At 44.8% G+C, this 57,671-nt stretch carries 50 protein-coding genes and 2 pseudogenes (2 of these 52 only partly in view); 29 read left to right on the forward strand and 23 right to left on the reverse strand.

All coding sequences use genetic code 11. The features are described from left to right. A protein-coding gene (locus JMX03_RS01040) for a hypothetical protein (RefSeq protein ID WP_201593890.1) crosses the window boundary here: on the reverse strand, nt 1-296 show its 5' portion. 250 nt of this gene lie to the left of the window's left edge; the window shows 296 of its 546 coding nt (coding positions 1-296); its start codon is at nt 294-296; its stop codon lies off the left edge, out of view. Between the two features lie 1,000 nt (nt 297-1,296). Beyond that, nucleotides 1,297-2,610: a saccharopine dehydrogenase family protein gene (locus tag JMX03_RS01045; protein WP_201593891.1), complete on the reverse strand. Its 1,314-nt coding sequence runs from the start codon at nt 2,608-2,610 to the stop codon at nt 1,297-1,299. A gap of 406 nt (nt 2,611-3,016) precedes the next feature. Between JMX03_RS01045 and JMX03_RS01050 the strand changes: the two genes are divergently transcribed. Continuing rightward, entirely contained in the window at nt 3,017-3,172 is a 156-nt protein-coding gene (locus JMX03_RS01050) for a DUF1328 domain-containing protein (RefSeq protein ID WP_201576118.1), read from the forward strand. A 154-nt stretch (nt 3,173-3,326) separates the two neighbouring features. On the opposite strand, the gene JMX03_RS01055 is transcribed toward JMX03_RS01050, so the two are convergent. Together JMX03_RS01055 and JMX03_RS01060 are read right to left on the reverse strand one after the other, a co-directional pair. After that, a complete protein-coding gene (locus JMX03_RS01055) occupies nt 3,327-3,620 on the reverse strand; it encodes a 4a-hydroxytetrahydrobiopterin dehydratase (protein WP_201576116.1) in 294 nt (97 codons plus the stop codon). A gap of 103 nt (nt 3,621-3,723) precedes the next feature. Continuing rightward, nucleotides 3,724-4,017, reverse strand: coding sequence for a GNAT family N-acetyltransferase (locus tag JMX03_RS01060; RefSeq protein WP_201593892.1), 294 nt, complete (start codon nt 4,015-4,017; stop codon nt 3,724-3,726). A gap of 367 nt (nt 4,018-4,384) precedes the next feature. Here JMX03_RS01060 and ettA point away from each other — a divergent pair, with 367 nt between their 5' ends. Next, on the forward strand, nt 4,385-6,046 hold the full coding sequence (gene ettA / locus JMX03_RS01065; protein ID WP_201576111.1) for an energy-dependent translational throttle protein EttA: 1,662 nt from the start codon (nt 4,385-4,387) through the stop codon (nt 6,044-6,046). 200 nt (nt 6,047-6,246) lie between these two features. Here the strand turns inward: ettA and plsB are convergent, their stop codons facing one another. Further along, nucleotides 6,247-8,997, reverse strand: a complete 2,751-nt coding sequence (plsB, locus tag JMX03_RS01070; protein WP_201593893.1) for a glycerol-3-phosphate 1-O-acyltransferase PlsB — start codon at nt 8,995-8,997, stop codon at nt 6,247-6,249. A 267-nt stretch (nt 8,998-9,264) separates the two neighbouring features. On the opposite strand from plsB, the gene ybaK reads away from it, so the two are divergent. Both ybaK and JMX03_RS01080 read left to right on the forward strand, forming a co-directional pair. Beyond that, nucleotides 9,265-9,753, forward strand: a complete 489-nt coding sequence (ybaK, locus tag JMX03_RS01075) for a Cys-tRNA(Pro) deacylase (RefSeq protein ID WP_201593894.1) — start codon at nt 9,265-9,267, stop codon at nt 9,751-9,753. 114 nt (nt 9,754-9,867) lie between these two features. Continuing rightward, the gene (locus JMX03_RS01080) at nt 9,868-10,257 is read left to right on the forward strand and encodes a 5-carboxymethyl-2-hydroxymuconate Delta-isomerase (protein ID WP_201593895.1); all 390 of its coding nucleotides are present in this window, start codon (nt 9,868-9,870) and stop codon (nt 10,255-10,257) included. Between the two features lie 109 nt (nt 10,258-10,366). On the opposite strand, the gene JMX03_RS01085 is transcribed toward JMX03_RS01080, so the two are convergent. Next, on the reverse strand, nt 10,367-12,187 hold the full coding sequence (locus JMX03_RS01085) for an acyl-CoA dehydrogenase C-terminal domain-containing protein (protein WP_201593896.1): 1,821 nt from the start codon (nt 12,185-12,187) through the stop codon (nt 10,367-10,369). 310 nt (nt 12,188-12,497) lie between these two features. On the opposite strand from JMX03_RS01085, the gene JMX03_RS01090 reads away from it, so the two are divergent. Next, nucleotides 12,498-13,625 (forward strand): FUSC family protein, encoded by a 1,128-nt coding sequence (locus tag JMX03_RS01090; protein ID WP_201576101.1) that lies wholly within the window; start codon nt 12,498-12,500, stop codon nt 13,623-13,625. Between the two features lie 71 nt (nt 13,626-13,696). Here the strand turns inward: JMX03_RS01090 and aroE are convergent, their stop codons facing one another. Beyond that, complete coding sequence (aroE, locus tag JMX03_RS01095) at nt 13,697-14,554, reverse strand: shikimate dehydrogenase (RefSeq protein WP_201593897.1); 858 nt, start codon at nt 14,552-14,554, stop codon at nt 13,697-13,699. Between the two features lie 416 nt (nt 14,555-14,970). Between aroE and JMX03_RS01100 the strand changes: the two genes are divergently transcribed. Both JMX03_RS01100 and JMX03_RS01105 read left to right on the forward strand, forming a co-directional pair. Continuing rightward, the gene (locus JMX03_RS01100; protein WP_201593898.1) at nt 14,971-15,633 is read left to right on the forward strand and encodes a hypothetical protein; all 663 of its coding nucleotides are present in this window, start codon (nt 14,971-14,973) and stop codon (nt 15,631-15,633) included. 2 nt (nt 15,634-15,635) lie between these two features. Continuing rightward, on the forward strand, nt 15,636-16,661 hold the full coding sequence (locus tag JMX03_RS01105) for an aminotransferase class IV (RefSeq protein ID WP_201593899.1): 1,026 nt from the start codon (nt 15,636-15,638) through the stop codon (nt 16,659-16,661). 4 nt (nt 16,662-16,665) lie between these two features. On the opposite strand, the gene JMX03_RS01110 is transcribed toward JMX03_RS01105, so the two are convergent. Continuing rightward, nucleotides 16,666-16,857, reverse strand: a complete 192-nt coding sequence (locus JMX03_RS01110) for a DpnD/PcfM family protein (RefSeq protein ID WP_201593900.1) — start codon at nt 16,855-16,857, stop codon at nt 16,666-16,668. 151 nt (nt 16,858-17,008) lie between these two features. Between JMX03_RS01110 and JMX03_RS01115 the strand changes: the two genes are divergently transcribed. Continuing rightward, nucleotides 17,009-17,503 (forward strand): hypothetical protein, encoded by a 495-nt coding sequence (locus tag JMX03_RS01115; protein ID WP_201593901.1) that lies wholly within the window; start codon nt 17,009-17,011, stop codon nt 17,501-17,503. 42 nt (nt 17,504-17,545) lie between these two features. Here the strand turns inward: JMX03_RS01115 and JMX03_RS01120 are convergent, their stop codons facing one another. Further along, nucleotides 17,546-18,310 carry a DpnI domain-containing protein gene (locus JMX03_RS01120; RefSeq protein WP_201593902.1) on the reverse strand — a complete coding sequence of 255 codons (765 nt, stop codon included), beginning with the start codon at nt 18,308-18,310 and terminating at the stop codon, nt 17,546-17,548. A 182-nt stretch (nt 18,311-18,492) separates the two neighbouring features. Here JMX03_RS01120 and mltG point away from each other — a divergent pair, with 182 nt between their 5' ends. Together mltG and tmk are read left to right on the forward strand one after the other, a co-directional pair. After that, nucleotides 18,493-19,809: an endolytic transglycosylase MltG gene (mltG, locus tag JMX03_RS01125; RefSeq protein ID WP_201593903.1), complete on the forward strand. Its 1,317-nt coding sequence runs from the start codon at nt 18,493-18,495 to the stop codon at nt 19,807-19,809. Between the two features lie 15 nt (nt 19,810-19,824). Continuing rightward, a complete protein-coding gene (gene tmk / locus JMX03_RS01130; protein ID WP_201593904.1) occupies nt 19,825-20,472 on the forward strand; it encodes a dTMP kinase in 648 nt (215 codons plus the stop codon). Between the two features lie 11 nt (nt 20,473-20,483). Here tmk and JMX03_RS01135 read toward each other — a convergent pair whose 3' ends face one another. Both JMX03_RS01135 and JMX03_RS01140 read right to left on the reverse strand, forming a co-directional pair. Next, a complete protein-coding gene (locus tag JMX03_RS01135; RefSeq protein WP_201576088.1) occupies nt 20,484-21,017 on the reverse strand; it encodes a DUF2058 domain-containing protein in 534 nt (177 codons plus the stop codon). A 325-nt stretch (nt 21,018-21,342) separates the two neighbouring features. After that, nucleotides 21,343-23,604 carry a cation:proton antiporter domain-containing protein gene (locus JMX03_RS01140; RefSeq protein ID WP_201593905.1) on the reverse strand — a complete coding sequence of 754 codons (2,262 nt, stop codon included), beginning with the start codon at nt 23,602-23,604 and terminating at the stop codon, nt 21,343-21,345. Nucleotides 23,605-24,446: 842 nt separating this feature from the next. Between JMX03_RS01140 and JMX03_RS01145 the strand changes: the two genes are divergently transcribed. From JMX03_RS01145 to JMX03_RS01175, 7 genes are all read left to right on the forward strand, one after another. Continuing rightward, the gene (locus JMX03_RS01145) at nt 24,447-25,811 is read left to right on the forward strand and encodes a Do family serine endopeptidase (RefSeq protein ID WP_201597680.1); all 1,365 of its coding nucleotides are present in this window, start codon (nt 24,447-24,449) and stop codon (nt 25,809-25,811) included. Nucleotides 25,812-26,082: 271 nt separating this feature from the next. Then, nucleotides 26,083-27,387: a metallophosphoesterase family protein gene (locus tag JMX03_RS01150; RefSeq protein WP_201593906.1), complete on the forward strand. Its 1,305-nt coding sequence runs from the start codon at nt 26,083-26,085 to the stop codon at nt 27,385-27,387. Nucleotides 27,388-27,704: 317 nt separating this feature from the next. Then, entirely contained in the window at nt 27,705-28,610 is a 906-nt protein-coding gene (dapA, locus tag JMX03_RS01155) for a 4-hydroxy-tetrahydrodipicolinate synthase (protein ID WP_201576083.1), read from the forward strand. Nucleotides 28,611-28,705: 95 nt separating this feature from the next. Further along, nucleotides 28,706-29,026: a hypothetical protein gene (locus tag JMX03_RS01160; RefSeq protein ID WP_201577611.1), complete on the forward strand. Its 321-nt coding sequence runs from the start codon at nt 28,706-28,708 to the stop codon at nt 29,024-29,026. 86 nt (nt 29,027-29,112) lie between these two features. Continuing rightward, nucleotides 29,113-29,826, forward strand: coding sequence for a phosphoribosylaminoimidazolesuccinocarboxamide synthase (gene purC / locus JMX03_RS01165; protein WP_201576081.1), 714 nt, complete (start codon nt 29,113-29,115; stop codon nt 29,824-29,826). A gap of 162 nt (nt 29,827-29,988) precedes the next feature. Then, the gene (locus tag JMX03_RS01170; RefSeq protein ID WP_201593907.1) at nt 29,989-30,624 is read left to right on the forward strand and encodes a DNA-3-methyladenine glycosylase; all 636 of its coding nucleotides are present in this window, start codon (nt 29,989-29,991) and stop codon (nt 30,622-30,624) included. A 53-nt stretch (nt 30,625-30,677) separates the two neighbouring features. After that, nucleotides 30,678-30,989, forward strand: coding sequence for a Nif3-like dinuclear metal center hexameric protein (locus JMX03_RS01175; protein ID WP_201593908.1), 312 nt, complete (start codon nt 30,678-30,680; stop codon nt 30,987-30,989). Between the two features lie 23 nt (nt 30,990-31,012). Here the strand turns inward: JMX03_RS01175 and JMX03_RS01180 are convergent, their stop codons facing one another. Both JMX03_RS01180 and JMX03_RS01185 read right to left on the reverse strand, forming a co-directional pair. Beyond that, a complete protein-coding gene (locus JMX03_RS01180) occupies nt 31,013-31,375 on the reverse strand; it encodes a hypothetical protein (RefSeq protein WP_201576074.1) in 363 nt (120 codons plus the stop codon). A 182-nt stretch (nt 31,376-31,557) separates the two neighbouring features. Beyond that, a complete protein-coding gene (locus JMX03_RS01185) occupies nt 31,558-32,229 on the reverse strand; it encodes a hypothetical protein (RefSeq protein WP_201593909.1) in 672 nt (223 codons plus the stop codon). A 472-nt stretch (nt 32,230-32,701) separates the two neighbouring features. Between JMX03_RS01185 and JMX03_RS01190 the strand changes: the two genes are divergently transcribed. After that, a complete protein-coding gene (locus JMX03_RS01190) occupies nt 32,702-33,409 on the forward strand; it encodes a ZIP family metal transporter (protein WP_201576068.1) in 708 nt (235 codons plus the stop codon). 485 nt (nt 33,410-33,894) lie between these two features. On the opposite strand, the gene tnpA is transcribed toward JMX03_RS01190, so the two are convergent. Continuing rightward, nucleotides 33,895-34,293, reverse strand: coding sequence for an IS200/IS605 family transposase (gene tnpA, locus JMX03_RS01195; RefSeq protein WP_068405507.1), 399 nt, complete (start codon nt 34,291-34,293; stop codon nt 33,895-33,897). 83 nt (nt 34,294-34,376) lie between these two features. Between tnpA and JMX03_RS01200 the strand changes: the two are divergent. Then, nucleotides 34,377-35,680: pseudogene (locus JMX03_RS01200) on the forward strand (RNA-guided endonuclease InsQ/TnpB family protein). Between the two features lie 146 nt (nt 35,681-35,826). On the opposite strand, the gene JMX03_RS01205 reads toward JMX03_RS01200, so the two are convergent. The 3 genes from JMX03_RS01205 to ygfZ form a co-directional block, all read right to left on the reverse strand. Beyond that, complete coding sequence (locus JMX03_RS01205; RefSeq protein ID WP_201576065.1) at nt 35,827-36,030, reverse strand: CsbD family protein; 204 nt, start codon at nt 36,028-36,030, stop codon at nt 35,827-35,829. Nucleotides 36,031-36,331: 301 nt separating this feature from the next. Then, entirely contained in the window at nt 36,332-37,657 is a 1,326-nt protein-coding gene (locus tag JMX03_RS01210) for a D-amino acid dehydrogenase (RefSeq protein WP_201593910.1), read from the reverse strand. A 64-nt stretch (nt 37,658-37,721) separates the two neighbouring features. After that, the gene (ygfZ, locus tag JMX03_RS01215; RefSeq protein ID WP_201593911.1) at nt 37,722-38,474 is read right to left on the reverse strand and encodes a CAF17-like 4Fe-4S cluster assembly/insertion protein YgfZ; all 753 of its coding nucleotides are present in this window, start codon (nt 38,472-38,474) and stop codon (nt 37,722-37,724) included. 313 nt (nt 38,475-38,787) lie between these two features. On the opposite strand from ygfZ, the gene JMX03_RS01220 reads away from it, so the two are divergent. After that, nucleotides 38,788-39,144, forward strand: coding sequence for a zinc ribbon domain-containing protein YjdM (locus JMX03_RS01220; RefSeq protein WP_320158293.1), 357 nt, complete (start codon nt 38,788-38,790; stop codon nt 39,142-39,144). Between the two features lie 8 nt (nt 39,145-39,152). Here the strand turns inward: JMX03_RS01220 and JMX03_RS01225 are convergent, their stop codons facing one another. The 4 genes from JMX03_RS01225 to cydD all read right to left on the reverse strand — a co-directional run bounded on the left by JMX03_RS01225 (nt 39,153) and on the right by cydD (nt 45,068). Then, nucleotides 39,153-41,144, reverse strand: coding sequence for an SWIM zinc finger family protein (locus JMX03_RS01225; protein WP_201593912.1), 1,992 nt, complete (start codon nt 41,142-41,144; stop codon nt 39,153-39,155). Between the two features lie 63 nt (nt 41,145-41,207). Continuing rightward, nucleotides 41,208-41,354, reverse strand: a complete 147-nt coding sequence (locus JMX03_RS01230) for a hypothetical protein (RefSeq protein ID WP_201593913.1) — start codon at nt 41,352-41,354, stop codon at nt 41,208-41,210. After that, a complete protein-coding gene (locus JMX03_RS01235; RefSeq protein ID WP_201593914.1) occupies nt 41,344-43,113 on the reverse strand; it encodes an amino acid ABC transporter ATP-binding/permease protein in 1,770 nt (589 codons plus the stop codon). Before JMX03_RS01235 ends, JMX03_RS01230 begins: the two co-directional genes overlap by 11 nt. After that, nucleotides 43,110-45,068, reverse strand: coding sequence for a thiol reductant ABC exporter subunit CydD (gene cydD, locus JMX03_RS01240; RefSeq protein ID WP_201593915.1), 1,959 nt, complete (start codon nt 45,066-45,068; stop codon nt 43,110-43,112). Before cydD ends, JMX03_RS01235 begins: the two co-directional genes overlap by 4 nt. A gap of 834 nt (nt 45,069-45,902) precedes the next feature. On the opposite strand from cydD, the gene JMX03_RS01245 reads away from it, so the two are divergent. The 4 genes from JMX03_RS01245 to hemL all read left to right on the forward strand — a co-directional run bounded on the left by JMX03_RS01245 (nt 45,903) and on the right by hemL (nt 50,377). Next, nucleotides 45,903-47,501, forward strand: a complete 1,599-nt coding sequence (locus tag JMX03_RS01245; RefSeq protein WP_201593916.1) for a cytochrome ubiquinol oxidase subunit I — start codon at nt 45,903-45,905, stop codon at nt 47,499-47,501. Next, on the forward strand, nt 47,494-48,630 hold the full coding sequence (gene cydB, locus JMX03_RS01250) for a cytochrome d ubiquinol oxidase subunit II (protein ID WP_201597683.1): 1,137 nt from the start codon (nt 47,494-47,496) through the stop codon (nt 48,628-48,630). Before JMX03_RS01245 ends, cydB begins: the two co-directional genes overlap by 8 nt. Before the next feature lie 15 nt (nt 48,631-48,645). After that, the gene (cydX, locus tag JMX03_RS15290) at nt 48,646-48,822 is read left to right on the forward strand and encodes a cytochrome bd-I oxidase subunit CydX (RefSeq protein WP_201593917.1); all 177 of its coding nucleotides are present in this window, start codon (nt 48,646-48,648) and stop codon (nt 48,820-48,822) included. A gap of 253 nt (nt 48,823-49,075) precedes the next feature. Further along, nucleotides 49,076-50,377, forward strand: coding sequence for a glutamate-1-semialdehyde 2,1-aminomutase (gene hemL, locus JMX03_RS01260; protein ID WP_201593918.1), 1,302 nt, complete (start codon nt 49,076-49,078; stop codon nt 50,375-50,377). A gap of 68 nt (nt 50,378-50,445) precedes the next feature. Here the strand turns inward: hemL and JMX03_RS01265 are convergent, their stop codons facing one another. Then, a complete protein-coding gene (locus JMX03_RS01265; protein WP_201593919.1) occupies nt 50,446-50,850 on the reverse strand; it encodes a DUF962 domain-containing protein in 405 nt (134 codons plus the stop codon). A 323-nt stretch (nt 50,851-51,173) separates the two neighbouring features. Here JMX03_RS01265 and ppx point away from each other — a divergent pair. The 5 genes and pseudogenes from ppx (at nt 51,174) to JMX03_RS01290 (ending at nt 57,102) form a co-directional block, all read left to right on the forward strand. Beyond that, a pseudogene (gene ppx, locus JMX03_RS01270) lies at nt 51,174-52,706 on the forward strand (exopolyphosphatase). Between the two features lie 194 nt (nt 52,707-52,900). Further along, a complete protein-coding gene (locus JMX03_RS01275) occupies nt 52,901-53,704 on the forward strand; it encodes an acetyl-CoA carboxylase carboxyltransferase subunit alpha (RefSeq protein ID WP_201576043.1) in 804 nt (267 codons plus the stop codon). Nucleotides 53,705-53,783: 79 nt separating this feature from the next. Then, complete coding sequence (gene tilS, locus JMX03_RS01280) at nt 53,784-55,376, forward strand: tRNA lysidine(34) synthetase TilS (RefSeq protein WP_201593920.1); 1,593 nt, start codon at nt 53,784-53,786, stop codon at nt 55,374-55,376. Between the two features lie 236 nt (nt 55,377-55,612). Beyond that, complete coding sequence (gene proC / locus JMX03_RS01285; RefSeq protein ID WP_201593921.1) at nt 55,613-56,443, forward strand: pyrroline-5-carboxylate reductase; 831 nt, start codon at nt 55,613-55,615, stop codon at nt 56,441-56,443. An 89-nt stretch (nt 56,444-56,532) separates the two neighbouring features. Further along, nucleotides 56,533-57,102 (forward strand): YggT family protein, encoded by a 570-nt coding sequence (locus JMX03_RS01290; protein WP_201576038.1) that lies wholly within the window; start codon nt 56,533-56,535, stop codon nt 57,100-57,102. 237 nt (nt 57,103-57,339) lie between these two features. On the opposite strand, the gene JMX03_RS01295 is transcribed toward JMX03_RS01290, so the two are convergent. Continuing rightward, nucleotides 57,340-57,671, reverse strand: the final stretch of a protein-coding gene (locus JMX03_RS01295; protein WP_201593922.1) for a hydroxymethylpyrimidine/phosphomethylpyrimidine kinase. 469 nt of this gene lie beyond the right edge of the window; only the last 332 of its 801 coding nucleotides appear in the window; its start codon lies off the right edge, out of view; its stop codon occupies nt 57,340-57,342.

A 57,671-nucleotide genomic window follows, 5' to 3' on the forward strand; every position in this document is an offset into this window, starting at 1 on the left:
GCAGCTTCTACATTGACTTCAGCAGTAGCCATGTCAGCATCCGCTTCGTCATCCATTTCAGCGATAGCAACCGCTTCAGACTCATTGGTCTCGATAGCGCCAGGTTGCGTCGCAAGTAGCTCTCCGTCAGGGCCTTCAACGTCGGCCTCTAGCGTATTATCAACTGGCATCGTACGCATGTCAGCTGGCGTGACGTCTGTCACCTCATCAAGATTGCTTGTGTCAGCCATTGCTAGACTCGGAATAGCTAGAGCGGCGCCCATCAGTAATGATAAAGGTAAAGTACGGTTTTTCATGAGTTGATTCCTTAAGTTGTTTATCTACAGTAGCTGGTTTTCAGTGTCCTAGTTTCAGTGCTCAGATAAAGAACTTTCAACATATCTTGAGCAAGCACTGAAGCCAAGTTTGTATCTTGGTGACTTTTAGCAGCTGCACTTTTAGCAATTGCTAAGTCGGCTTTATCCATGAAAAACTTCGTATAAAAAGTTTGAGTAACACAAAACGACTCATACGAAACCATTCATATTTCACGATATATATGTTTAGTATTTTTAACATACCGCCGATAAGCAAAATAAAATCATGATAACCGCTGTGATAGCTATCATGATCGATGCAAAATAAAGGGCTGAATGTTTGATTATCTGAACCACAATATTTAAACGTGAAAGTAACAGCTGTGATGCTGTTGTTTCAGTAGTAAGCTGTTTAATAAAGTCACAGCTTGATGTTTACATGTGACATTATGCAATGTCTGCAGCGATGCTCTTAGCTTCTATTTTTAAACTACTTTTTTAAAACAGGTGCTTGTAACGTTATCAAAGCTTAGTCGGCGACTGAAAAATGACAGGATAATAAATAAGAGAAACGGTTTTTATCAAAAAATCTATCCTTTGAGCGATGCAGGGGCATATACCAAAAAGCTAGAAACCAGTAACTTTGTTTACTTGAGTGATACGATGTCAAGATCTATAGTGAGTCCTAAATAAAAAGAGTACAGCTTTTACAGCGTGCTACTGGTATAAATTTTTCTTTGCTTGCTGTGCGACTCCGTCACTGTTCGATGCTGCATAAAATTTATCCCAGTAGTACTGTATTTATTTTATAGTGGATCGACTATAACAATCTTGAGCATTTATTTATTGTGGTATTTTTTATTTTAGTATCTAATATTTTGAAAGACCTAAAAAAGGCCGCACTCTTTAGTTAGAGTACGGCCTTTAACGGTAGTATTAATTATCAGTTACTATTATTCATCGATGTCCAAGCATCCAAGCATTGAGGTTAAGCTTTGTTTTAGACTACTTCAAAGCTGAGACCAGCATGATCTTCTAAACGAGTGAGGAGTTTGTTACCCATCGCAGATGCTGGCGTCCAAAACCCACCTGCAACTTCTGCCTTGGTCACATCTTGAGCCAAGCATAGAGCTGATTGTGCCAGCATACGTGACGTACTGCCGTAGCCTGGGTCTTTGTCACCTGTAACTTTGGTGCTGATGCTGTCTTTTTCGGAAGTTTCGCCAAAGAAGCGAATATCAAAATAGCCGTTTTCTTGCTCAGACTTAGAAGGGCCAGAGCCTGATTTTGGCAGCACATGCTTAGATAATAACTCACGGCTTGGTTTAATCATCATCGCTGTGGCAAAGCCAAGTAAACCTGCGCTCATTGCGTAACTTGATAGTTGACCTTTGATACCATCTTTCATCCACATCGCTTCGTCGTATTTGAAATCGCGACCATATTCGTAACCAAGGAGTTGGTTACTACGATGAACGATACGCGTATTGATACTGGCCATTACAAAAGGTGCCAACCAGCGCTCATGCTCACTATCATATTCTGGTTTGCTGATGTTGTCTTGGCGCACATTGGGGGCATCTGTATCATCGTTTAGCAAGTAAGGGTTGGCGACTTGCTTACGGCGCGCTTTATCCTTACCAACTTCTTCAAAGATAGTCGCCATAGAAGCGATGGTACCACCAGATAGCCCGCCCTTAGCCGCTTTTACGCGCATATGAATAACGTCACACTGTTGATTAAACTTGGTTTCAGCTTGCTGCTGGGTGAAGTAGACGCCTAAATCTGAAGGAATGGAGTCAAAGCCACACGAGTTGACGATACGAGCGCCAGTTTGCTGGGCCTTTGCTTGGTATTTATCCATCATATCCTTGATAAAAATGGCCTCACCAGTGAGATCGACATAATCCGTACCATTATTGACACAAGACTTGATCAGTGGCTCACCATATTTGAGATAAGGGCCTACGGTTGAGATAATGACTTGTGTTTGCTTGGTCATCTCATCGAGACTAGTGTCATCGTCGCTATTGGCAATGATAATATCTACTTTCTTATCAGTTTCTTCATTGTTCTGAGCTTTACTAAGCTCTGATTGTAACTTCTCAAGTTTTTCTTTATCGCGACCCGCTATCGCCCAAGTAACCGCAGATTTTTCTGAATCGTCAGTAGATTTTTTATTGGATAAAAACTGCGCCAGATAGTGAGCGGTGATTTGACCGACAAAGCTAGTTGCACCGTATAAAACGACGGCATAGGGGCGTTTTGAAGTGTCATGTTGGTTATCTGTATCATTTACCATATCGTTTACCATAAATAATTTCCTTTATTTAGTTTGTGTTTGAATTTATATAACTGTTTTATTTTCAATGGATTATAAGCAAACATCTCAGCATAAGGGTTTCAGCTGTCGATGCAAAGCCAACGATGAATTTTGAAACTCAGTAATACTCAAAACCTCTCAAACTTGATACAAATAAGGTAAGACTACTACAAAGCTTACACAACATAGCCTGATGATTACCAAACTGAACGTATTACTCCGAAAACAATTGCTAATCTATTATCACGACCTATAGGGTCATATAACCAAAAACAATAAGCATTAATAATAAGTAGACGTAGCGGGATGTGAAAGGAGCAGCTGTTAAAGGACTATCAGAATCAATCTCTGTTTCGCGTTTTACAACCAAATGCTTTTATAATTAAGGAGAGTAATTATGTTTCGCTGGGCAATCATTTTTGCAGTCATCGCATTGTTGGCAAGTTTTTTAGGATTCGGCGGTGTCGCTGGACTGTCTTCTAACTTGGCATATATTTTCTTAGTAGTCGCAGTAATCTTGTTTATTGTCGCCTTTATCGGTCGCAAAATGTAATAAGGCCGATATTAAGAATAAAACTCTCAAGCTCTACAGAAAACGTCCTCTTGCAGGACGTTTTTTAGTTATACCTTAAAAGATTTGCTGTATAAGCTGCTGAGAACGTTACTTGCTTTACTTTGCTAAGTTTAGAGAGTCTGGTTTAGAAAGCCTAGAAAGTTTTGGGCTGGATGATGTGTTCCATGCGTTTGGCCAAACGGATATCATGGCTAGTAATCCCGCCAGTATCATGTGATGTTAGGCGTACTTCCACGACGTTGTAGACATTGCGCCATTCAGGATGGTGCTCAAGTGCTTCAGCATAAAAAGCCGCTTGATTCATAAAACTCATGGCTTCGATGAAGTCGCTAAAGTGGTAGGTTTTGACGATACTATCGCCTTCGCGCTGCCAACCAGCGAGCTCTTCTAGCTGTAGATTTACTTGTTTGTCAGATAAGCTACTCATATCAATATCCCTTATTATTAAGCTCTAGCTATTATGTGCTAGTGATGAGGTGATTAAAACATTTTTTAGGATATGTACCATATTAAGCTATTATTTAACTGGGTTATAGCAGATCCTGATACTCAGGATGCTTGTCAATATAGACAGACACAAATGAGCACTGCGGCACGACTTTTTTGTTATGCTCTTGGGCATAGTCAAGTGCATGCTTGACCAGTTTTGAGCCGATTCCGCGTCCACCAAGGGCTTGTGGCACGATGGTATGATCATAGACCAGGGTGTCGCCACGCTCTTGATAACTGATATAACCCATCTGATCTTCGACCATGGTTTCAAAACGCTTGGCTTGCTCATTATGGATAATATCTAAATCTAGTGAGCTTGCTTGGTTGCTCATAGTAAAACTCCGTCTTTATGTTTTTATTGTCTTCAGTACTTTTTTATTTTACTGTTATTACACTTTCTATTATGAGCCTTTATCGCTTTGGTTACCAGTGGCTTACCGTTGCTTCTAGTAAGAATAAATAGGCTAAATGTTACTGTTTTTTTGACTTTAGCTGAAAGCGGCTTAGCTTTGTGACAAAACAGCTAAAACAAGCCATAAACCTGCCTGTCAGCTTGCAGGGTATGCGCCACAATGCGATAATGGCGGGTAATTTACAATCCTTATTTTGAGACAACGGCCCATTAGCAGCAACATTGCATTATTAGCGTTTTTGCTAAGCGGCTTGCTGGTCTCGTTTATGTAGTCTATCGGAGTGTCAATGGCACAATATATTTATACGATGAACAAGGTGTCAAAACTTGTTCCACCAAAGCGTGAAATCCTGAAGGATATCAGCTTGTCATTCTTCCCTGGTGCGAAGATCGGGGTTTTGGGTATCAACGGTGCAGGTAAGTCAACCCTGCTACGTATCATGGCTGGCGTGGACACTGAGTACAGTGGCGAAGCACGTGCACAACCAGGTACCAAAATTGGCTATTTGCCGCAGGAACCACAATTAGACGACAGCAAAGACGTGCGCGGCAACGTTGAAGACGGTATGCGTGAAGCCCTAGATGCCTTAGCGCGCCTTGATGAAATCTATGCAGAATACGCAGATCCTGACGCAGACTTCGATAAGCTTGCTGAAGAGCAGGGTAAGATGGAAGACATCATCCAAGCTTGGGATGCGCACAACTTAAATACGCAGCTAGAAAAAGCCGCTGATGCACTACGTCTACCACCTTGGGATGCAGAAGTTAGTAAGCTGTCTGGTGGCGAAAAGCGCCGTGTTGCTCTGTGCCGCTTATTATTATCGCGTCCAGATATGCTATTGCTTGACGAGCCAACTAACCATTTAGATGCTGAATCTGTCGCTTGGTTGGAGCTATTCTTGAAGAACTTCAGCGGTACTATTGTCGCGATTACGCATGATAGATACTTCTTAGACAACGTCGCTGAGTGGATTTTGGAGCTTGACCGTGGTTATGGCTATCCTTATGAAGGTAACTATACTGAATGGCTAGAGCAAAAGAACAAACGCTTAGAAGATCAGAATAAGCAAGAAGAGTCATTTGCAAAAGCGCTGAAAAAAGAGCTGGATTGGATCCGTAAAAACCAGAAAGGTCAGCAAGCGAAGTCTAAATCTCGTATCCAGCGCTTTGAAGAGCTTAACTCAAAAGAGTTCCAGCAGCGTAACGAAACCTCGGAGATTTACATTCCGCCTGGTCCACGTTTGGGTAACAAGGTCATTGAGGTAAATAACATTTCAAAATCCTTTGGTGATCGTCTGCTTTATGAAAACCTAAGCTTTAATGTACCGCCAGCTGCCATCGTCGGTATCATCGGTCCAAACGGCGCGGGTAAAACCACGCTATTCAATATGATGACGGGCAAAGATACTCCAGATACCGGTTCGGTTGATCTGGGAGAAAGCGTCAGCGTCGCTTATGTTGGTCAGGTGCGTGACAACTTAGATAATGATAAGACTGTATGGGAAGAAGTTTCTGACGGCTTAGATATCATCAAAGTTGGAGACTACGAAACGCCAAGTCGTGCTTATATTGGCCGCTTTAACTTCAAAGGTTCAGATCAGCAGAAGCTGGTCGGTAATCTATCAGGGGGTGAGCGTAACCGTCTGCAGTTGGCAAAGACTCTAAAGCAAGGTGCGAACGTTATCTTACTGGATGAGCCATCGAACGACTTGGACGTAGAGACTTTGCGTGCGCTTGAAGATGCGATACAGGTATTCCCAGGCACTGTATTGGTTGTCTCGCATGACCGTTGGTTCCTTGACCGTATCGCCACTCATATCCTAGCCTTTGAGCCAGAAGGTCCAGTATGGTATGACGGTAACTACTCTGAGTACGAAGCGTATCGTAAAAAGACCATGGGTGATGACGCAGGTCCTAAGCGCATGAAGTACAAGAAGATTACTGGCTAAGATATAGTCGGAGTACTTTTAAACCGCTACGGTGTTGCTCGCCCTAGAGGTACTCAGTGTACTATCTGCGGTCGATCGCCTTGTAGCGATTTTAAAATTCCTTGACTATAGCTACTCAGTTTGTTTCATTTAACAAAAAAAAGACCTCTAAAATATTAGAGGTTTTTTTTTGAGCCAGAACCTAAGTTACTTTGTCTTAATTAACGCTTGCGCCCAAACTTACGCTGTTTTTTATTACTAATCTCAGTAATAGCATGGGCGATTTCTTTGTCATCTAAACTGGCGACTTGCTGCAAGATTTGCATCATATCTGGGCTCAGTACATATTTGGCATGACTGGCAATATCGTTGATACGATGATCAAATGTTAGTACCCCTGTTTCTTCGTCTTTTTGTAGATAGTTGAGACGAATCAGCGCGTTCACAAAGCTGGTGAATAGTGAGCGATCAAAGAAGTCTGGGATGTCATCGGCATACAGCACAGACAAACGCTGACCGAGCAGATGACATAGATCGACCACCTCGTCCTCAGTTAAGTTGCCAGAGCCTTGCTGCGCGAGTAGCGCAAGCGTCATAAAGTAACGCTCAAGACTTTGCTCGACAGGGGCTGCTAGTACCTGAAGCTGTTGATAGCAGTTGCTATTGGCGTCAGGGACACTGAGCATACCATTGCCCAAATCGACGATTAAGTTATGGGCAATGAGGTTGTCAACTTTTTGATCGAGGACATCCATTAGACCGTGTGAGGGATAGTATAAGAACAGCTCACTTTGTAAGAATGGATACATCTGAATGACGATGTCATCAAGACGACTGCGTTTGATACGGCCATTGCGTGCGACGAGAGCGGCTAAGAATGACAATAAAATAAACACATGCAAAATGTTATTACGGAAGTAGCTGAGCAATGCCGCTTGCTTACCAGCGACTTGAATAATATCGCCTAAAATATGCGGCGTACGCTCGATAAGCTTGAGCTTGATACCATAATTAATGATTTGCTGCGGATTCATATCCGTAATGACCGTATCATCAGAGTAAGGCATCTTACGGGCGATACCTTGATATAAGGCAATTTGCTGACGGCAAATATCTTCATCAAGTGCTGCTTTTGGCGCTGATAGAAGTACTAATGACAATAGCGATACGGGGTTGATGACGGCAGCTTTATTGATATGCTGCATGATTTTTACGCCGATATTATCAACCATGGCATTGGCGTTTTCGCCCAATGGGGTATCGGTACGATCAGCAGGTAGGCTGTCAGCGGCGACATCGAACTTTTTCATAAATTCGCTCAGATGCAGCGGAGTACCAAAGCTTAAATGCACATTACCAAAGATGCGTTCAATCTTGCGACTGACCTTGAGGAGCGCAAGGACAGATTCTGACTCTTTTGGTTTGCCTTTTAACTCACCAATATAAGTGCCACCCTCCATAATACGCTCATAACCAATATAGGTCGGGATAAACACGACTGGCTTATTGGTGTGACGTAGCTGACTGTGTACCGTCATGGCCAGCATACCCATCTTCGGTGGTAGTAGACGCCCTGAGCGTGAGCGACCGCCTTCAACAAAGTACTCAATCGGTGTATTGCGAGTAATGAGCGTATGCATATATTCGCGTAATACGGCAGTATAGAGCGCATTACCACGGAAGCTACGACGAATATAGAAAGCGACCGCACTGCGCAATAAAGGTCCTAGGACAGGCACATCTAAGTTATCACCCGCTGCGACATAAGGAATGCTCAGACCACGCTTATAAATGACGTAGGACAGCAACAGATAGTCAACATGACTGCGATGGCAGGGCACATAAATAATCTCATGATCGGCTGCAACCTCACGTACACGCTCAAAATGATGGACTTCTACGCCATCATATAATTGCGTCCATAACCAAGTCAAAAACCTGTCAAAGACACGAATAATAGGATGCGAGTAGTCATTGACCATCTCGTTGGCATAGCCTCTAGCGAGGTTACGCGCCTCACGAACGGTGATGCCTTTTTCTTGCGCTTCAATCTCTGTCGCATGCTTGATGGCTGGCGAGTAGATCAGCTTATCTACCAAGTTGCGTCGATCTGATAAGTCAGGTCCGAGCATAGTCGTGCGCTGCTTATCGAGATAAACATTGAGCTGCTGCTGCAATGCGCGTATCAATTCGCGATTGGCATCCGTGGTTGCTACTAACGTATTGCTAGATACTGACGCTACGGTATTATCAGAGCTTGCTGCGCTATCAAATGCACTCAGCTCATCTAAATCAGAAATATCTAAATTGGTATTTAGATTATTATTAATAAGAGTGCGCAAGTCTTTGGGTGCATGGAATTGCACAAAGGTGTCACGGCCCATTACTCCGATATTAAATAACTGCTTGGTGATGCTAGGATCTTGCCAGTTATCGGTCATGAGTAGCTTGAGCAAGGAGTCTTCTTTTTCTGGCGCGCGTCCCCACAGGATGGATACAGGTATCAAACGTATCTTGAGATCTGGGTGTTGCAGACTGGCAGCGACTAGGCGTGATAAGCGCGGTGATAACTTACGCTCTTTGGCTTTGGGATGATGCAAAAATATAATGGCTGCACTTTCATCAATATCATGCGCACTGTCTTTTACATCTACCAGAGCAGGCGGCAGCTGATATTCCTGCGTTTGCAAGTCAATCAAAATACTGTTGGAGCGTGAATAGTCCTGCAGTACATAAAAAGTCAGTGTCTGGTCGTCTTCATTCAGTACCGGCAACTCACCTAATAGCTTGGCTTTGACCGCCACATTCAGTGTTTTTCCTGATAGTTTGCGGTATAGCTGATTGATCGGAGTGCTGTTATAAGGCGTGGCTACTGAGGTATTAGCAGTAGGCGCTTTTTTGGCATCTGAGAGCACTGATGTTTTGGCTTTTCGTTTTTTTAAGAGTTTGTTTTTTAAGCGGTTGGGTATCATAATAAAAAGTCATGCTATGTAAATGTAATGGCCTTATGATGCCATAAAAGTGCATAAAGCGATATATGGTGTCTGTATCTCTGCTGAATATATTATAAAGTTATCCTTAGACAAAGTTGCCATGATTCTGTGCGTAACTCTATTACCACGGTGCAAGATTTTTGCGTAAAATATATCTGCTGCATGTCTGCCACGGCATCTCATAACGTTCATCTACCCCAGTCGCGGGTTATAATATTTGTACCGCTATTATTTAGGACTGATTATATGACTCCTGCTATTAACATTGCCAAACAGCGCCGTCTTGATTACAAGTTGCATGAATACACGCATGATAGTAATGCCGTCTCTTTTGGGTTAGAAGCTGCTGAAAAGCTAGAGGTCGCAGCGGCACAAATCTTCAAGACCTTAGTGGTAGAGACTGATACTGGCAAGCTCGCTGTTGCAATTCTGCCAGTCGATACGACCTTAAATTTTAAAAAAATGGCGAAAGCCCTGTCTTCTAATAAATTGCTGTCCTGCAAAAAAGTACAGATGGCAGATCCCAAACAGGTTGAACGCAGCACAGGCTATGTGCTGGGCGGTGTCAGTCCGTTGGGGCAGAAGAAGCGCCTAGTAACAGTCATAGACAGCTCGGCACAGCCGCATACGAGCATTTATGTCAGTGCTGGGCGTCGCGGGTTAGAGATTGAGCTACCACCGATGCAGTTGGCAGAAACGCTGAGCGCTTGCTTTGCTGACATTGCCGATGGCTAGGGTTTAGTAATGGGGAGCGACTATTTGAACAACTATAATAAGTAGCCAAACGTGCTAAGCTTTCTGCTATCAATAAAGTGTTTTTTTCATTCAATATATTATAAGGAAATACCTATGCCGCATTTAACCATTCAAGCGACGCCCAATGTCAGTATCGCTCACGAAGAGTCCTTACTTAAAGCGTTAAATAAAGCGCTGTGGGATAGTGGTCACTTTGGTAAACCTACTGATATCAAAGCACGTATACTACCAGTGGATACCTTTTTAGTCGGTGTCGAAGATGATGAGCAGGAGCATGGCTTCATTTATGCGCACCTAAAACTGATGACAGGGCGTGATATTGTGGCGCGCAATCAATTGGCTGAGCTTTTGGTGACCACGATAGAAGAGGCTTTGGCCGAAGAGCAGTCAGGACGCGCAGCTTTGCAAATATGCGCCGAAGTCGAAGAGATTAGTGCCGTTTATAAAAAGAAAATGCTGAGTATAGTCAGTCCTAATAATTGAGAGTCCAACAGACTATAGAGCGTGCCTAAAATGAGAAACAACAAAAAAGCGCCCAATGTATTGGGCGCTTTTTGATTATTGACTTAATTTTGATATTGTTTGATAAGGCTTAGTCTAGAAAGGCAAAGCTATCGATAGGCATGTTCATCATGCTCTCGCTTGGTGCGACCATGGCTTCCGCATGACCTGAGGTGCGTGGCAACAGCTTATCAAAGTAGAACTCAGCGGTTTGAATCTTAGCCTCATAAAACTCTGGTGCTTCTACGCCGCCTTCTTCTAGTTTTTCATAAGCGACTGCCGCCATACGTGCCCAATGATAGCCCATCATTACGTAGCCTGAGTACATCAGATAGTCGTCTGAGGCCGCTGAGATGATTTCACGGTCTTTACGTGCCATCAGCATCAAGCGTACGGTCAGGGTGTTCCATTCGGCACACAGCTTGGTCAATGCCCACACGAATTTACGCATGTCTTTATCAAGAGCGTATTCGCCACACCACTTCATGATGCTTGAGGTGTAATCGCGAATGATTTTACCTTTTGACTGTAGGATCACTTTACGACCCAATAAATCAAGCGCTTGGATACCAGTCGTACCTTCATACATAGTGGCGATACGAGCATCACGAGCGATAAGCTCCATGCCCCATTCTTTGATATAACCATGACCACCGTAAACTTGCTGACCATGCTTAGCCGCTTCGATACCCAGCTCAGTTAAGAAGCCTTTTAGGATAGGGGTATAAAAACCAAGCTTGTCATCCCACTTCTCAAACTCTGCATCATCACCATTCGCGATACCTTGTGACATCTTGTCTGCATAGCGCGCAGCGTGATAAATCATTGAGCGACCGCCTTCCGCAAAGGCTTTTTGCGTCAATAGCATACGACGTACGTCAGCATGGTGAATGATGGCATCTGCTACTTTTTCAGGATCTTTGGTGCCTGATAATGCGCGCATAGAGCGGCGCTCTTTGGCATATGGCAGGGCGTTTTGGAATGACAGCTCAGTATGCGCAAGACCCTGAATACCAGTACCGAGACGAGCAGTGTTCATAAAGGTGAACATCGCTTTTAGACCTCTGTTTGGATCACCAATCAGATAAGCGGTGGCTTCATCGAAGTTTAGGACGCAAGTCGATGATGAGCTGATGCCCATTTTGTGCTCGATAGAGCCACAGCTCACACCATTGCGCTCGCCAATCTCGCCTTCAGCGTTGGGTAAGAACTTTGGTACGATAAATAGTGAAATGCCGCGCGTGCCACCTGGTGCATCTGGTAGGCGTGCTAGGACGATATGGATGATGTTTTCTGTTAAATCATGCTCACCACTTGAGATAAAGATTTTGGTACCGCTGAGCTTGTAACTACCGTCTTCTTGTGGAATGGCTTTTGACTTAACCTGACCCAAATCCGTACCACACTGTGGTTCGGTTAGACACATGGTGCCAGACCATGAGCCTTCAACCAATTTATGCAAATAAGTCTGTTTTTGCTCATCCGTACCGTACTGCATCATGGTATTGATACAGCCCGTTGATAGGCCTGGATACATCGCCCATGGCCAGTTGGCAGTACCGATGATTTCTGCTTTGATTAGGTTCAATGACATTGGTAAGTTCATACCGCCGTACTCTTCAGGGTACGAGATACCTTGCCAGCCACCTTCTACAAACTGGTCATACGCTTCTTTAAAGCCTTTCGGTGTGGTCACAACGCCATTTTCGAAATGACAGCCTTCTTCGTCAGCAGGCTGATAAATAGGAGACAAGACGTTTTCAGCGAAGTCAGCCATACCCTGCAAAATCATATCGACTGTTTCAGGATCAGCATTTTCGCCATTATCTAAATCTTTATAATGGGTTTGATAGTCAAAAACGTCATTTATCAAAAATTTGATGTCACGCAAAGGCGCTTTGTAAGTTAACATAGTTGGTCTCTTTGGTTGATTCGTATCAGCTCGTTTATTAGCCGAAATCTACGATGTAATAGGATGGATGTTAAGAATGGTGTTTGTTAAGTACTGCTTATTTATTAAGAGTGCAGTTAAGAACTACTTCATTTATAAAAAGGGTTGGAACTTAATCTCAGTATAAATGTTATGTGCAGACAAATATACTATATATAACTAAAATTCATGTTTAACACTATAAGATATTACTTATAATTATAGTTAGTAAGCCAAGACTTGGTAATATAGCGTAGATAGAGATTGATTTATTTCACTGGGATTAAGATTTATGGCCGTATCAGGGCACATCGCAAAGCGAAAACAATGGATTAAGCAGTTGCTTGTTTATATCAAGTATCTCATCCATGGCGAACTTGATCACTTGCTAACCGTTAACAGGAGCCGTCGGCCATGGCATATGCCAATTATTGCTGCTATCGCCATTAGCTTTCCCGTGTTTGTTGGTGCCTATTTCGGTGCGCTGCCTGCAGGTATCAAAGCGTCCTTGGGGGCGATGATTATTTTGAATTTGCCTTTGGCGGGCTCTTTGCCTTATCGGTTGGTGACAGTGATGGCGTGGGGGTTTGCGATGACGCTGTGTTTTGCGCTTGGGCTTATCGCTCAACAAATTCCGATACTCAGATTGCCCGTGTTTTCGTTGATAGCGTTTGGCGTGGTTATCTTCGGTCGTTATTATCGTCAGTCGCCGCCAGCTGGGCTGTTTGTGATGATGGCTGGTGCCATTGCGTTATTCATACCTGTCACTCTGGATGAAGTGATGTCATCGACAGGGCTTGTGATGCTAGGCAGTGGTTTTGCGATGTTTATGGCATCGCTATATACGCTGTTTTTGTTAGCAACGCGTCCCTCCAAGCCTACGCCAACTTATCAATATCAGCCTGATACTCTGACGGAGAGTCTCATCGTGGCTGGGTTTGTGAGCTTGGCATTGTTTATCGCCATGATGCTTGAGATGCCTTATCCATACTGGGCAGCGGTCAGTTGTTTTATCATCATTCAGGGCATCCAGATGCGCACGATATGGATCAAACAGCTCCATCGTTTGCTGGGTACGTTAGTTGGGATGGGGCTGGCGGGTTGGATGATGTCTTGGAATCTTTCAATGTGGGGAGTGGCCGTGGCGATACTACTACTGATGCTCTGTATTGAGGCGTTGGTCGATCGCCATTATGGATTGGCAGTGATATTTGTCACTCCCCTGACCATCTTTATAGCGGAGTACGGCAGCACGGTATCGCTTGCGCAGTTCGGTGTACAGGAAGTCATCCGCGTGCGTATGCTCGATACCACTATCGGCTGTATGGTGGGTCTCAGTGGCGGCTTAGTCATACATTCAGCCAAGCTGCGTGCACCCTTACAGCGTTTTGAAGAATGGTTACTTATCCGTCTGGCCTAGGGCATGTCACTAATTAAAGCATTTATATTTTTACCCTCATAATCTAATTGATGGCACACCCTAGTTTACGACTATTGTTTTAAAGTCTCGGTGGCTAATGCCACATCGATTGTGTGACCCGTCCAACGCTCAAAACTCAATGCCGCTTGCCCAATCAGCATGCCGTAGCCGTCTGATATCTGCGCAGCGCGCGCCTCAAAGTGCTGCAAAAATGGCAGCGTGCGTCCGTACATCATGTCATAGGCGTAATGGCAATTTAACTCCTCAGCCAGTGGCAAGGTATCGCCTGACAGCCCGATAGAAGTGGCATTGATAATCAGGTCAAACTGTCCCGTTAACTCGGTGGTGGCGCAGGTCTGGATATTATGCTCAGCAATGGTGCGACTGGCGGCGCTCAGCTCTGTAACCAAGGTCTCTGCCTTTGTCAAAGTGCGGTTGGCAATGGTCAGCTGCTTGACGCCTGCTTCGATAAGCGGCAAGACCACGCCGCGGGCAGCACCACCAGCACCAATGATGGCAACGCGAGCTTGCGTGAGAGGCCAGCCCAGACTGGTCATATGATTGACCAGACCTTGACCGTCGGTATTATCACCGTATAGCGCCTCTGCAGTAGGCACGCCACTCTGTAGCAGGGTTTTGTTTAACAGCAGCGTATTGACGGCACCAGCGACTTTGGCATGCTCAGACAAGCCGCCACGAGCCGCGCAGCAATCATAAGCCACTTGCTTGAAGGGTACGGTCACATTGGCACCGACACCGCCGCCATGAAAAAATGCTTCAATCACCGCTGTAAAGCTAGCGGCATCATCAGGGCAGTACTGGCGCTGATAGTCAATATCGATACCCGCTTGCGCTGCGAATACTTGATGAATCTCAGGAGATTTACTGTGGGCAATCGGGTTGCCAATAACGATAAAATGCTGGGTCATAAGTGCTCTACTGGCCATTGGTGATAAGTTGATGATAGAAAGAAAGGGTAGGAAAAATCAATCAAAACTTACTTATCATAGGGGATAACAAGGTCTTTAACAAATCTGTGCTCTCTGCGACTCTTCTATGTAACGTAAAGGCTAGTCAAGCACTGGGCAGTTGGGTAAACTGTGGTCTTGACCCTATAATGATGCAGCGGATATCGGTGTATCATCGTTAGGTCATATCAACGATAGAATAACAACAGAGCATGGTTGGTCATGGTGAGTGGCGCTGGGTTTGTCATTGGCGCAGTTATTGCATGATCTCTTTATACAGCCTACTGAGTTAGCCTGCGTACACGCCCTAGTTTGGTTGCTGGTTAATCTAACTTTTAATAGAACTCTAAGACCCTAAAAATGTGAGTGAATTGCCCATGTGGAATAACACCCTACAGACCTTTGTGGTCAGCATAATGATGGCAGCTGGATTGTCAATGAGCGCTTGTAATGGCTCTCAAAAAGATGTCGAACCTGATACCAATAGCGACAACGCACCCGCGGCAGAGACCGTACAGTCAAGTCCGACGCCAGATACAGATATGGACGGAGCCACTGTCGAGCAAGGCACTCCGGTCAAGTATGATGTGGCATCATGGGGTAACAGTAGCGACAAATCCGTGAGCATCCATGAGCTGGATAAAATCAAACCCGCTTATGGCAAGGTGGTTAGCAATGATGAAAACAGCTTGGACTATGCCAGTAACCCTGCTACCAAATATCGCTTTATGGACACGGATGCGCCTTATTTAGACTTGATCGACTCCGAAAAGTACCTTGAGCTTGGTTGGTACTATGCCAATCCTACTGACTCTGATAAAGAAAAAGAGCTGAGTAAAGCCCATGCGAAGAAATCGTATCAGCTAGCGCAGCAGCTAATGGGCGTTGATGGCGGTAAATTAATCGCCGAGATGCTTGGTGGCCAAATCATCAAAAACAAAACCATCGGCGGGCAAAAAGTAGAGCTGGCTAAGTGTGAGTTTTATAGCTGCATGCTGGTACTGAATAAGTCAGGCGAGCAACAAGCGGACGCCAGCTAAGCATGACAGCAGCGGCTAGCGATTGGCAACGTTTATCTCCTCATCCGCAGCCAGGCTCTGTGGATGATGCTATCAATACTTCTGCGCATAATATCGTAGAGACTGTAAAAGATACTACAGTAAAAAAAGCGCCAATAACGCCAGACAATCGCGGGCTGGCTTATGGTGATGGATTCTTTAGTACTATCGCTGTCATCGATGGCGCGATAGTGTGGCAAGACTATCATTATCAGCGCCTTATCTCGCACGCTCAGGCCCTACAACTGACGCTTGATAGCCAAAAGTTAATGGTCATCCTACAAGCGCATGCGCAACAGCTACAGCAAGGTATGATGAAAGTTGTCGTGACTCGGGTAGCACAGTCTGTGCGTGGTTATGGCTTTGCGCCTGATGTAGCGGGCAGTGGCTGTGAAGTCTGGCTAAAATCAGTTGCTATGCCGATTGATACCGCTATGAAAGCACAATTGCCAGATGGGCGCACTGTGCTGATGCAGCCTATGATGTCAGCAACCTGTCTGACCGCGCAGTTTAGCTGTCTACCGCCACCGCTATCAGGTCTAAAAAGCCTAAATCGTCTCGATAGTGTGCTCGCCAGTGGTGAGCTCCAGCAGGTCAAAGCAACTAAGCCAACTATCGGTGAAGGCTTGGTACGCGATATGATGGGCTACTGGGTCGAGGGCACGATGAGCAATGTCTTTTATCAGCTCTCCTCTCAGTTCTCAGGGTCGCCAGTCGCTGACAAGTCGCAAGCGCAAGCAGGTATGGCTGATAGCGACAATAGGGCGACCGATTATCTGTTATCAGGGCAGTGGTATACACCGCCACTGACACAGTCAGGGGTGACGGGCGTACAGCGCCAAGTCATCATTGATGCGTTTGCCAATACGGAAACACCGGTGATCATGCGTTCATTAAGTGATGAGGATTTGCCAAGCTTACGCGGTTTGTTCTTTTGTAATGCGCTGCGCGGGGTGATGCCAGTATCTGAACTTACTTTGCTGTCTGGGCAGGTGGTTGAGTTTAATTAGTCGCTTATTTCACATCAAAAATATTAAATTTAGTATCTATAAAATCATCTGGGTACAAAACAACTTCTTCATTGCGATATCTCTCTTGCGCTTTTAACAGTGTGTCTTGCTCATCTTCAGCCGTAACTTCCAAGATACTACTCATCGTCTCGACAATTTCTATTTGATAGGTCTTTAAGTCTTCTGTCTTTGTCATAGCTGTGCTCACTTTTTTTCTAGATATTGTGCTGGTGATCCTAGCAAAAGGAACTCGGAGAAGTGATCGTCTTTTGTTAACTAAGCTTGTGTCATGCGGTGAAATGATCAATGATCGCCTTTTAAATAATTAAGTAAAAAGGTGATTGTTAATGCGAATAAATCCTATAGTGTGTGATGTCCAAACCTCTTATTTGCTGCATACAAAAAATTTGACTCAGCTATATCAAAAAATTGACATATTCTCTAATTGTCCTGTGCGTTATGATGGTAAGGAGTTTAAAGAGGACGATAGTATTACGCCTTGTGAGCTATCAACCAAGCATTGGTGGGAGGAAATAGATGAAATGGGTAATCCTAAAGAAAATTACATAGCATTTGAATGCCCATTAGGAGAAGTGAACGACTTTTTATGGCTACAAGAGTCTTGGCTACTGATTCAGAATGACCTTTATTTTGAATCAGATTTTTTGTCTTCAACAGCTGTTAAAAATAAAGATTTGGCACAGTTAATCAAAGTCATTGGTTGGCAAGATGCTACTACGCTTACGCTTGAACATGCTAGATTACTATTGAAAATTAACGAGTTAGAAGTGATACAAATTAATCATATTTGGTTATGGTCGCTTAAAGTGACTGTAGTTTGAAAAATAGAAACTTTCTTACTTCTTAAATTCGAGATAGTAAGATTAGCTTAGTTTTCGATAACGACCACGCGCCACAAACTCAATAATACCCTTATCACGTAACACCTGTAGCTGTTGACGAATTTTGGCATGAATATGTTGGTTTTCAGGATGTTTAAGTTGTAGCTCATCCGCAAAGCTGTAAACCTGATTGAGGGTAAACTTACTATCAAGCTTATCAATACATTGCCAAACATCTAATGTCCAGCCCCGTGTCTGCTGTGATTGCTCGCGTAAAAATAGCGTTTTTTGATATTGTTGTTGGACGTTGTCTTTCGGGATGACCTGTTGATTTTTCACCAAAAATACTTTTCCAGATTCGGGAACTTGGCGCAGGTCAATATTGCAGCCGACCCAACCAGCACGCCGCGCCGTTGCTGGTAGCGGGTTACGTTTGATAATCATATCGGGTTTGAAGAAATGCTTAGGGATAATTAAAAAGTTGTTAACGCTTAGTTGTGCTGAATAAGTCAAAAAGAAAAAGCTTGGGTTATCATCACTCTTGATGCGCTGCATCATAGTGGCATAAGCGCCATCGTTAATAATATTACTTAATTTGGCTTTTTTACTTTTTAGCTCGTATTGTTCGGCACAATTTGCACAATAAAAATCAGCGACAGGTTGATTATTGCTAAATTCAGATAAAGGCTGGGTGCTACAATTAGGGCAATAGCCATTGTCTTTTACCCACGCCTCACTCAGTATCCGAATGATTTGAGAAGGTGAGCGATAGTTAGCAGCGAGTGCTTGATTAAAGTTTAAGTTCATAAGAGTCAGTCGTTTTGACAGTGATACATGGGTGAATGGATAGGCTAAGCTGTGATGTGAAAGTTGCGGTCATCAATACTAGCACGTCGTTTAAAGACTAATTGGGGAAGACTAAGCAAATAACATTGAAAAGCGCACGGTTCAGTGCTAAATTCTAGCAAACCTCTGCCCTGTGAGTTGTCATGAGCAAGCCAACACCCGATACCCCTTCTGATGAGCCTAATAAAAAGCAGGCTAGTGATAAAGCCGATGCTCCTAATGAGCCGACTGATGGCCTAGACTCAGAGCCAGTAATGGCTGATGAGCAAGCACCAGTAGCTACTGACGAGAGCGAAGAAGACAAAGCGCTAGCCACTGACATCTCCTTAATCAGTAGCCAAAGTAAACCACGCAAGTACAAAAAAGACAATCCATCGTTTTTTATGCAGCGCGGCTATCAGATCTTATTGGTACTGGGTTTGATTGCTGCGTTTTTATTGGTGATGGTCTATCAGACTTTATTTGGACGCATCGAGCAGCCAGAGCAGAAGGTGACCATCGAGCAGGGTGATACCTATTATGGATTGCTACCGCAGTGGCAGCAACAAATCCCACTGTTTTCGAGTACCGTTGCCAAGATTTATATCAAATCGCAAGTAGATGCGCCATTGCATGCGGGTATTTATCAACTGCCTGCCAATCCAACCATCGCCGAGGTTTTGCACATCCTAGGGCAGGGTGCAAAAGTTGCTATGGTCAAAGTACAAATCATCGAGGGTAGAAGCGTAAACGAGTTGTATCAAACCTTACGTGACAACCCCGGCATCAAAAAAGAAGTGCTGATCACAGACAGCGGCGATGCGAGTAATGCCAGTATCGCGCAGGCGCTAGACTTGGTGGATATCTTGCCAGACTCGGTGACGTCTCATAGCGATCCTATCGTGCAATACAATCTAGAAGGTTGGTTTGCCCCTGATACCTATTATTATGGCGAAGGTGCCAGTGATAAGCAGGTACTGACCGATCTGTATAAGCGTCAGCAGCAAGCGCTTACCGATGCATGGGAAAACCGTGCGCCAGACCTACCATACAAAACGCCTTATGAAGCGCTCATCATGGCCTCTATTATCGAAAAAGAAACCAGCATCCCTGAAGAGCGTCCCTTGGTATCAGCAGTATTTACCAACCGCTTCACCAAGGGCATGCGCATGCAGACCGATCCGACCATCATTTATGGTATGGGCAGTCGCTATGATGGCAATATTCGCCGCAAAGACATCGACGAAAAAACGGCTTATAACACTTATCAAATCGACGGCCTACCGCCAACACCGATTGCGCTACCGTCGGCGGCTTCTATCGAAGCCACACTGCATCCAGCAGACAGTGATGCGCTATACTTTGTGGCGACCGGTACAGGTGGGCACAAATTTACCAACAACTTAGCGGATCATAACCGAGCGGTACAAGAGTACCTCAAGGTGATGCGTGAAAAGAAAGCACAAACCCCGCCAGAGTAGATTTTAGGTAATAATATGAGTAATCACCCAAACAAGGGTCGTTTTATCAGTTTTGAAGGTACCGAAGGCGTGGGCAAAACCACCGCTATCGAGCAGCTGTGTGCCCGCTTGCAAGCGGCTGGTATCGACTACCTACGCACACGTGAGCCAGGTGGCAGTCCCTTCGCTGAGCGTCTACGCGCCATCTTGTTAGATCCTGCGACTGATATCAATGATGATACTGAGCTACTGCTGATGTTTGCGGCACGTTGCGACCATTTACAGCAAGTCATCTTGCCTGCATTGCAGCGCGGTACTTGGGTGATATGTGACCGTTTTACGGATTCGACCATCGCTTATCAGGGCTTTGCGCGTGCGCATGCTGATCCTGTGGCATTGATAAAGATAGAGACATTAATTGCGCAGTTTATACCGCAGATGCCAGAGCTGACACTATGGCTTGATCTGCCAGTGTTAGAGGGTATGGCGCGTGCAGGTAAGCGCAGCGCTGCCGATCGCTTCGAGCAGCAGGCGACGGACTTTTTTAATCGTGTCTATGCAGGGTTTAGCGCGCTGGCTGCTGAGCATCCTGAGCGTATTCACCGTATCGAGGCGTCAGGCACTGCCGATGAGGTCAGCGCCCGTATATGGCAGGTCGTCACGAGTCAGCTTGATATAAGCTGATTCGTCAGCAGTTACCACATCAAGTCATCTGGAATCACATAAGCGGCGTAAGGATCGTCATCTGCCAGCTCACTATCTGCGGTGTCGTTGGACACCACGATAAAGCCTTCTTGCTTTTCATTGATACGATCTGCCAATGGACGCGGAAGTAGGGCGTAGCCTTCCTCCAGTCGTGCAATCACCACATGGCCAGCCACTACCTGATCATATAGCTTTTGAGTGATATAGATTTTTTTGATTTTAGCGTCATCAACGAACTGATAAGTCACCTCGCCTTGGGTTTCAGTTATCTGATGCTGCTTAATCATTTGAATGATATTGGCAGTGAGTGTTTTTTCTTCTAAAGCGCGTTGTCTTTCCTGATTGAGCAGCTGGTCTTTTTCTCTTTGTTTGGCTTGTGCTTCTGCCAACGCTTTTTTTGCTTCGATATTTTCTGCATCGCCAGTACGCTTGGCATGCTGAGACTGTTTGCTGAGTTTCTTGGCTTTTTTGCTATCCACCAATCCCGCTTTTAGCAGTTGAGCTTGTAGGGCATTTTTTGCCATAATTCCATCACCTGAATAACGATACTTGACTATAGTTAACACACTGTAAACTAGCTACAGTGCTGCTGGTATTAACTTCTCGCAGCCTCTGTCGGCGTAGGCACAGCACGCAAGGGAAATTAATACCAACAGCACGTGGCATAGAGTATGCCAGTTTTATGATTTAGAATGGACTCATCAAATCTAAATCATAAAACCTAAAAAATACATGGTAGCAAATTTTGCTAGGGCGTGTTATCAAATCAGCCAAACGCCCTAATGATAAAAACCCCAGCTCAAAGTTGAACTGGGGTTTTCGCTATTGAATTAGAATAAAAAGCTGGTGCTACTTCTCTACATCATTAGCCGAATCTGACTTAGTAGTAGCTGTGTTATTAGCTTCTGTGTTTCTGTCTGTGTCAGGTAGACGTTTTGGATCCAGCGCGCCTTTTTTGTTCTTGGGTGCGCTGCCACTGCCTTGGGCATTGGCTTTTATCTGAGCAACAGAGCTAGACGCTTTGTAGTCAGATTTTTTTGCAGCAGGGCTTTTTGGCTCTGAGCTTTTCGCTTCTGCACTGGCAGGCTTGGCTGTAGACACGGCAGCGATAGCTGACTCATTTGCTTTAGCTGGCTCTGCAGCTTTGTCCTCTGTTTTTGCTTCAGCTGAGCTACCTGCCTTTGCCGTATCATCTTGCGACATCTCGTTTGCTAACGGTGCGCTGAGCTCTTTTTCTTTACGCTTTTCAGGTGCTTTTGACTTGGCTTCGAAACTTGCATCCGCAAGCGCCCTTGCTTGCTCTTGCTTGGCGGTGACATCTACCGTCTTTGGTTGCACCTCGTCTTCAACGACCAGCGCGACCAGCTTGCGATCACGTGGCACTGTACCATCAAACTTGTCGGTAAAGACATTCAGATGACCTTCTTTATCCAATGTATACAATGGGACAAACTGCTTATTGTCCGCCTTGTACTGCTCAAAGCTGTAGCTGTCTGTGATATTAGTAATCTTAATTTTAGCCTTTTTGGAGAGCATACTGGCAAGCTTGGTATAAGTGACATCTTTACCGAACAGCCACTGCGAGTGGAAGTTTGCCTGCTTGGTATCGCGCTCACTTTTGGCTTTTTCGTCGCTGAATTTGAGACGGAATATTTTTTGTTCACCAAACTCATGTCGATAATGAATCTCAGAGAGCGTGTTCAATTCTTTATCTATACTCATGGCAAATAGGTGACCGATGCCGATTAAGTCGAGATGGTGGTCAGCGTGGTCAGAGACGGGATTACCAAAGTAGGTACGCAGACCGCTCATACGCGCTTTTGCGATGTTGGTGTAGTTGTTGTGGGCGATAACGACATCGAAGCCATGATCTTTTAAAGATGTCGCAACCATGAGGGCGACAGGGTTTGAGCCGACGACTAAGATACCATTGGTCTCAGGCTCACGGACACCCAGAAAGTTGGCCACCATTTTTGCGCCCAAACCTTGAATCATGACCGTACCGATGATCACCATAAACACCAAAGGTACTAGCAACTCAACGCCTTGAATATCGTACTCTTGCAAGCGAATCGCGAACAGAGAAGAGATGGCGGCGGCAACGATACCACGCGGGCCAATCCAGCTGATCATCAGCTTTTCATTGGTTTTTAAGTTCGAGCCAATGGCAGATGCCCAAACAGACAATGGACGCGCTACAAACATAACGATGGCGAGTAATACCAAACCTGCAACGCCAACGCTCATTAAGTCTGCAAGCTCCACCCGAGCAGCAAGGATAATAAACAACACCGAAATCAGTAAAATGGTTAGTGATTCATTGAACTCCAAAATCGTATCACGCGGGAACTTGGGCCAGTTGGCTAAGGCAACGCCCATCACAGTAACGGTTAAGAGACCTGATTCGTGCTCCAAATGGTTCGATATCGAAAACAGCAATAATACAAAGGCCAGCGTAAAGACATTACGCAAGAATTCAGGAATCATATTGCGGCGCATTAAGAATGCAAGCGCCCACGCACCAGCCATACCAATGGCTGAGGCTAGTACAACAATCTTGGCAAACAGCAGGATACTACTGGCTTCACCGCCAGAGATGATGTACTCATAAATCAAGACCACCGCAATCGCACCGATGGGATCGATGATGATGCCTTCCCACTTTAGGATATTGGAGATGGTTTTGTTGGGGCGCACACTACGCAGTAGCGGCATAATCACCGTTGGCCCAGTCACACAGACCAACGCACCGAATAGCAGTGCAATCAAGGGATCGACGTCGAATAATAGATACGTCGATAGCGCCACGATGGCGATGGTAATCACTACCCCAACCGATACCAGCATCTGTACGACAGTACCGTGCTGTTTGATTTCATCGAACTCTAAGGTTAGTGACCCTTCAAATAAGATGATGGCGACACCCAAAGAGATAAAAGGGAACATCAGCTCGCCTAAAACCAAATCGGGATCAAATATACCGAGTATCGGCCCAACAATAATGCCGATCAATAATAAAAATAGAATGGACGGCTGCTTTAAATACCAAGCCAACCATTGGGCGGCAATGCCGAGCCCAACCACGCCGGATAGCAATAGGGCGGTATCCATAAATCAATCCTTTTATAAGCTTGTCATACTTCACATATTGTAGAGTCTGTTCGTTCTGCGACGGCACCAATCAGTGCCCGCTGATAAACTCTAAATAGTGCTATAGTAAAATGACCATTTTAAACAGTGACAACGGCTAGATTTATCATGAGTCATCATAAAGGGTATTCGTGCCATATCAGAGCAGGCAGGAATAGCAGTAGAAAAGCAGTCATTGTGTAAAGCGTACAGGTTTAAATAAGCATCATCTACCGTCATTAATTGCGGTAGATAACAAGCGATATACAGCTCCTTTATAATAGAAGCCACGATGGTCATCCAGATAAAGCCATGTGCTCATAGTGAACTTTTGTCTACTGTGAGTATTATTCGGTTTGTTATCATAGCATGATTTTATTTGTCTTGTATTAAGTGCGCTAGGCAAACTTGCAGACTAGAGACTGACGAGTTGGCTGGTTTATGGGACGGCTTACTAAGTTATCATGCTCGTGTCCAGTCCAGTCCATGCTCATGTTGATGTGTATGGTCATGGCGGACAATGTCTTGCATAATACAAGGTGGATAATAAAACCACAGTAAAATAAATACTGATTTTGTTATACAGTAGCAGCATAAAAAATAGGTTAAGATTATATGTCTGAGAATAAGGCTACAACAGAGCTGCATTGCAACTGTATGATACGCCCTAATAATAAAAGCATTCAGCCCAAATACATTGAATGCATCTAGATAACTAAATATAGATAATTAAATAAGAGGATACTATGCAGAGTCAACCAATCGCTTATCATTTACAGCGCATACTACAGCGTAGCTTGCTGGCGGTAGCAGTAAGTACAACGATGGTGGCGGGCATGAGCGTAGCGACCACTCAAACCGCACAAGCTGCAGTCGCTACCACAGACTTCTCTAACCTTGTACAGCAAGTGACGCCAGGAGTGGCGCGGGTGAATGTGACCAAGACCGTGAGCGAGGCGGAGCTTGCTCAAGCTCAGACCGCAGAATTGCTGCGACAGTTCTTTGGTGACCGTTTACGCATTCCTGATCGAGCAGCCACGCCCGCGATTGAACACGCGTATGGAACCGCATTTTTTATCACCTCCAACGGTTATATGCTCACCAACCATCATGTGGTTGAGGGCGCTGACAAAATCACCGTGACGTTAAATGATCGCACAGAGCTAGATGCTACCTTGGTCGGTAGTGATGAGCGCTCGGATGTGGCGGTGTTAAAAGTAACTGGCAGTCAGTTCCCAGCGCTACCAATTGGCGACTCCAACATCATCAGAGTTGGAGAGCCAGTATTGGCCATCGGTTCGCCATTTGGTTTTGACTACTCAGCGTCTGCTGGTATCGTCAGTGCCAAGTCGCGCAGTTTTTCCCGTGAGACCAGCGTGCCTTTTATCCAAACCGATGTGGCGCTTAACCCTGGCAACTCAGGTGGCCCTTTGTTTAATCAGCGCGGTGAAGTGATTGGCATCAACTCACGTATCTTTAGTGGTACGGGCGGCTATATGGGCTTGTCGTTCTCTATTCCCATTGATGCGGCGATGGATATCTACGAGCAGCTAAAAAACAACGGTGAGGTGACGCGCGCCTACTTAGGTATCTATCCGCAGGACATTGATCGTAACTTGGCAGAGGTCTATAAGCTCGCGAGGCCACAAGGCGCGTTATTGACGCGGGTATCACCAGACTCGCCAGCCCAAAAAGCAGGTCTAAAATCAGGCGATATCATCTTGCAGTACAATGATAACAAGATCATGCGCGCCTCAGACCTCTTAAACCTCATTAACCGCGCTAAGCCCAATGATAAGTTCCGTGCTCAAGTACAACGAGACGGCAAGCAGCTCACTGTGTCTGGCACACTTAGCCATGCCCCAAGTGATGTACAAGCTGAAGGTCAAAACCAACAAGATGATGAAGTGCGTTTAGGTCTGCGCTTACGTAACTTGACCCCTGATGAGCAAGCAGAGCTTGCGACAGATGGCAAGACTGGGGTCTTGGTCACGGCCGTTGAGCCTACGGGTCTTGCCGCGCGCTCTGGTATATTAGCAGGGGATGTCATTACCAACTTGCATCAAAAGCCTATCAGAAAGGCGACGGATATTGCCGATGCTATCTCATCGCTGCCCAAAAAAGGTGTCGTTACTATCGAGATTATGCGTCAAGGTATACCCGCTATTATTGGTTTGCGCATTGATTAATAATGGAGACATGACTTATAAGTTTGCTGGTCATGCTTGAGCAATTTAAGTGAGCACTAGGAATGGGGTTTTGACTTGTGGACCTTGAGCTTTATAATGGCTGATTTTTTGCTGGACTGCTGGGTGGTTGCTTGGTGGTTGCTTGAGGCTAGCGCATCCATTGAATATAGGTATAATAAGGCGGTTTTTGATAGGCCAGTGTTCACGACATAATCAACTATGCGGCACACTGGCTTTTTCTTTTTTCATCCACATCCACAGCTAGGTATTCATGACTGACCATGCTATTTATACGCTAGGTATCATTACTGTGACGGCATTGCTGGCGTATGTGGTGCTGTGGTCATGCTTACAGACATTTAATGCCAACCCCAGTAAGCGCTTTATGCGTATTTGGCCCAAGCTGGCTTTGTATTATGCCGCTTATACCATGCCATTTTGGGCGTTATTACTTATTATTGGTTGGGTACAAAACGTGACACCACTGCTTGGCAGTCTATCGCTGCCTGCGGTTTTGATGGCTGTGATAGCCATGGGGTTGTATTTTTATGCCGTTATTGTCCAGCCCAATCGCTTACGCCTGCATCATCAAGCGATCGATATTAATATACAGTCGCCACTAACCATAGCGGTATTGGCTGATTTGCGTATAGGCCTCTACAGTGGCAAACCTAGGCATATCAGAAAGCTTGTCGCTACGATTAATGCCTTATCCGTAGATGCGGTGTTAATCACAGGTGACTGGCTGTATTATCCAGGGGCAGATCTGGTTGGGCAGTTGATGTTGTTTAAAGGGGTCAATAAACCCATTTATACCGTGATGAGTACCTCAGATTTACGCTATCAGTCCATAAATACCACCAAGCAAGGGCAGCCATTATTAGAAGATACGCTAGCTGCTGCGTTTGATGTACTTGACATTACCTATATCGGTCAGCAGTGTCGGCCACTCTCACCGATAGCTGACAAGCATCATAAAACCAAGTATCCTAAAAATAGTACGAACAGTCTGCAATCGCAGAGCGCTGATACCTCATCAAAAGTAGCCATGCTGTGTGGCTGGCAAGATATGCCGCAACTAAACTCTCAAGACGACAGCTTACCTAGTGCAAAGGCGCTGCTATGCCCAGAGGATCTAGCATCCAAAAACTTGCCAGCAGATCATGTTACTAAACGCCATTCGGCCAGCGATAACACCAGCGAGGTGATCGTTGTTACTGATAAAGCAGCGTTATGTACTGAAATTGAAAATGCCGTGCTACCAGTGATTATTCTAGCGTCAAGATTTGATAGTATTACTGACTTACCCAAGACGCTACAGCCAAGACCACTCTTGATTACAGGGGCGGCAAAACCAGCTCAATCTAGCCGATTGTCACCGCAGCAGAATGACAGCACTGCTCATAACCAGCCTAGCTTTGCTTCTAATATGTTATTGCCCGAGACGGCTTTTGACAACAAATGCGGGGTGTATCAACATAGCAATGCACAGGTCTTTATCAGTAGTGGTGTTGGTACTCGCGGGTTACCATTTCGAGTGCGTCGACCTACCATTGATGTGTTGACGATTCGTTAATAATCGACAAAACCTTTTATAGAGTACGGTATTTGCGTTAAACTGAGCGGTAAAATCAAAGCCAATATAAAACCCAGACAGGGACGAAACTTGTTAGTGAGCCTATAAATCAAAATATGCTACACTAGCGGTCATTTATAGCAGTAGTCTTTAGCACTTATTAGTTGAATACTTATTACAAGCGTGCTTCTATAGATGCAGCGTTTGACTGAGTGTTTGGTTAGTAGTATACATATTGAGCAAGGCAGCAGCGCTTGCAAACGACCTATCATGCGATAGCTTTAATCAAAGCTAGGATAATCCAGTAAGGCACAGTTATGAGTACAGCATACGACGATATTAAAACCCGACTACAAGGCTCTATGGTAGCCTTGGTAACGCCCATGCATCCTGACGGAGCGGTCGATTATAAACGTCTGGCAGACCTCATAGATTGGCAAATCGAGCAAGGCACGCACTGTCTTGTTGCGGTTGGTACGACGGGTGAGTCTGCCACCTTGTCTATGCAAGAGCACAGCGATGTGATTCGCTATTTTGTCGAGCATGTCAAAGGCCGTGTGCCTGTGATTGCTGGTACAGGTGCGAATAACACCCTTGAGGCTATTAAGCTGACCCAAGACGCAAAAGAAGCTGGTGCGGACTGCGCGTTGCTCGTAGCGCCTTATTACAATAAGCCGCCACAAGAAGGCCTGTTTCAGCATTATAAAGCCATCGCTGAAGCCGTTGATATGCCGCAGATGCTGTATAACGTACCAGGTCGTACGGTCGTAGATATCGCTCAAGAGACCGTTGAGCGTCTCGCTGATATCGATAATATCGTGGCGATTAAAGATGCGACTGGCTCTGTGGGCCGCGGAGAGCAATTGATTAAAGCGGTTGGTGATAGAATCGTTGTGCTCTCTGGTGATGATGCGACCGCGCTTGATTTGATGAAGGTTGGTGGCAGTGGTAATATTTCAGTCACCGCCAACGTGGCACCAAAAGCCATGAGTGAGACTTTTACGGCGGCTTTGCGCGGTGATTTCGCTGCTGCTGACAGCGCACATGATGTCATCAAACACTTACACCGTGATTTGTTTATTGAATCCAGCCCTATCCCTGCCAAATATGCCTTGTATAAAATGGGCATGATAGATAAAGGTATCCGCTTACCCTTGGTATGGCTTGCAGAGCAGCACCATGCCACCATCGATCAAGCCATAGTACGGGCAAATTTACTATAAAATCTGGCTAGAAGACGCCTTTATAGGTATTGAGTTGACATATTGTCAGCGCACGTCTATATAGGCACCGATTGCTAACTCTGAGAGAGCATATGATGAAGACATCATTAATGACATCAAAAACTTTAACTGCGCTATTTACCTTAGTTCTAGGCAGCACCTTAGTACTGAGTGGTTGTCAAACCGCTAAAGGCGTACTAGGTAAGCGTGATAATGGCAGTTTGGAATATCAACAAAGCCAAAAGTTAGCGCCACTAGAGATGCCTGTAGCGCAACAAGCCGCTCCGTTTGTACCCTTGTATCCGACCCCAAATCTGGGTGAAAATACACTGCAATTACAAAACGAGTCTGGCAAACAGTATCGACTACCAAAGCCAGAGCGTACCGTTCCAATCACTACTGCACCTACTAATTAAACTTAACACCCTAATCATACCGTTCATTTTTGAGCGGTAGCTGCGCGTTTTTACCACATAAGCTTGAACGAACAGGAACCCCCATAATGCAAAAGCAACAACTGCTGTATAAAGGCAAAGCCAAATCTGTCTATGAAACAGATGATAATGATCTTTTGATTTTACACTTTCGTGATGATACCTCAGCGCTTGACGGTAAGCGTATCGAGCAACTCGCACGCAAGGGTGTGGTTAACAACCGCTTTAATGCCTTTATTATGCAAAAACTGGCTGACGCTGGTATCGAAACGCATTTTGAAAAGCAGCTGTCTGAAGATGAAGTGCTGGTCAAGCGTTTGGATATGATTCCAGTTGAGTGCGTGGTGCGTAACTTTGCCGCAGGCAGTTTGGTTCGTCGTTTGGGCTTAGAAGAGGGGCAAGCGTTGACGCCGCCTACTTATGAGCTGTTTTACAAAGATGATGCGCTTGGTGATCCTATGGTCAATGAGTCACTTTCTATCTCTCTTGGCTGGGCAACACAGGCACAGCTAGCAAAGATGGAAGAGCTGACCCATCAAGTCAACGATGTATTGAAAGCGCTGTTTGATGCTGGTGATTTAATATTGGTCGATTTCAAGCTAGAGTTTGGTGTCTTCCATGATCGTATCGTCTTGGGTGATGAGTTCTCACCAGATGGCTGCCGTATTTGGGATAAAACGACTAAGAAAAAACTGGATAAAGACCGCTTCCGTCAGTCACTTGGTGATGTGATTGAAGGCTACGAGGAAGTGGCTAAGCGTATCGGTGTCCCCTTAAGCTAAGCGTTCAATCCAAGTATGTAATAATGTAGCACACAAGAACTGAGCCACGCGCTCAGTTTTTTTGTGCAAAAAATAACTGAATCATCAAGAAAGAGACACGACTAAGGCGCCTTATTATTCTTATAATAAGGTTTGTTTATCCAAGCAGGCTAACGAGTTTTCATGTCTAAACCCACTACAAGCACTGTGCTAGTGCCAACATGGTTTACCCGTCCAACCTGTGTGGTTGCCTCTGAATTGGTGGGTAAAATACTATGTAGAAAGTTGATAGATACTGATGGCACAGCGAAAATATTGCGCATGCGCATCTCTGAGACAGAAGCCTATATCGGTGCAGATGATCCTGCCTGCCAGGCACATGCAAGCACACGTACAGCACGTACTGAGATTATGTACGAGCAGGGCGGAGTGTTCTATGTGTATCTGACTTATGGCGTGCATCATATGCTGAATCTCATCAGTGGCGCGGCAGAGTCACCAGAGTCTGTACTGATACGTGCTGGGTTTTTGACCGATGACAGTGACCGTTTGATTGAAGAGCAATTGCTTAGCGCCACTAAGCAACTGACACATCCCAAGCAGTTTGCTGGCCCTGGCAAGCTGACTAAGCAGCTACAAATTGATCGCACTCTCTATGGTAAATCTATCACCCCAGAGTCAGCAGTTTGGGTGGAGGATGATGGTTGTCAGCCGCCAGTATCCTTGCGTCCACGTATTGGTATTGAGTATGCTGGTGATGCCAAAGACTGGCTGCTACGTTATGTGTGGACAGGGCATCCTTCTTTGTCGAAAAAATAGCAGTTTCTATCATTTTTCAATTTTATGTTAAACGTATTTTATAAGGGCAATCTATGTATAAACTGACCGTTTTTATTCCTAACAACGTTTTAGAACAGGTTAAGTCCGCACTTTTTGCTGCAGGTGCTGGTACTATCGGTAACTATGAGCACTGCTGCTGGCAAGTGCAGGGAACGGGGCAATTCAGGCCCTTGGCAGGCAGTAATCCACATATTGGTGCCCATGATAGACTCGAAGAAGTTGACGAATGGCGGATAGAGATGGTGGTTGCTACTGCGAATATTGCTAAAGTTATTGAGGCACTAAAGCAGGCGCATCCTTATGAGACGCCTGCGTATGATGTCGTCGAAGTGCTGGATCTTTAAGCTTTAAAAGCGGTGACTCAGTCTTATTTTATTTTGATTATCTGATAACCTGGATAGGCCATATCGATTTTATAGTCTTTACCACCACGTGTGGCCTTTACTTTGATTTTGCTATCGCCTTTTTTGTATTTGACGTCTTTGACACGGTAGCCCATACCACTGACTATATTGGCCGCTCGTTGCTCAATAGCGGGTTGATAGATGTCTTTATCAATGGCTTTGATGGTCTTTTTGTGCTTTTTATAGACCTTGCTGTCCTTATAAACATCTTCATAAAGATCGCCATAAGCATTATAGCCAGGCGCAGTGACACAGCCTGTCAATGTCAGTAACGCTGCAACGATAGTAGTGGCAATGGCTGGTTTTAGTAAGTTTTTGTTTTTCATAAAGTCCTCTTATCCTGTGAAAAGCGCTTGTGATAACGCGATAAAAAAATGATCAAATAAACCAAAAGTAGGCTTATTTGACCATAGGCACCAAAGGGTTAGCGATGCCAAAAGCTTAACTGTATATCTCTGTTGTCGGTGCTGTCACCTCATTAGTGCCATGGTCGAATGTTCAACACGGCCTAGTCTTTTTTAAGTTTGATGACGTTTAGGTCAGGGTAGCTAAGTTCAATCTCATAATCTTGTCCACCGCGTTTGGCTTCAATGTCAAAAAATGCCCGATTTTTCTTTTCGTCCAGCTCGATATCGGTGACACGGTAGCCCATGGCATTGACCTTTCTAATCGCCCGTTGCTTGATGGCAGGATAGCGAGCTTCTTGTTTGATCCTATCTTCGACATCGTGACCTTTCTTCTTTCGCTCACTGTTGTTTTTATAATTGCCGTTATTCTTATACTTACTATTGCCATTATTTTTATGGTTTTTTTGACGATAGTCGTTATTATCTTGCCAGATGTTTGCCCCGCTCTTTTTGACTGAGCTGATGCGCTTAAGTTCAGGATAGGTATATTTTAATTCATACAGTTGATTGTTCTTTTTAGCATAAGCAATCAGTATTTGACGGCCACGATACTCATCAGACTTGATGTTTATCACATCGTAGCCGCTGCGGCGCAGATCTTGGCGCAGTTGTTGGCTTGCACGATTAAAGCTGCCATCACGGTAGACTGGTTGGTTGTCGTAGCCTGATGTCACAGTGCAACCAACAGCAGTACCCAATAGCGCGACTGTCAAACCAGCTGACACGGCAGCTTTGAGTGTCAGTCTAGGCGTTGCTCGAGAAGTAAATTTCATGATATCCATGTTCCTATAATGACTTACAGCTTAGTATAGTCAACTCACTATAAAAAAGTTACAGCGTTAACCTCGTTTGAAGTATTGCGTATACATCTACACTCGGTTACCTTGTAGTTTTTGCGAATTGAATCGACTATATCTTTATTATTTTTTATCTGTATCAACTTCTGTAATTGTTCTAAAGCCTTGACAGGGCAACAAGCGAACTGCTTGAAATATTTTATTACATGTACATCATAGAGCGTAAAACTTGATAGTAAGTGTCGTTAGCGTTAATAAGATGTAAACAAGGCAGTGGATTGGGTAATAAATCAATACGGCAGTGAGTCAGCTTTGCTAAGTAGTGCACTTATTGTTAACAAGATGGGCTACTATCAGTAGCATCTAGCGAATACATCTAAGTTGGAGGTATTTGAGCTATGTGTATCTAAGCTGTGGGTATATAACTATCATAAAAGGATTAAAAACCATGCTGTTAAAGCTTGTCTTGTTTTCAGGGTTTGCTGGGGCAACGGTGTTTCTTGGCGGGATTTTGGCCAACATATTCAATCATCATGTCAAAGAAAGTCCAGTTAAGTATGAGATCACCCATACGTTAATGTCGTTTGGAGCTGGTATTATATTATCGGCGCTGGCTTTGGTATTAGTTCCCAAAGGCATGGAGACGCTTGGTATTTGGGACGTTGCAGGTTCATTTTTGCTAGGTGCTGTGCTATTTATGCTTATTGATCGTAAGCTTGCACAGTCAGGCGGACAGCAGTCAACGTTATTGGCGATGATGATGGACTTTATACCAGAGTCTATTGCTTTAGGAGCGGTGTTTGCGATTGAGCCGCAGATGGCTCTATTGTTGGCAGTGTTTATTGGTTTGCAAAACTTGCCAGAATCATTTAACTCATTCCGAGATTTGGTGCAAAGTGGCTTTAGTGTAAAAAAGACCTTAATTATCTTTTTTTGCCTAAGCTTTTTGGGAGTCTTTTCTGCACTTATTGGGCATTTTTTCTTGAGTGCGCATCCTGATTTAACGGCGCATTTAATGATGTTTGCCAGTGGCGGTATTTTGTATTTATTGATACAAGACATTATCCCTGAGAGTAAATTAGAGAAGAGCTACTTGATCTCGCTTGGTGCGTCGTTAGGGTTTTTGGTCGGTATTGTCGGCGAGATGTTGATCTAATACCGATAAAAATCGTCTTATTATAAAACTCTTGTAAGCATATGCTTACACACATTGACGCTAATACGACTTAACAACAAGGTGTTAATTTGGCATTATAGTCACACGGCATTAGGGAATGTGACTCAAGGATTGAGTTAACCGCATTAAGGATAATGATTCACAAACTAGCATCAGGATGATACTGGCAAGTGAAGTAAGGAAGCAAAACCTTTGCTGATAGTTGTACTAAAAAGGGTAGGATGCCCAATATCACATTATACTGAACCTTATGCAAGGATGCATAGATTACAGTCGTGATAGTTAACATGGATAGTTAACAATAAAACCGCATAACAATCATTTGCTATGCGGTTTTATCGTGTCTGGACGTTGTGAAGTTTGATGTCTTTATTAGATACCCTAGTCTTGTTAAACAATCTAGCCTATCACCCCACGAAAGAGGACTCCACCCGACGCTAGGGTGGAGGTAAATTTCGTATAGCCTAGCTCTGCTGATTTTGAATGTATTGTTTGATAATCTCCAACGGCGCTCCGCCACATGAGCCGGCAAAGTAAGAGCGTGACCACAAAACAGGTTTATTGTAAGCCGCCCTTAGGTCGATAAAGTTAGCTCTCATGCGCCGACTTGTGACCGACTTTAAATTATTAACCATCTTACTTAGTTGTACCGTTGGCGGGTATTGAATCAGCATGTGAACATGATCGCCTTCACCGTTACATTCCTTGAGTTCTGCACCAAAATCCTTGCATATCTCAGCAACAACTTCTTTAAAGTATTGACGATGATTATCAGCTAAAACCTTTTTGCGGTACTTGGTGATGAATACCAAATGCACATGCAGATTATAAGCAGAATGACGGTTTTTATATATCTCACTCATTATAATAAATACCCTTTATTGTTTATGTTATATAGTATAACATGGTATAAATAACAAACACACTGACTAATAAAGTATTCATTATGAAAATTAATAAAGCGTACAAATTTAGGCTTGAGCCTAATGCAGAGCAAGAGGTTATCTTAAATAACCTTGTTGGTTCTGCACGTTTTGTTTGGAATCAAATGCTGGCACTCTCATTTGAGATGTTTACTAACAATGAGTTTATTAATGCAACCAATTTGGTTAATAAAATCATGGATATTAAAGCAAATCCTGAGTTTGCCTTCTTAAGAACCCATGCCAATGCGGTGTCCTTACAGCAAAAAGTACGTGATTTAGCGTCAGCTTGGTCACGCTTTTTTGACCCTAAAGTTCATGCACGATTGAAAGAGAATAAGAAAAAACCTAAAAAGCCTAAGTTTTTCAAGCTTGCTGATGGCACAGAAATCCAACTACGCCCACTAATGCCAAGATTTAAACGCAAATCAGATGGGTGTGATTCAATACGCTTGGTACAGTTTGATAAATATTGCCGTGTTGAAGGCAATCGTGTCAAACTACCGAATGGTGTAGGGTTTGTGAAGTTTAGAAAATCGCAAGACATTCTTGGGATAGTTAAAAACGTCACCATCAGTAAGAAATCCGGTCATTGGTACGTGTCTTTTGGTACGGAGCATGAGGTTGAAACACCGCACCATCCGTCCAATACCGCCATAGGTATTGATTTAGGTGTCAGTAAATTAGTTACCGGCTCAAACGGTCAGTGCTTTAAACCTAAGAGCAGCTTTAAAGCCAATCAAGGCGAACTAGCAAAGCTACAGCGCCAATTAAGTCGTAAGGTCTTATTTAGTAATAATTGGAAAAGCAAAACCGTAAAATCCAAAAGCTTCACCATCACATTGCCAATATTCGCCATGACTACTTGCATAAAATCAGCACTGACATCAGCAAAAACCACGCCATGATTGTCTGTGAGGATTTAAAAGTAGTTAATATGTCGAGATCTGCAAGCGGGACTCTTGAAAATAAAGGTCGCAATGTCAAAGCCAAGTCAGGATTGAACAAATCAATTCTTGATCAAGGATGGGGCATGATGATTGATATGATGGATTACAAGCAACAATGGCAAGGCGGGTTACTGATTAAAGTAAACCCGCGTTATACAAGCCAAACTTGCTTTAAATGCAAGCATGTTGCAAAAGAAAATAGACGTACCCAAGCAAAATTTGAGTGCGTTGAATGTGGTTATATTGCGAATGCAGATGTTAATGCAGCTCGTAATATTCTTGCGGCAGGACATGCCGTTTTGTCTGTCGAGGGAAGATGCAGTAAAGGTCGCCCGTTGAAGCAGAAAACTTGCGACGGTCGTGAGAAAGTCGCCTAAGAGCTTTTGCTTTTAGAATCCCCCACTTGAGCTTGTCGAAAGTGGCGGGAGTATGTCAAGGCATGAATACCTGAGCAAGCAAAAAGCCGCATAATTATATGCGGCTTTCTTGATTCTGTATTTATTTGCATAATACTACAGATAAATTAGTAATTATTTTCACGACGCCATGTGTCTACTTCACGCTCAGCTTCTTCCTTAGAGTGACCATAACGCTCTTGCACACGGCCGACTAGCTTATCGCGGCTGCCTTCGACATGTAGTAAGTCATCATCAGTTAAGTCGGCCCATTTTTGTTTTACTGAACCTTTGAGTTGGTTCCAATCACCTTTTAGAGTATGTTCGTTCATTATTAGATTCCTTTTTTGATTTTTGGATTCATTATTGAGACATTTATTCCATCTGTCTTTTTTCATACTTCAGTCAGCAGTTATGCATCTAAACCAACCAACTGGTGCTATCTAATATAGGTAGATTGAGCAATGATGTCTGTATAGGCAATGTTGGAAGTGTTGCTTAATTATGGTTATCTGCAGGTCTGTGTTATGGATACCGTAGTTATGTATTGAATCATCTAGATTGTGCATGTACTACGTAAAACGAGTAACGAATGAGAGGGATTAGTTTCAAAAAAGATAGAGAGTATGACGCTTATTTATTGACTCCGACAAAATCAAAATCGACTGGCGATGTCTCGCCTTGTAGCAATAAACTAATAGCCTTTGCTGAACCGCAAGCATGCGTCCAGCCAAGCGTACCATGACCAGTATTGAGCCATAAATTATCAAAACTGGCATTCGTATTTTGACTGCCATGACGGACTTGACCTTTATGCGCGCGTCCTATTAACGGTACGTTTGATGGGGTCATCGGTCGCAGCCCTGTCCAATATTGCACAGAATTAGCAATGATACCTTTCGGGAATAGCTGCTGTACACGGCGAGTGATGGCTTCACAGCGTGTGCTATTCAAATCCAAATTATAACCATTGAATTCTGCTGTGCCAGCAACGCGTAATTTATCGCCAAGGCGTGAGGTGACCAGCTTGAACTCATCATCAATAAGACTGACGAATGGTGCTAGATGCGGAGCACGCGGATTGATTTGATAAGTGGCCGAGTAGCCTTTGGCAGGGAAGATCGGTAGATGAATATTAAGCGGCTTCATTAATGCAACGCTATGGCTGCCAAGTGCTAGTACATGGCTGTCTGCACTAAAGGTTTGCGCGTTTTCACCCTTGGGACGGATAGTCATGCTATGAATATGCGGATGGGTAGAGTGGGCGTCAGCGTTTAACGCCAAAACTTCCGTATCGTATAAGAACTGCACGCCAGCTTCAATGCAGCGTTCAGCTAGGCGCTGAGTGAATAGATGCGCATTACCTGACTCATCACGGCTGGTATAAGTAGCGCCTTTGAGCTTGTGGGCAATAGGATAGAGCGCTGGCTCTAAACTGACTGCATTATTAATATCAATGACATGACGTTCGCAGCCTAGCGCCTGCATACGCTGTGTTGGTGCAATGGCGGCATCAAACTCAGCTTGATCGGTATAAAAGTGCATAATACCGCGTGTTTGCTGCTCGTAATCAATACCGATATCAGCACGCAGCTGCTGCAAGGCATCTCTAGAATATAAGCCCAAACGTACCATTTGCACCAAATTGGCATCAGCTCGTTCTGCTCGGCACTCTTGCAAGAATTGCATCGCCCATCTGAGCTGCGCCTTGTCAGCTCGCAGACGATATAGTAGCGGAGCGTCTTCTTTAAACAGCCATTTGAGCGCTTTCATTGGGGTAGCAGGATTGGCCCAAGGGGTCGCATGGGAGACGGATATCTGCCCGCCATTGGCAAACGAGGTTTGCATTCCCGCTGCTGATTCACGCTCAATGACAGTCACATCATAGCCTGCTTGCTGAAGATACCAGGCGCTGGTCACACCCACTACGCCTGCTCCGAGTACCGCAATATGTGTCATGAGTAAAATCTCTTAGTGGCTGTTTTAGCTGCTTATTTGACGCTTGATTGCGGTTTGAACACAGCTATTGCGGACGCGCGATATCAGCTTGCAATGCTTTTGGTAACTCTAATAGAGTCAGGTCGCTATCATCGAGATGTGCTGGGCGTGCAACTACCAAGGCTTCAAAACCGTCGGCAGTAGCAATCGCATTGACCACTTGAATTTTATCAAGCTTGTCACCTGCTGCCGGGACATCACCCGTTCCTTTTACATAATGCAAAAATGCTTTGGGCGCCGCTTTAAAGTAAATGCGAGCGATGACTTCTTGACCGAGATAGCAGCCTTTGTCATAGTCCATACCGCCGCGCTGGTGCAGACGCAGCTCTTGCGGCTGAAACTGACCTTGAGTTGCCGCTACTATCCAATAGTTACCCGTGGCGATGCTACTCTGCATCCAAGCTTGGGTATTCTCTGCCGTATTATGCTCATCTTTATGACTAAAGGTCGGCTCATCAGCAATCACGCAAGGATAGATTGGCGTTGGCGTGCTGGTCTCAAACTTAAAAAAAGCACCGTATTTCTTTAAATGTGCTTGGAGAGATTCAACACAGTCGCTACTGACGACCAAGTCGAATTGATTTTCGTCTTGCTTTTTTATCCAAAGGCCAAAATCAATCCGCCCTTTTAGGTTACTAAGTGCGGTCGGTTGATAGCTGAGCCCGATTTTGGTTACGTTAGTTGTGATCTGACCTTGTAAGAATTTTTCGGCATCCTCGCCTTGTAAGGTTAATTGTGCAAATTGCGGCAATACAGATACGTTTGAAGATTGACTCATGGTTATTATCCTTCATTATTATATGGATTTAGTTGGATGTACTCTGTTTTATGGTTCGTATGTCGTCTATTAGAATCGAAATAGGGAGCACAATAAAGATTGCGCTTAGGTCATATTCAAAGACCAGTATATCGAAGATGAATGACTACAAAGTAGAGTAACACAAAAAACAGATGCATAAAAAAATGCCATACATGTGTTGTAGATTGGGCGCAGCGCCTACATTTCAAGCGTGCAAATTGGTTAAAGTCAGCGACTTGGGGTACAATAATGATCTACTACAACCCTTATTTTGACGGCTATCGAGGAAATTATGAGCTTACCCAATTGTCCAAAATGTGATGCTGAATATACTTATGAAGATGGTGCCTTACTAGTGTGCCCGATGTGCGCTCATGAATGGACGGCTGCTGAAGCTGATGCTGCCGAGGCTCAAGCTGAGGAAGACAGCATCATTCGTGATGCGGTAGGGAATGAGCTGCAAGATGGTGACGCGGTGACGGTCATTCGCGACTTAAAGGTCAAAGGCTCATCAAACTCTATCAAGGTTGGCACCAAAGTGAGAAGCATCCGCCTGCTTGATAATCCTGTAGATGGACATGATATCGACTGCAAGGTTGATGGCTTTGGGCAGATGAAGCTTAAATCTTCAGTGGTAAAAAAGGCTTAGCGCAGACACTAAACTTTAGGCCAGTGTATTTTGCTAAGCTCGTCCAATAGCGCGGGCTTTCTAGGATATTCACTGAACCGCCTTTGCCATTCTTTGACCAAAGGTTTCCACATAGTAGTCGCTGCCGGCAGGGCAGCCAACATACGCTGAATGTCCCCCGCCAGCTCTTTGTATTCTTTGCGTCCGTTTACCTGTTCTATTCGTTGCGTCCATTGCTGTTTATAAAAGTCGATAAGCCAAGCAGCATCGGCCGCAATGATTTGATCTTGATAGTCTTTAAGCAAACTGGCATGAGGATAGGATTTGAGCAGCTCAATCAAAGCTTTGGTATCGGCTTCTAAGCTATAAGTCTGTGCTAATAAAAATAGCTCAAAGCCGCCAACTTGAAAGGAATGTGTTGGTTGCGGATTATGTCTTTGAATTAAGCGTCTAAGACGGTCTTGTTGGGCACTGATAACCGTTTGCCATTCATCAGGTGGATAGCTGTCTCGCCATTTTTTATAGTAATACTCATCAATTTTTCTCAATCCATCAAAAGCCAGCGATTTACAATTTTGACGGATAATCTCTGTCATATCTGTTTGCACAGGCAAGTCACCTGCCTGCAAGATAACATTAACCAACTGCTTTTGCCACTTGATTACCGTACCTGTGTGACCTTCTTCTTTAGCGATATCGATACCTTGAGAAATCAAACGCACGGCAAGATTGACTTCACCCAAGCTTAACGCTTTATCTATTAGTAAACCGCGAATCTTAGGTAGGTAGGCAAACTCACTCAACACTTCACTAATTTGTCCATTAGCGATAAGCTGATTAGCTACCAAATCACTATTTTGTAAATGGTTCAATAAAGCAATCTTTAGCGTCACTAGGCTCTCAAGTTGATAATCGCCGTACCTTGAGAGCTTTTCCACCTCGATATGCCCGTTTAGAAGTGCCAGAGCAGCGTACCAATCCTGCTTGGCAATCAATAAATCAAAGCCTACCCGTTCAGGCTGATAGCTAGAATCTGTCTCATAAATATTATCCATTTGCCAATCATCGACTTGCTGGCGCACCTCTGTCAGTAGCTCTTTATGCAAATTTGTCTGATACAGAATTAAGGCACCGCTCCAACTGGGATGGTAGTCTTGAGCTTGCTCATTTTCAGCAATACCAAAAACCAGCTGACCGAATTTGGCAAATCCTACATAAAAGCCTTCAGAGATATCCCTCTCTGGATACTCTTCATTGACATCTATTAACCTCCCAAGCCAATATAAGACACAAGCGACTTGATACTGAAGCTGGTTATCAAACTGGTCAAATATTTGCTCAAATTTGACGCTCTCGTCACGAAAGTCACTCTCACTAGCATAGTAATCGTCGTAGTCGTCATAATATCTATTATCGATATCTAAGATAGCATCAACTTGCCGATGCATAGATTGCAGCACTTTGGGGTCGCGTAACGCACTATTATCCTCTTCAGGAGCTTTTTCTTTATAGCGGCTTGCCCAGATGACTAGCTCATCTAATAGGTGAGGATGGTGCAGTAAGCATTGTTGGATAAACTCTTGCAATGCTGGCTTGTCCAAAGATTGTAATAGTGCTTCGCTATCTATCACTGGGTTGGTATTCACTATGGCGTCTTCTATAATGGCATTTTCTTCTAGAATTGCTTCACCACTTTTAAGCTGCTCACGAATACGCAGCAATACGGCAACCAAGTGCTTGCAATAGTCATCATAAGCATCGCCATAAGGACACTGGCAAGATAGGCTATCGATGGTCATATCACCATCGGGCATCTGCGTCAGCGTGACTTGCACAGGGTAGCGCTGAGAACCATAAACTATAGCTGACCATTGTTGCCGTTTATTGACTGTAATAGCATCAGATGCGAGTTTTTGTCCAATCAACTGCCTGACCGCGCCTGAATTTTTATAGTTGATACCGCGCTCAATGATGGTGGGTGAAAATAAGCGCTCAAAGCGTGAAAGTTTTCCTAAAGCCATGATCACTCCTTCGTTAACTTATTTATTTGACGTTAAAGGTTCAGCTTAATTACCAAGTACGTCCTAATCAAGCATTTTACCGAACTTTAGCAGCCGTGAAGTGATTGAGCCTTTGGTACGTTGGTGACGCTCGACCAGTACAGCGATGGCGTCGCCGTTATCAAAAGCCTTTAACAGCTGCTGATCTTCTTCATAGACTTTATACGTCACTAGTAAATACACTCTCATCAAGCGTTAACGATTCGCAGTGCCCCATATCCCATTCGTGGTGGCTAACGATGATTAATAAGTCATCTTTTTGATGCGTACGCACATTTTGCCAAACCTGTGCACGAGTTTGAGCATCAAGACCCGCAAATGGCTCATCAAGTAAGAGCACTCTGCGAGGTTTTAATAATAATCTTGCCAGCGCTATACGCCTTGCTTGACCACCAGATACTGCCGCGCCATATTCGCCAAGCGGTGTGGCAAGCCCCTGCGGCTGCGCTTGTAACCACTGCGATAGACCGACCTTGTTTAAAGCAGCAAGTAACTCAGCATCACTGGCATCTGCTTTTCCCAAATGCAGATTAGCTGCCAAGCTTTGATCAAAGATATCAAGATGCTGACCTAAATAGCCGAGCTGATCACGCCAGTCGTAATCATGCCAAGCGGCACCATTTAAAGTCACCTCACCTTTTAATAGTGACAGCTCACCTGCCAGCATTTGCAATAACGTCGATTTGCCGCAACCTGAAGGGCCACGAATGATGAGCGGCGTTCCCGATTTTATGGTGACGCTCACATCTTGCGCGCCTACTAAGGCTTTTGGTATTTTTGCATAGACACCGCGTAACTCTGCGGTAAGTGCATTCGTAGGCAGTGCTAATAAGGGTTTGGGTGTTTGTAATTTAACAGCTTCTCTTTTCACGCTGTCTTTTGCTAGATTATCGTCATCAGCCTGCTGATTTAGCAAAGTATTTAAGCGATTTTTGGCAGCGATACTACTACCCAGTGAAAGATAGTGCTGACCTAAAGGCGCGACAATCTCTTGAATACCAAGCAGTCCTAGTGTCACTGCCAGTATTAATGGCACATTGATAGAAGCACTACCATCCAAGGTAGCAACAGCAAACAACACCACCAAAATACTTAAATAAAATAACCATTGAATCCCCAAGATATAGCCAGAGCGCTGTTTTTGGGTTTGCCATTCTAAATGCTGTAACGCCTTATCTTGAGCTATATAGTCTTGGGTTTGCGCGCGCCATTGTTGCCAAAGAAGTAGCTGGGTAATAATCGCTAAAGGAGCGAGGAGTTTATGTCGGCGGGCTTCCGATACTTCGGCCAATCGCTTTGCTTGTCCAACACCCAAATAAGTACATAGTAGCGGCAATAGCAGGGTAAAAGCGAGCAATGTATAAATAACCAGCTTGAGCATGGTGCTGATAGGCAACACAAAACCGATAAACACCGCCAGTAGCAGCACTGTTAGGGTGCTAATCAGCCAAGGGGAGATGACGCGCAATATAAACTCATCGAGCTTATCGATATCGCTGACCAGCCTGTGCATATATTGAGAGGCGTGCAGAGCGTGCCGCTGCTGCAATAAAGGCAGGGCAGCTAAGCGATTAAAAAACCTCAACCTGAGCGTCTTTAATAAATCAAATACGGCATGATGCGAGACCATCAGCTCACCATAGCGACTCGCGGTCCGCGCCATGGCTAGCATACGTATGATGCCAGCGGGCACCATGTAGTTAAAGGCGTGTGAGCCAACAGCCAGCATGCCAGCCAAGGCAGCACCAGTAATAAACCAACCTGATATCATCAGCAGCGCAATGATTGAGATGGCAAATATTAACCCGAGCAGCCATGAGATGAGCCATAAATCAAACGAGGGCTTGAACATATCGCGTAAGCGAAAGGCTGGTGCATTGCTATCTACAGGCTGATAGTCAGACTGATGAGGTGAGATGTTTTTACTCATGGCTTATCTCCTAACGGGCTAGAGTGCTCATTAGTGTCAGCACCAATACCAGTATTAGCATTGAGTGCCTGATGGTTAGTTGCCGATGACAGTGGTTGTGACATAGGCAGAGACAGTCGAATCACGTTATCTAACCAATCTAGCTGCTCATGCGCGTGGGTAATCCATATAACGGTTTTATGACGGCTGACCCTCTCAAGTAAGGCATGAATACGCTGGGCGGTATCAGGGTCTAAATGCTCGGTTGGCTCGTCTAGCAGCCATAAACTGTCATCACGCAGTAGCAATTGTGCGATACCCAAACGCTGCTGTTGACCGCCAGATAAGCCTTGACCACGCTCGCCAAGCTGAGTATGGATACCGTCAGGTAAGCGCTTAATCAACTCCCATAACTCCACCACCTCAAGTGCATCAATCAGCGCTTGTTCCGTGGCGTTAGGGTTAGCAAGACGCAGGTTTTGGGCAATCGTGAGCGGCATCAGTGCCACTTGCTGTGCTAGATAGCCGATGTTTTGACGCAAGCTTTCAGGATTGATATCGGTAAGCTCGACTCGCTGCCCACCCTCTTTGCTAATCAGTTCAATACAGCCTTCGTAGTTTACAAAGCCCATCAGCGCTTGCAGTAGGCTTGACTTGCCACTGCCGCTATCACCAATCAGGGCGACCCGCTCGCCTGCTGTTATACCAAAGCTAACAGGCGCTAAACGCGTACGATAGAAGGCTGCGGTGTCGGTTGTTTGTTGATTGGCAAGTTCGGGAGAGGTCGCTATCGGGCTGCGGATGCTGAGGTTAGATAGCGCTATGCCAAAAGCTTGAGAGACATCTAGTGGCATTGCGTCAGCTGTATATCTATTAGATTTACGGTCATTATTATCTTTAACACTGCTAGGGTCATCTAAAGGTTCAGAGTCCACTTGTTTAGTATTTTCAATACTAGCCGTTTCAATACTGGCGGCCTCAATAATCGGTAGCAGGCTCTGTACCGCGCCCTCCGCTTGCGCTTTGGCATGGTAGTCGGCACCCAACTGGCGTAGTGGCACATAAAACTCAGGCGCTAGTAATAAGATAAACAAAGCGCCAAAATAGGGTACTGGCACTTCCCCTTTAGCCCACGGCAAAATACCGATTAATCCAAAGCCCAAATACACCGCTACTAACGCAATACTTAGGGCAGCCAGGAGCTCTAATACCGCACCGTTTAAAAAGGCAACTTTTAGTACATCCATGGTGCGGCGACGATAATCCTCGCTACTAATGGTCAGGTCGTGAGCTGCGATATCGGTGGCTTGCAAACGTTTTAAGGTTGGCATACCACGTACCCAGTCCAAAAAACGTCCGCTCAGCTGAGCGAGAGCCGTGAATTGATCCGCGCTTTTTCGGGCAGTTAAATGACCGATAAGTATCATGAATATGGGTACTAATGGCGCAGTCAGTAATAGTAGAGCCGCGGCAATCCAGCTTTGCCATGCTACAGCAATCACCAAAATAATAGGCGTGCTGGTAGCAACCTTGCGCTGCACACTAAAGCTACTGATAAAGCCATCTAGCGCATCCGTTTGGTCTATGATCTGGCTAGACAAACTCCCGTCACTGCCAAAATAGCGCAGGTTTGGCCCGAGCTTTGCCATGGTCGATAACAGAGACTCACGAAGCTCGCTGCGCACTTTGAGACTGGCGCGACTACTAATGAGCTCACGTCCGCTGTTGAGCAAAGGCCGGATCATAAAGCAGAGTAGGAGTCCTACAAACCAATAGTTAGAAACACCTGTGGACAGCGGCAACTCATTAAAATGATTGTTCAGCCAAGTACTGAAAAGATTGGCAAGTAACCAAGCCTGCCAGACAAAAAACAGCGTACTGATGATGGTGAGCGCCCAAGCCAAATTCAGTGGGCGACTGACCGACGTAACAAGCGCTTTGAGGAAACGTTTTTCGGCATTGGAAAGTGTTGCCATAATGCTATCTGCCGTAAAAAAGAATAAGAATTAAACAGTATTAACGACCAATCAAAGGAGTTTATTAAAAAAATATTTACTAAAATAGATAGGAGTCGATGCTAAATCAGCGACACCAGCACCTCAAAAACAAACTGAGGGCATATAGCGATTGGCTTATTTGATTAAAATTAATAACATGATTGTAAGCGCTGCCATAGGCAAAAGCCAACTGAGCCTTCTGTTTAGCCTTCGACCATATTACTCGGTAATGGTTGCAGTGGTTGGTGCGCTCGGTGCCAGATAAGTAAATTCTAATAAAGTGACTGGTAAGTAATGTTTATCTTTTATTAGCTTAAACCATAGAGGTCATTTGCTCTCCAGAGGTCTACAGCGTAATATCTAAAGTGTTCTAAACAATGACAAAGACATAATTATTGATATGCTATGTAATAACTTGGGATTAATTCCCTAGGTTTTCTGTGACTTTAGTTCTTGTGTTGGTATGATGTAGATATTATACTAATAAACATACTATTGTTACTAATAGTTTATATTTTTGTTTTTCAATCACTTATTGCAATGATGAGGTGGTTGGTTTTATTTTTTTGTGGGCTTCTATGATACCGATATGAGTGCGTCCTTAAAACGCTCATCGGTCGCAGTTATTCATATAAATGGATGTATATAAATAAAGAGGCAAAATCCTATGAGTAATATAGGGTGAGCAGTTAGGCCAATCAATGGATTATATAGAGAAACGTTACACCAAGAGAGAGGTAACGGGGTTTTTCTATATGATTTTTTAGGGCGATTGGGCCTGGTTTGTGAGTCCTTATTTTTAGGGAGTTTAGTATGATTACTGAACAACTAGTAGATATATCCCGCTTGCAATTCGCGGTGACCGCACTTTACCACTTTTTGTTTATCCCACTCACGATAGGCATGGTCTGGATCCTTGTTATTATGGAGACAGTCTATGTGACCACTGGGCTACAGATCTGGAAAGACATGACCCGCTATTGGGGCAAGCTCTTTGGTATCAACTTCGCTTTAGGTGTTACCACGGGTATCACCATGGAGTTCCAGTTTGGTACTAACTGGTCGTATTATTCGCAGTACGTGGGTGATATCTTTGGGGCGCCGCTAGCCATCGAAGGCTTGATGGCATTCTTCCTCGAATCCACTATGGTGGGTTTATTCTTCTTTGGTTGGGACAGGCTGTCTCGCTTTCAGCACTTAGTAGTCACAGTTTTGATGGCGATAGGTACCAACTTGTCGGCACTATGGATTTTGATTGCCAACGGCTGGATGCAAAGTCCTGTCGGTGCAGAGTTCAACTATCAAACCATGCGAATGGAGATGACTGACTTTGCAGCTATTCTCTTGAACCCAGATGCTCAAAACAAATTTGTACACACCGTATCGGCAGGCTATGTCGTCGGTTCGGTATTTGTGCTTTCTATCTCAGCATTATATTTGCTGCGCAAACGAGATGTCGAGTTTGCTAAGCGTAGCTTTCAGGTAGCAGCGGCCTTTGGTCTGGCATCCATCTGTAGTGTTATCGTACTGGGTGACGAGTCAGGCTACTCGGTGGGTAAAGCGCAGCAAACCAAATTGGCAACGATGGAGGCTATGTGGCATACAGAGCCTGCACCAGCGCCGTTTAACTTGATTGCGAGCATCAATGAAAAAGAGCAAAAAAACAACTGGGAGCTGCAGATTCCTTATGCCATGGGCATCATCGGTACGCGCTCGTTTGATACAGAAATCCCTGGTATTCATGAAATCAAAGAGATAAACCGTGAGCGGATTATCACAGGCATCACAGCGGTAACTTTGCTAGAGCAGTTACGCCAAGATACTGGCAATATGGCTTTAAGAGATGAGTTTGATAAAGTTAAAGATGACTTAGGTTTTGGTTTATTGCTCAAAAAATATACGGCTGATGTCTCGCAAGCCACGCCTGAGATGGTACAAAAAGCCACAGACGATACCATTCCTAGAGTCGCGCCGATGTTTTGGTCTTTCCGTATCATGGTGGGCTTGGGCTTCTTGATGCTGGCACTGTTTGCCGTCAGCTTATGGTACAGCGTCAAAGGCACCTTTACTGAAAAGAGATGGCTGCTGAAATGGGCGGTTGTGATGTTGCCAGCACCTTGGATAGCCGCTGAGCTTGGTTGGGTGGTGGCTGAGTATGGCCGTCAGCCTTGGACTATTTATGGGGTGTTACCGACCTATGTGTCGACATCGAACATTGGTATAGCGAACGTTTATTGGTCACTGGCTGGGTTTGTCGGGTTCTATACCGTGCTGCTTATTATCGAGGTATATCTGATGATTAAGTATGTGAAGTTAGGACCTGCCAGTTTGGGTACAGGACGTTATGATGGTGAGACCCCTCGGGATGTAACGCCGACTTCAGCGGATCAGGAGGTGACTCATGTTGTTTGATTATGAAACGCTAAAAATTATGTGGTGGCTTCTCGTTGGGGTGTTACTGATTGGTTTTGCCATCATGGATGGTCACGACATGGGGGTTTGTACCCTCTTGCCTTTCGTTGGAAAAAATGACGAAGAGCGCCGAATTATTATCAACACCATTGGCCCACATTGGGAAGGTAACCAAGTCTGGTTCATCACCGCAGGTGGCGCATTATTTGCTGCTTGGCCTATGGTCTATGCTACGGCTTTTAGTGGCTTTTATTGGGCGATGATGGCGGTGTTGTGGGCGCTGTTTTTCCGTCCTGTTGGTTTTAAATACCGCAGCATGGTCAAAGATCAAAGATGGCGCAACGCTTGGGATTGGGGGCTGTTTGTCGGCTCGTTTATTCCTGCTGTGGTATTTGGCGTGGCGTTTGGTAATCTGTTCTTAGGCGTGCCATTCAGCTTTGATGACAATCTTTTGTCGACATACACTGGCAACTTTTGGCAGCTGCTAAACCCATTTGCTATTTTGGCCGGTTTAGTGAGTGCAACCATGCTTATCATGCAAGGCGGCGCTTATTTGGCTCACCGTACCGAAGGTGTCATCCAGCAGCGTACGATTCGCTACAGCATAATCTCCGCTGTGGCGATGGTGGTACTGTTTGTTGGCGCTGGGTTTTGGGTACAAACGCTTGATGGTTATGTCATTACATCAACGATTGATCCAGGCGGCCTGCCGAACGTCCTTGCCAAAGAGGTTGCCGTGCAGCAAGGTGGTTGGATGACGAATTTTGCTACTTATCCATGGGCATGGGCTTTCCCTGTATTGGGTGTTTTAATGCCACTCGTTACCGCGTTGCTATTAAAAGCAGGCAGAACACTGACGGCATTTGTTAGCTCCAGTATTGCCGTATTGGGTGTCATCATGACGGCAGGTATTGCACTGTTTCCGTTCATTATGCCGTCATCTTCTTTCCCAAATTCCAGCTTAACGATTTGGGATAGTGTGTCTAGCCATTTAACCTTGATGGTCATGCTGTATGCAGTCGTATTCTTGGTGCCGCTCATCGTGTTTTATACAGGCTGGGCTTATAGTGTCATGCGCGGTAAAGTCACTGCTGCTTACATTCGTGAAAACGATCATACGCTTTACTAAATTAAGGAGATAAGTATGTGGTATTTTGCCTGGATGTTGGGGCTAGGGTTTGCGGTATTATTGGCTATTGTTAATGCTATCTGGTTAGAGCACGAACAAGGACGCCTGGATGCATTCTCTCCCAATAACAAAGAGCCAGAGACGCCTGATCTTGACAAGCTACCTAAAGAAAGTACGACTGGAGTAGAGTAGAGGTCGTTTATCTTGATCAGACGATTATGATGGCTAAGTTATAATAATTAGCGGTTATAACAGGATTTTGTAAGCCAGATACAAAGTGAGCTCAGATGAGCTCACTTTTTTTTGGTAAGATAGACGTAATGAATAATTTTGTACGATAAATATGAGTTGTAAGCCCTAAGATAAACCATGGGTTCAGCTCATTTTTTTGCTTAAAAAGTCTTGATCCACCCTTTTATCAATACGTTTATAAAGAGTCATTATTATGAGTACTAAAAACGAACAACTTTTCGCCCAAGCCCGCAAACATATCCCAGGTGGCGTAAACTCACCCGTCCGTGCCTTTGCAGGGGTAGGTGGTACGCCTATCTTTATGCACCGTGCTAACGGTAGCAAAATTTATGATACCGAAGACAATGCCTATATCGACTATGTCGGCTCTTGGGGGCCAATGATTTTGGGTCATGCACATCCAAAAGTGATTGATGCAGTCAAAAAAGCGGCTGATGATGGTTTAAGCTTCGGTACACCAACGCCATTTGAAACCACGGTTGCAGATAAAATTTGTGAAATCGTCCCGAGCGTTGAGATGATTCGTATGACCAGCTCAGGCACAGAAGCGACCATGAGTGCGATTCGTCTGGCGCGTGGTTATACCCAACGTGACAAAATTGTCAAATTTGAAGGTTGCTACCATGGTCATTCAGACAGTCTGCTAGTAAAAGCAGGTTCGGGCATGCTTGATATTGGTGAGCCAACGTCAAAAGGCGTACCAGCGGATTTTGCTAAGCATACTATTACGATTCCTTATAATAATCCGCAAGCGATTAAGGATTGCTTTGAAAAATGGGGTGATGAGATTGCTTGCGTTATCTTGGAGCCGATCGCTGGTAACATGAACATGGTCATCCCGACTCAAGAGTTCCACGATACTTTGCGTGCAGAGTGTACCGCGAATGGCGCGGTACTTATCTTTGATGAGGTCATGACGGGCTTTCGTGTCGGACTTGGCGGCGCACAAGCGCATTTCGGTATCGACCCTGATTTGACTTGCTTTGGTAAAATCATCGGTGCAGGTTTACCAGTCGGTGCCTTCGGTGGTAAAGAAGAAATCATGTCTTGCATCGCGCCACTTGGCGGTGTCTATCAAGCGGGTACGTTATCAGGTAACCCACTGGCGATGCGTGCTGGTATCGCCATGTTTGAAGACTTAACGGCAGAGGGTTTTTATGATGAATTATCAGCGAAGGTAGACAAGTTGGTTGATGGCTTTCAAGCGGCAGCTGACAAGCATGGTATCAATCTGCGTACCAATAAATTGGGCGGCATGTTTGGTATGTTCTTTGTCAGAGACAGTGAGACCACTGTCCCGCAGAACTTCGATGACGTGACAGAGTGCGATATGGATGTGTTTAATACGTTCTTTCATGGCATGTTAGATCGTGGTATCTACCTTGCACCGTCTGCTTATGAAGCGGGCTTTATGTCTATCAAGCATAGCGATGCAGACATCGAAGCATCGATCAAAGCGGCTGACGAAATCTTTGCAGAAATGGCAAAAGCGTAACCGAGCTATTTGTAGCTTTAAGCCTTTAAAATAAAAAACCAGCCGCTGTGCTGGTTTTTTTGTGGCTATTAAATTTTATCAAACTCACGATCTTTTAAGCTGAGCCTACCGCGTAGCACATCGGTATACATACGAAAGTCGCTGACAAAGCTCTTTAGTGGAAATTTAAAAGAGGCGGGCTTGTTTTTTTCAAAGAAAAAATGACCAACCCAAGCGCAAGCATATCCAGCTGCAATGCCTTTGAGTAAGGGTTTTGGTGAACGAGTTTTGACCGACTTTGCCAGCCCCAATAGGCCAAAGCTACTGCCTGCGAAGTGCAAACGGCGACAAGCCATGTTTTGATGCTCATCTAAATAAAAGTCGTAGAAGCTTTGCTTAGCCAGCGTGTCTTTTTTGATAATATCAGTATTTTTTCTTGCCTCGATATCGGCAGGTTTATCGGTACTCTGTGCTTGAGTAGCAGCCTTATTCATGATGATAGCGTCCTTTGCTGAATGTTAGTGAACTAGGGCGTATCCTAGTAATATTCTTCATTTAGAATGTAACAAAGGGTCATAGTGAATACAAGCAATTGCATGTGACTTAGCATTCGTTTTTTAAAACCTGCTTGCTAAGCTGACTATCAAGTTCAAGCTTCGCTTGCCAGTGTTTCTTAGAAGTGTTTTAATGGCGAAAACTGTCTATAGATTGCCTATAATGCGTGAGAGTGATGGGCACTGATAGTCGCATCAGCGATATAAAGCCCGCTTTCATAGATTGAGATAACCCACCTAGCCTACACGGTAACTATTTTTTTATGCCTCATAACTATCTAGAAAACCCACCGCTCGCAGAAGATGAACTGATGGCTGCGATTGATATTGGCTCCAACAGCTTTCATTTGGCCATCGCCCGTCTTGATCATGGTGAGGTACGAAAAGTCGTTTCCATGTCTGAAAAGGTACAACTGGCTGCAGGGCTAGACGAGCATAATGTGTTGAGCGCTGCTGCTGAAAAGCGTGGTCTTGATTGCTTGAGTCGTTTTGTCGCCCGTCTGGACTCAGTATCTGCTTCGCGTGTCCGTGTGGTTGCGACCAATGCGCTGCGTCAAGCAAAAAACGCCAATGACTTTATCATACGTGCGAATGAGATATTGCCGAAGCCGATTGAGATTATCGCTGGGCGCGAAGAGGCACGCTTGATTTATCTTGGGGTATCACATACCAATGCCAGTAGCGATAAGCGTTTGGTGATTGATATTGGTGGTGGCTCTACTGAGTTTATCATTGGTCAAGGGTTTGAACCCTTATTGACCGAAAGTATGCAGATGGGCTGTGTGGCCTATACCCAAAAGTTTTTTGCCGATGGGCAGATTACCAAGGATGCCTTTAATAAAGCCATGGCATCTGCGCGTAAAGAGGTACTCGCCATTAATGGTCAGTATCAAAAGACGGGCTGGAGCAGTGTGTTTGGTTCGAGCGGCACGATTAAGGCGGTGCGCAATGTATTGGTATCCAAAGGCTGGTCCGATGATCAAGAGCGCATTACTTATGAAGGTATCAAAAAACTAGAAAAGCTATTGATCAAAGTCGGTGACGTCAAAGACATTGAGTTAGAAGGCGTCAAAGAGCACCGTAAGGCGGTATTCCCTGCAGGTGTGGCCGTACTGCGTGCTGCCATGAAAGTCTTAGGTATCGAGACCATTACCTACTCTGATGGCGCCCTACGTGAAGGAGTCATGTATGACATGCTTGGACGCCTGGCCAGTGAAGATGTTCGTGACCGTAGTGTCTTGGCACTCATCAAACGCTATTCAGTGGACAAAAAACAAGCCAGGCAAGTAGTCAGAACCAGCAAGCATCTCTTCAAACAAGTGAAAGACGATTTGCAATTGACCAATGATGATGCTGACGTATTGAGACGTGCGGCCTATTTGCATGAGATTGGTCTAGCGATTAGTCACAGTAGTTATAATAAGCACAGCGCCTATTAGCTTGAATATTCAGACATTCCAGGATTCTCGCAGGTCGATCAAAAACGCATGGCGCAGCTGATGCTCAGTCATAGACGTAAGCTAAAAGCAGACATGCTTGAACAAGTATGTCATATCGGTGGCAATCAGTTGATATATTTATGCTTGCTACTACGCTTAGCGGTGCTCGCGCATCATAGCCGTAGTGAATATGAATTGCCTTTATTACAGCTAAAAATCATGAGCAGCAATCATTGGCAAATCACCGCCGAAACGGACAAGCAGCATTATGCGTTCTTGTTGTCCGATTTAGGTGCTGAGGTGGAGCAGTTTGCAAAATGGGGCATCAAACTCAGTGTGATTGAGGCAAAGGGATAAAGACACTTAGGATTTAACCTATAACTATTACAAAATGCACAGTGAGCAGTAATGCCACGGGTATATAAATTGTGCTACTATAAGTTTTATTGAGTTTACAGGTGTACTTATTATGCTTGTTTGATGCTCAACTCTATTACTATACCTAGTAGCACACTATATAAACCATATAAAACGACAAAAGGGAAACGTCTATGAGTACCGTCTGGGATAGCGTTCAGCTTGCACGGCATGCCAAACGTCCATTGTTTATGGACTATGTAAATAACCTGTTTACAGAGTTTGATAGATTGCATGGCGACCGTGCCTATGCAGATGACAAAGCCATCATTGGTGGTCTAGCACGTTTAGATGGCATGCCAGTCATGGTCATTGGACAACATCGCGGTCGCAGTACTCGTGAGCGCATCGCGCATAACTTTGGGATGGCCAATCCTGAAGGCTACCGCAAAGTGATACGCTTAATAAAAATGGCCGAGCGCTTTAATATTCCAGTCATGACCTTTGTCGATACTCAAGGTGCTTATCCTGGTGTTGGTGCTGAAGAGCGTGGCCAGGCGCAAGCCATCGCTGAGAGTATTGCGGTATTCTCAAGTCTCAAAGTCCCTGTGATCGTCACCATCATTGGTGAAGGGGGTTCAGGTGGTGCGCTGGCAATTGGGGTTGGCGATAAAGTGAATATGCTAGAAAACAGCATTTATTCAGTCATCTCACCTGAAGGTTGTGCGTCTATTCTGTGGAAGACCGCCGAAAAAGCGCAAGATGCCAGTGAAGCATTGAAATTAAACGCGGTTAATTTGTATCAAATGGGTTTGATTGATGCAGTTATCGAAGAAGGTGAGGGTGCGCATGTGCATCCGCAGCCAGTGATGAACTCACTTAAGGCGCTATTATTAGAGCAGATGGATGAAATTAAGGACATGGACGCTGATGTTCGTTGTGAGCAGCGTTATGAAAAGCTCAAGTCCTTTAACTCAGAAGTCATGCTACCTTGCTAAGCATCTGACACTTATCGACCTTAATGCTAAAATAAGACGTGCTACCTTGTAGCGCGTTTTTTTATGGAAGAAATAAATTATGACCAGCAGCGCCATTCGTCAATACCCTATCGAGCCAATCGCAACCCACTCGCCGATAAATAAAGCACTTGCCGAGGCTTTATTGGAGAGTGTGGCTCAGTATCGTACGCAGTTGCAAGGTCGCCGTATTTGGCTGGCCTGTAGCGGTGGCCGTGACTCTTTAGCCTTAGCGGCGTTATGCTTGCAATTATATCGACAAGGTAAACTGCCATTTTTGCCGCAGTTACTGCATGTCGATCATGGCTGGCAAGCAGATAGCAGATACTGGGCCGCGCACGTTGCTAAGTGGGCACAAGTACAGCAGCTACCCTGTCAGGTGTTACAGGTAAAAGTACAAGGAACGGATGAGCAAGCGGCAAGGCAGGCACGTTATAAAGCCATGCGCACTCATATCAATCAAGAGGATGTTTTGTTGCTTGCGCATCACGCTGATGACCAAGCTGAGACGGTATTGATGCGTTTGATACAAGGGGCAGGGGTAAATGGCTTGTCAGGTATGCAATCTTGGCGGGCACAAGAGGAGGGCGTGCAACGCAATATATTATGGCGACCTTGGTTGTCTGTCCGCCGCACCGCCATTACTGCATATGCAGAGCAACTCAAACTGCCATATATTGATGACCCTACCAATGACAGCGGTGATAATGTGCGTAGTGGCTTGCGTCACGAAGTGTTGCCTTTACTATCAGCTTATAATACCAATGTCATCGAAAATATCGCCCGTAGCGCCCAGCTGCTTACTGACGCTCATGCTAGCCTCAGTGCGCAAGCTGAGCAAGATTTACAGCAGACTGCCATCAGTGCTTTAGAATGTTCTTCAGCTCAGCGCGTGCTAGATATTGATGAGCTGCACACACTGCCCATCTATCGGCAGCGGCAACTGCTGCATTATTGGCTAACGCAAGATGAGCCGTTGCCACCATCGAAGCAGTTGGTAGATGATGTGTTGACCCTCACTCAGCGTGACGATCATGATCATCAAACTCAATTAGATTGGCAAGGACGTACTCAGCAGTACAGTATCCGTCGTTATCGCCAGAAATTATATCGACTTAGTCATACTTGGCTAGCATGGTTGACCGAGCCAACAATAGAGCAGACACATACCTTGTCTGAGAGCATTTGTTCTAGCATCAGCTTACGCACAGGTCAGCGTCATCGTTGGCAAGTAGAGTTTGCAGCGGATGCAGTATCGCAGTTATTCAGCCATTTACAGCTTTTATTGGCCTATCAGGATGGCTCAGCAGACTTAAAATCATTTATTAGCAATAAAAATAATGCTAGAGATAAGATTGCCCTACGAATCACGCCCTTAGGTCGGCAGCAGCGTGTGCAAACAGCGCTTACCACCCGCCCGCAGTCAGGTAAAAAGCTCTATCAAACCTTGGGTATTCCCGTGTGGCTACGTGACAGCTTGGTGGTTGTCAGTGTCATGAATAGTAACAACGATATCGATACTGATGATGGCTTGCCGCTATTGTTGCTATCACCCTTTGAAAGCTGGGCGCTAGGCGTTAAAAAGCCAGATGCAGATAAAGTGGGTCAGCAACTCGCTTCTGTCATAAAAAACACCTTACATATCCATGATTAGTGGGTCAATTAGATTGCTATTTTTTGCCGTGGCGACTGACGAAATGTATGTTAATTGATGTTTATAACAGTATTTAAAGCCAGTAGCTTTGCGCAAGCTAGACACTTGCGGTTCTGCACTTAGGTGACTGAAGGTCATCATAATTTGTCAAACAGCTGCCATGTCAGTATGGTAAACTGAGTGTCATTTTATATCGCATCTTGAATACTTTTGAATTTTGTTAGTAGGAAATGCTCATGTCAGTATTAGATAATAAAAAAATCAGCTTTATCGGTGGCGGGAATATGGCACAGGCTCTAATCAGCGGGCTTGTTGCCTGCGGTGTCAAGCCTGAGCTGATTACAGTATCAGCACCTAGTGCCGCAACCCGTCAGCAATACTCAGATCAGAACATGAATACCGTTGATTCAACTGCAGATCCAAAGGCTGCAGTTATTGGGGCTGATGTCGTGGTACTGGCGGTCAAGCCACAAGTCATGAGAGAGGTGGTCAGTGAGTTTGCGGATGCTTTAGACAGCCAATTGTTTATCTCAGTTGCCGCAGGCTTATCAACTGAGCTTCTATCGAGCATGCTAGGTGACTATCGCAATATAGTCCGAGCCATGCCCAATACGCCCTCTCAAATACAAATGGGCGCAACTGGTCTTTATGCTACCGATAATATCAGCGAATCACAAAAGCAGCTGGCGACAGCCGTCATGGAGGCTTCTGGTCTGGCCATGTGGGTCGATGATGAAACGCATATGCACGCAGTAACGGCGGTTGCAGGCTCTGCACCGGCTTATGTCTTTTACTTTATCGAGTCGATGATTGATGGCGCAGTCGCTTTAGGGCTAGATAAAGAGCAAGCATCAGAGTTGGCAATGCAGACGGTATTGGGCGCAGCCCAGATGACCATCAATAGTGATGATAGTCCAGCCGAGCTACGCCGCAAAGTCATGTCACCAAAAGGCACTACCCAAGCTGCCATTGAGTCCATGCAAGCCAATGAGATTGGCCGTCAAATTGGCGAGGCCATGCAAGCATGCTATGATCGTAGTCAAGCGCTTAGTGAAGAGATGAAGTAAGCGAGTAAAACTCTGAGTAATCAGCTTCTTTTATAAAACCCCACTGCTGTAACAGCATCTGTTAATAATGGCACATTGAGTAGCGCTTCATGAATAATATGTTATTACAAGTTTTTGATTTAATTACTACCTTCGCCATGCTGCTGATATTCATCCGTTTTATGCTGCAGTTTGCAGGGATGGATGCACGTGATCCTATGATCAGCCCAGCTTATAAAGCCACAGGCATTGTCGATGTGTTTGGGCGTATTTTTCCAACCGTCGGGCAAGGACGCATCAGTATCGCCGCGATTGTACTGATGTTTTTGATTCGCTTAATTGATATCTCTGGTAAAGCCGCGCTCACCCATCAAGGTATCGCACCGCTGCCATTATTCTTTCAAGGGTCGCTCAGTCTGATTCTAGACTTTTTGCGCATGTGTCGCTACTTAGTGATCGGTTCTATCATTGTCAGCTGGATTGTGGTGTTTACCAACTCTATGCATCCTATCATCGGTATTATCATGCGCTTAGCAGAGCCAATTTTGGCACCGTTTCGCCGCATTACGCCCAATTTAGGTATGCTGGATCTATCACCGATGGTTGCCTTTTTGGCTTTCATTCTGCTCGAAATGTTTATTGGTGGCCTCGCAGCAAGCTTCTTACCTATGTTGGGTTAAAGGCAACGCTGGGTTAATGCAAACTTAGACTGAATTGTTTTTAAAGTAAATATTTGCCAAAAAAAGACGCTCAATTCAAATTGAGCGTCTTTTTTATTGCTGCTATGATTTAGATCATACTTTACCGAAGCTTATACCAAACCCAAAAAGTACGATTAGCGGTGTCAAACTCGCTAAGCCTACTAAGTGTAGTACTTGCACTCGTTTTCCTAGCTACTCTGATTTTTGGAAATGGTATTAGTTTTGCACACTTATAAAACGATTCGGTATCAGTTGTGCACTGCTGTCTTCAGGATGCGGTTTATCTGCCGCTCTAAGGGTTTGCGTAATCCAGTGATCAGCAGCTTTTACAGCATCGATTAGCTCGTCACCCATTGCCAAGCGTCCAGCGATAAAGCTGGCAAGTGAGCAACCAGAGCCATGAAACTCACCGTCTAGGCGCGGCAAGGTGCTTTGGTGGATCATCTCGCCCTTGATATACAAATACTGTTCGATGTCGCCACTGTCAAAGTCATGCGAGGTTTTGACCAGCACGGCATGCGTGCCTTGGGCACATAGTTTTTTCGCTC

The sequence above is a fragment of the Psychrobacter fulvigenes genome, assembly GCF_904846155.1.
Classification (GTDB): domain Bacteria; phylum Pseudomonadota; class Gammaproteobacteria; order Pseudomonadales; family Moraxellaceae; genus Psychrobacter; species Psychrobacter fulvigenes.

Excerpts from the sequence above, each read along its gene's own strand:
- JMX03_RS01045 (WP_201593891.1), bottom strand. The coding sequence starts at position 2,610 with ATGGTAAACGATATGGTAAATGATACAGATAACCAACATGACACTTCA.
- JMX03_RS01050 (WP_201576118.1), top strand. The coding sequence starts at position 3,017 with ATGTTTCGCTGGGCAATCATTTTTGCAGTCATCGCATTGTTGGCAAGT.
- JMX03_RS01055 (WP_201576116.1), bottom strand. The coding sequence starts at position 3,620 with ATGAGTAGCTTATCTGACAAACAAGTAAATCTACAGCTAGAAGAGCTC.
- JMX03_RS01060 (WP_201593892.1), bottom strand. The coding sequence starts at position 4,017 with ATGAGCAACCAAGCAAGCTCACTAGATTTAGATATTATCCATAATGAG.
- ettA (WP_201576111.1), top strand. The coding sequence starts at position 4,385 with ATGGCACAATATATTTATACGATGAACAAGGTGTCAAAACTTGTTCCA.
- plsB (WP_201593893.1), bottom strand. The coding sequence starts at position 8,997 with ATGATACCCAACCGCTTAAAAAACAAACTCTTAAAAAAACGAAAAGCC.
- ybaK (WP_201593894.1), top strand. The coding sequence starts at position 9,265 with ATGACTCCTGCTATTAACATTGCCAAACAGCGCCGTCTTGATTACAAG.
- JMX03_RS01080 (WP_201593895.1), top strand. The coding sequence starts at position 9,868 with ATGCCGCATTTAACCATTCAAGCGACGCCCAATGTCAGTATCGCTCAC.
- JMX03_RS01085 (WP_201593896.1), bottom strand. The coding sequence starts at position 12,187 with ATGTTAACTTACAAAGCGCCTTTGCGTGACATCAAATTTTTGATAAAT.
- JMX03_RS01090 (WP_201576101.1), top strand. The coding sequence starts at position 12,498 with ATGGCCGTATCAGGGCACATCGCAAAGCGAAAACAATGGATTAAGCAG.
- aroE (WP_201593897.1), bottom strand. The coding sequence starts at position 14,554 with ATGACCCAGCATTTTATCGTTATTGGCAACCCGATTGCCCACAGTAAA.
- JMX03_RS01100 (WP_201593898.1), top strand. The coding sequence starts at position 14,971 with ATGTGGAATAACACCCTACAGACCTTTGTGGTCAGCATAATGATGGCA.
- JMX03_RS01105 (WP_201593899.1), top strand. The coding sequence starts at position 15,636 with ATGACAGCAGCGGCTAGCGATTGGCAACGTTTATCTCCTCATCCGCAG.
- JMX03_RS01110 (WP_201593900.1), bottom strand. The coding sequence starts at position 16,857 with ATGACAAAGACAGAAGACTTAAAGACCTATCAAATAGAAATTGTCGAG.
- JMX03_RS01115 (WP_201593901.1), top strand. The coding sequence starts at position 17,009 with ATGCGAATAAATCCTATAGTGTGTGATGTCCAAACCTCTTATTTGCTG.
- JMX03_RS01120 (WP_201593902.1), bottom strand. The coding sequence starts at position 18,310 with ATGAACTTAAACTTTAATCAAGCACTCGCTGCTAACTATCGCTCACCT.
- mltG (WP_201593903.1), top strand. The coding sequence starts at position 18,493 with ATGAGCAAGCCAACACCCGATACCCCTTCTGATGAGCCTAATAAAAAG.
- tmk (WP_201593904.1), top strand. The coding sequence starts at position 19,825 with ATGAGTAATCACCCAAACAAGGGTCGTTTTATCAGTTTTGAAGGTACC.
- JMX03_RS01135 (WP_201576088.1), bottom strand. The coding sequence starts at position 21,017 with ATGGCAAAAAATGCCCTACAAGCTCAACTGCTAAAAGCGGGATTGGTG.
- JMX03_RS01140 (WP_201593905.1), bottom strand. The coding sequence starts at position 23,604 with ATGGATACCGCCCTATTGCTATCCGGCGTGGTTGGGCTCGGCATTGCC.
- JMX03_RS01145 (WP_201597680.1), top strand. The coding sequence starts at position 24,447 with ATGGTGGCGGGCATGAGCGTAGCGACCACTCAAACCGCACAAGCTGCA.
- JMX03_RS01150 (WP_201593906.1), top strand. The coding sequence starts at position 26,083 with ATGACTGACCATGCTATTTATACGCTAGGTATCATTACTGTGACGGCA.
- dapA (WP_201576083.1), top strand. The coding sequence starts at position 27,705 with ATGAGTACAGCATACGACGATATTAAAACCCGACTACAAGGCTCTATG.
- JMX03_RS01160 (WP_201577611.1), top strand. The coding sequence starts at position 28,706 with ATGAAGACATCATTAATGACATCAAAAACTTTAACTGCGCTATTTACC.
- purC (WP_201576081.1), top strand. The coding sequence starts at position 29,113 with ATGCAAAAGCAACAACTGCTGTATAAAGGCAAAGCCAAATCTGTCTAT.
- JMX03_RS01170 (WP_201593907.1), top strand. The coding sequence starts at position 29,989 with ATGTCTAAACCCACTACAAGCACTGTGCTAGTGCCAACATGGTTTACC.
- JMX03_RS01175 (WP_201593908.1), top strand. The coding sequence starts at position 30,678 with ATGTATAAACTGACCGTTTTTATTCCTAACAACGTTTTAGAACAGGTT.
- JMX03_RS01180 (WP_201576074.1), bottom strand. The coding sequence starts at position 31,375 with ATGAAAAACAAAAACTTACTAAAACCAGCCATTGCCACTACTATCGTT.
- JMX03_RS01185 (WP_201593909.1), bottom strand. The coding sequence starts at position 32,229 with ATGAAATTTACTTCTCGAGCAACGCCTAGACTGACACTCAAAGCTGCC.
- JMX03_RS01190 (WP_201576068.1), top strand. The coding sequence starts at position 32,702 with ATGCTGTTAAAGCTTGTCTTGTTTTCAGGGTTTGCTGGGGCAACGGTG.
- tnpA (WP_068405507.1), bottom strand. The coding sequence starts at position 34,293 with ATGAGTGAGATATATAAAAACCGTCATTCTGCTTATAATCTGCATGTG.
- JMX03_RS01205 (WP_201576065.1), bottom strand. The coding sequence starts at position 36,030 with ATGAACGAACATACTCTAAAAGGTGATTGGAACCAACTCAAAGGTTCA.
- JMX03_RS01210 (WP_201593910.1), bottom strand. The coding sequence starts at position 37,657 with ATGACACATATTGCGGTACTCGGAGCAGGCGTAGTGGGTGTGACCAGC.
- ygfZ (WP_201593911.1), bottom strand. The coding sequence starts at position 38,474 with ATGAGTCAATCTTCAAACGTATCTGTATTGCCGCAATTTGCACAATTA.
- JMX03_RS01220 (WP_320158293.1), top strand. The coding sequence starts at position 38,788 with ATGAGCTTACCCAATTGTCCAAAATGTGATGCTGAATATACTTATGAA.
- JMX03_RS01225 (WP_201593912.1), bottom strand. The coding sequence starts at position 41,144 with ATGGCTTTAGGAAAACTTTCACGCTTTGAGCGCTTATTTTCACCCACC.
- JMX03_RS01235 (WP_201593914.1), bottom strand. The coding sequence starts at position 43,113 with ATGAGTAAAAACATCTCACCTCATCAGTCTGACTATCAGCCTGTAGAT.
- cydD (WP_201593915.1), bottom strand. The coding sequence starts at position 45,068 with ATGGCAACACTTTCCAATGCCGAAAAACGTTTCCTCAAAGCGCTTGTT.
- JMX03_RS01245 (WP_201593916.1), top strand. The coding sequence starts at position 45,903 with ATGATTACTGAACAACTAGTAGATATATCCCGCTTGCAATTCGCGGTG.
- cydX (WP_201593917.1), top strand. The coding sequence starts at position 48,646 with ATGTGGTATTTTGCCTGGATGTTGGGGCTAGGGTTTGCGGTATTATTG.
- hemL (WP_201593918.1), top strand. The coding sequence starts at position 49,076 with ATGAGTACTAAAAACGAACAACTTTTCGCCCAAGCCCGCAAACATATC.
- JMX03_RS01265 (WP_201593919.1), bottom strand. The coding sequence starts at position 50,850 with ATGAATAAGGCTGCTACTCAAGCACAGAGTACCGATAAACCTGCCGAT.
- JMX03_RS01275 (WP_201576043.1), top strand. The coding sequence starts at position 52,901 with ATGAGTACCGTCTGGGATAGCGTTCAGCTTGCACGGCATGCCAAACGT.
- tilS (WP_201593920.1), top strand. The coding sequence starts at position 53,784 with ATGACCAGCAGCGCCATTCGTCAATACCCTATCGAGCCAATCGCAACC.
- proC (WP_201593921.1), top strand. The coding sequence starts at position 55,613 with ATGTCAGTATTAGATAATAAAAAAATCAGCTTTATCGGTGGCGGGAAT.
- JMX03_RS01290 (WP_201576038.1), top strand. The coding sequence starts at position 56,533 with ATGAATAATATGTTATTACAAGTTTTTGATTTAATTACTACCTTCGCC.